Genomic DNA, 55764 nt, shown 5'->3' with positions numbered 1-55764 from the left:
CGCCCGGAAAAGAGCGAAAAACCGGCAAGAAGCAGTAAAAAACCGTCGGCGAAATCACAGAAGATTGCCGCCGCGACCAAAGCGAAACGCGGGTCGCGCAAGAAAGCGACTGACTGAGTATCTTCTCCCGGCGGCGTTCCTCAGGTGCGCCCCGGGAGTAAACCAATAACAGAGTTAATACGAGTATTTTCATGAGTGAAATGATTTACGGCATCCACGCGGTGCAGGCCCTGCTGGAACGTGCGCCGGAGCGCTTTCAGGAAGTATTTATTCTGAAAGGCCGCGAAGATAAACGTCTGCTGCCGCTTATCCACGCGCTGGAAGCCCAGGGCGTGGTAATTCAGGTCGCCAACCGTCAGTGGCTCGACGACAAGAGCGAAGGCGCGGTGCATCAGGGAATTATTGCGCGCGTGAAGCCGGGTCGTCAGTACCAGGAGAACGATCTGCCGGATCTGATCGCTGAACTCGATAACCCGTTCTTCCTGATCCTCGACGGCGTAACCGATCCGCATAACCTCGGTGCCTGCCTGCGCAGCGCCGATGCCGCCGGCGTGCACGCGGTGATCGTACCGAAAGATAAATCCGCTCAGCTCAATGCCACCGCGAAGAAAGTAGCCTGCGGCGCAGCGGAAAACGTGCCGCTGATCCGCGTCACCAACCTGGCGCGCACCATGCGTCTGCTGCAGGAAGAGAACATCTGGATCGTCGGTACCGCCGGCGAAGCCGATCACACCCTGTTCCAGAGCAAAATGACCGGCCGCATGGCGCTGGTGATGGGCGCGGAAGGGGAAGGTATGCGCCGCCTGACCCGCGAACACTGTGACGAGCTGATCAGCATTCCGATGGCGGGCAGCGTTTCCTCGCTGAACGTCTCGGTTGCCACCGGCATCTGCCTGTTCGAAGCGGTACGCCAGCGCGGTTAAGCCCGCCAGCCTGAAAACGCCATCCTGCGGGGTGGCTTTTTTATGTCTGCGCCCCCAGTGTAAAGTTTTATCAGCCCGGCGAGGATATACAGGCGGGCTGCTACTATAAGCGCCACAGGGGTTTGCCCCTGCAAACCAATAAAATTTACCGCCTCGGGAGACAGGATTGTGCAGACATTTCATGGATTAATGGCGTTCGCCGCCTACTTTTTTATCGGTCTGGCGATGATCAACTGCTTTATGTTCATCTACACCCGCATCACGCCGCACAACGAGTGGCAGCTGATTAAAGATAATAACAGCGCGGCGGCTGTTACCTTCAGCGGCGCCATTATCGGCTATGTCATTCCGCTGGCCAGTGCCGCCATCAACTCCGTCAGCATTGTCGACTATCTGATTTGGGGGGCGATCGCGCTGGTGGTTCAGCTTATAATCTACGGCGGCGTGCTGATGTATATGCCGAAGCTGAGCGAAAAAATCATCAACCGCAATCTTGCTGCCGGCATCTTTATGGGTGCGGCGTCCATCGCCGGTGGTATTCTCAATGCGGCATGTATGACATGGTAAACACAACACAGGGATAAGCATGGCGGCAGCAAGGAAGACGCGCAAAAAAAGGAATCTCCCCAGCCCGGTAATGCGGGCATCCGACCTCGAAAAGGGGTCGTGGGAGAAAAAACGCAAAGGCCCCACCATTCTCACCCTCGCGATCATGGGCGGTGCCGCCTTTTTCGTGCTGCGCGGCAACAGCGACGAGGCCAATGCCAACGACGGCGACGGCCTCTACTATGGCTCACCGGAAGCCTGTCACGCCGACGATCACCCGCTGGAGGCGTGTAACGCCGCCTGGGAAAATGCGCGTCGGGAGTTCGAGAAGGGCATCCCTTCTCCGATGAGCTGGGAGCAGTGCTTCAACAGCTATCAGAACTGCAACTACAACGCCGAGCGTAAAACCTGGGTGCCGGTGATGGCGGGATTCCTGCTGGCGCAGCGCGAGCAGGAGGAGCAGAGCAGCCAGAGCGGGTCCGGCTATACCAGCTCAACGTATTACTCCAGCGGCAGTCATTACTACTATTCTCGTCCGGCCTGGCGCGATACGCAGGGGCGCTATACCTGGCGTTCGCGATCTCCTGGCAGCGTCAACGGCTACACCAGTAAAACCGCCGATACCCTGTCCCGCGGGGGCTTTGGTCGCGCCAGCGCGCATCACAGCTTCGGAGGCTAAATGCTTCGCCATAATGTGCCGGTGCGCCCCGGCCTCGAACGCATTGCCCGGGAACACGGCTTCAACTTTCACATCATCGATAATGAAATTTACTGGGATGAGAGCCGCGCCTACCGGTTTACGCTTCAGCAGATAGAGACGCAGATAGAAACGCCCACCGAAACGCTGCATGAGATGTGCCTTGAGATCGTCGACCGCGCCGTGCGCGACGAGGCGATGATGACGCGTCTCGCCATCCCGGAGCTCTACTGGGACGCTATCGCCCGCAGCTGGCACGAACGCGATCCGTCGCTGTATGGCCGCATGGATTTTGTCTGGAGCGGCAGCGGGCCGGTGAAGCTGCTGGAGTACAACGCCGATACCCCCACCTCGCTTTATGAATCCGCGTATTTCCAGTGGCTGTGGCTGGTGGACGCCCGCCGTCACGGCCTGATCCCGCGCGATGCCGATCAGTTCAACTCCCTGCAGGAGAAGCTGATTGCCCGCTTTGCCGCCATCGCTACCGCCGAGCCGCTCTATTTCTCCTGCTGTCAGGAATCGGAAGAGGATCGCGGCACGGTGCTGTATCTGGAGGATTGCGCGCGCCAGGCCGGGCTGGAGACGCGCTTTTTGTTCATCGAGGATATCGGGCTTGGCACCGGCGGGCTGCTGACCGACGAGCAGAACCGGATCATTACCCAGGCGTTTAAGCTCTATCCGCTCGAGTGGATGATGCGCGACGACTACGGCCCGCTGCTGCGCAAGCGCGCTGAACGCTGGTACGAGCCGCTGTGGAAAAGCATTCTCAGCAATAAAGGGCTGCTGCCGCTGCTGTGGCAGCATTTCCCTGACCATCCCAACCTGCTCCCCGCCTGGTTTGCTGACGACACCCCGCCGACCTCAGCGCTGGAGGCGTATCGCGGCTACGTGCGCAAGCCGCTGTTTTCTCGCGAGGGCGGCAACGTCACGGTCTATGACCGGGGCCATCGCATTATTGAGGATGTGCAGGGCGATTACGGTCACGAGCCGATGATCTACCAGGCGTTCGCCCCGCTGCCGCGCTTTGGCGACAGCTATACGCTTATCGGTAGCTGGCTGGTGGGCGACGAGGCAGCGGGTATCTGCCTGCGCGAAGACGCCTCGCTGGTGACCAAAGACACCTCGCGTTTTGTGCCGCACTACATCGCCGGCTAGCGAATTCCCTTTTTTGTGACGTTACCCCGGCGCAGTGACGCTGGCGCTGTCCATACTTAGTGGCGTTGCCACTTCGGGGAGGGACTCACAATGCGCTGGCAAACCCATACCGTGTTTAATCAGGTTGCAGCCCTTAACAACAGTAACCTTTTTCTCTCTGATATCCCGCTGCGCGAGGCGGTCAGCCGTGAAAGCGCACAGTGGGATGCGGAACTGCTCGCCAGCATCGGCCAGCAGCTCGGCACCGCCGAGTCGCTGGAGCTGGGGCGGCTCGCCAACGCTAACCCACCAGAACTGCTGCGCTACGATGCCACCGGCGAGCGACTCGACGATGTACGTTTTCATCCCGCCTGGCATTTGCTGATGCAGGGGCTGTGCGCCAACCGGGTGCATAATCTGCCCTGGCAGGAGGAGGCCCGCATCGGCTCGTTTGTCGCCCGCTGCGCCCGCTTTATGCTCCATGCCCAGGTGGAAGCGGGAACGCTCTGTCCGGTTACCATGACCTTTGCCGCCACACCGTTGCTCATCCAGACGCTGCCAGCGCCGTTTCGTCCGTGGCTGAAACCGCTGCTTAGCGACCGCTACGATGCCCATCTTCAGCCCGGCAGCCAGAAGCGCGGCCTGCTGATCGGCATGGGCATGACCGAGAAACAGGGCGGATCGGACGTGCTGAGCAATACCACCAGGGCGGAGCCGCTGGAGCGCCGCGGCCCCGGCGAGGCGTACCGGCTGGTAGGGCACAAGTGGTTTTTCTCGGTGCCGCAGAGCGATGCGCACCTGGTGCTGGCTCAGGCAAAAGGCGGGCTGTCCTGTTTCTTTCTGCCGCGCTTTCTGCCGGACGGACAGCGCAATGCGGTACGGCTGGAGCGGCTGAAAGATAAACTCGGCAACCGCTCGAACGCCAGCAGCGAAGTGGAGTTTCACGATGCCGTCGCCTGGCTTATCGGCGAAGAGGGGGAGGGGGTACGCCAGATCCTGAAAATGGCGGGCATGACGCGGCTCGACTGCGCTCTGGCCAGCCACGGCATGATGCGGCGCGCACTGTCGGTGGCGCTGTATCACGCCCATCAGCGCCAGGCGTTCGGCAAAAACCTTATCGATCAGCCGCTGATGCGCCAGCAGACAGGCCGCATGGCATTGCAGCTGGAGGGGCAGACGGCGTTTCTGTTTCGCCTCGCCCGCGCCTGGGAGCAGCGCAGCGACGCGCGGGAAGCCGCATTCTGCCGCCTGTTTACCCCGGCGGCGAAGTTCTCCGTCTGCAAAGCGGGCATTCCTTTTGTTGCTGAGGCGATGGAGATCCTCGGTGGCAGCGGCTACTGCGAAGAGAGCGAGCTGCCGCGGCTCTACCGGGAAATGCCGGTAAACAGCATCTGGGAGGGGGCAGGGAATATTATGTCGCTGGATGTCCTGCGGGTGCTGGCGAAGCAGCCTGGAGTAATGGAGATGCTCAGTGCGGAGTTTGATGAGGTGAAGGGCCAGGACCGGCATTTCGACCGGGCCTGGCGTCAGCTACAGCAGCGGCTGCGTAAGCCCCATGAAGCGCAGGCGCGCGACATTACGCGCCAGCTTGCGCACCTTGCCTGCGGGGCGCAGCTGCTGCGGCACCTCTCTCCGCCGCTGGCGGAAGCCTGGTGCCGCATGATGCTCGATCCGCGCGGCGACACGCTGATTAACACGCAGGTGCTGGATGACCTGCTGTTACGCGCCACCGGCGGGGTGGGCTAATCCCGCTTAAAGACGGAAAATGCTCACCAGTTCGTTCAGATGGTGCCCCTTCTCGCGCAGGGTCTGGGACGTCTGCTCGCTGCGTGAGACGCGCTCGGCGTTGATGTGCGTCGCTTCACCAATCTGGCTCATGGCGATGTTCACCTGGCCGATACCCGCCGACTGCTCGTGCGAGGCATGGTTGATCTCGGTCACCAGCTGATCGATCTGATCGATGTGGGTGATGATGGTATCCATCGCGTTGCGCGTCTGCTCCGACAGGGCATGACCTTCGCCCACTTTGGTCAGGGTATCGGCGATAAGCTGCTCGATCTCTTTCACCGCGTTGGCGCTGCGAGCCGCCAGAGCGCGCACTTCCTGGGCCACGACCGCAAAGCCTTTCCCGTGTTCACCCGCGCGCGCCGCTTCGACGGCGGCGTTCAGCGCGAGGATATTGGTCTGGAAGGCAATGGACTCGATAACGTGGGTAATATCGGCGATACGCTGGGAAGCGCCGCGAATATCATTCATGGTCGCCACCGCATTACCTACGGTTTCGCCACCCTCATGCACCGCCTGCGCGGCCTGATTTACCAGCTGCTGGGTCTGCGACATGTTTGCGGCATTCTGCTGCACCGTGGCGGCAATCTGCTCCATGCTGGCGGAGGTCTCTTCGACGCTGCTGGCCTGCTTGTTGATCTGCTCGCTGATCTCCACGCTGTCGGCGGCCAGCGCATCGGTACCGCTGCTGATCTCGCCCGCGGCGTCGCGCACCTGGTGCACAATCTGCTGCAGGCCGTTGCCGATGCCGTTGATCGCCTGAATCAGCTCGCCCACTTCATCTTTACGGCTGGAGTTGATGGTGGCGCGCAGATCGCCGGCGGCATAGCTCTGTCCAAGCGTGATGACTTCGCGCAGCGGCGTGGTCAGCCAGCGGCGGATCATCACCACAAACAGCGCGGCAAACAGCAGGGAGATCACCAGGCCGGCAATCAGGAACTGGTTGCGCATGGTGTTGACGGCGGAGAGCAGAGAAGCTCTGTCTACTTCACCGATAATCGCCCAGTTCCAGCCCGGCAGATGGGTAAAGGAGAGCATGGCAGTGCGACCATCCGGCTTTTCCATCTCAAAGGTGCCGGATTCGTCGGTCATGATGCGCTGCTGAATCTCATCAGCCCACTGCGGACGTTTACCTTCCTCTTTGGCATGGAACAGGAATTTGCCATTGTTAGCACCCGGCGAGCGATCCAGCACGTAGAAGTGGCCGCTGTCGCCCAGGCGACGGCTGAGGATCTTGTCGCGCATCACCTGCCAGGAGTTACTGATATCCACGCCAACGAAGATAATGGCGATGGTCTGGCCGCTGGCGTCCTTCACCGGCTGATACTGCGTGATGTAGCGCTTGCCAAACAGCTTCGCCAGGCCGCGATAGACCTCGCCTTTATTTACCGGCGCAAACGCCGGGCTGGCGCGATCGAGCAGAGTACCAATCGCACGGCTGCCATCCTCTTTACGCAGCGAGGTCGCTACGCGCACGAAATCGTCGCCGCTGCGCACGAACAGGCTCGCAATCGCCCCGGTGCGCGCCAGGAAGTCGTCCGGAATGGTGTTGTTTTCGTGCAGCGCCACGTCGCCGCCTTTCAGCAGCGGAACGGTAAAGTTATTGATGGTGCGCGTTTCGCTGGCATCCCGGCTTAACGGCTGGGGCAGGAAACTGGTAAAGAGTCGGGTAAAGCTTTCGACCTCTTCCGTGAGGCTGCTGTCAAACATCACCGCCATATCCACCACGCCCGTGGTCTGGTTATGGAGATCTTCAAGCGCCAGCGCTTCCAGCTGCTGGCTTGCCTGATGGCTTAACGTCCATGTAAATAACAGGAACAGTACCGCGACGGTGCTGCCGGTCAGTAATGAGAGTTTTGCTCCCAGTCCAAGGTGCCGGAAAAAATTAATCATGACATAGCCCAATAAGTAAACGAACGAATGGTGGCTCGTTCAACGGCATCGGGCGGGGAACATTTACCTGTTAAATGTAAGAAATTATTTCCCAGGTAAATTAATTGATCATGATCATTGCAAGTTTAATGAATAGACAATTACGTCACACAAAGCGGTGACGTAATAATCAGAAAGCGGATTTATGCGTAAATAATGGCCTGGACCCGCCAGTTATCGGGGTTGTGGTTCTCCTGCATCTGCACGATACGATACCAGGAAGCGCCCTGTTCGTCTGCTTTCAGGGCAATGATCCGTTCCACATCCTGCGCACTGCCAAAAATATTATTTACCGAAATCAGCCCGATCTCATTCAGGCCGGTGACCCGGTCGGCGCAGGCGCGATCCGCCGACTGGGCAGAGGTGGTAATAAGTCCCACTGATAACAACAGCGTGGTTAAGGCAAGAGATCGTTTCATCGTCAGCTCCATTTACGTTACCCCGTTACGACAGGGCACTCCTTCGCAGGCCAGGCCATCCCTTTTCAGACATGAAAACCATTGTGCACAGGAAACGCTAAAACGGCGCAAAGCAGTGTAAATATCGTGCAAACCGTTACTTACGATAGAGAATGGCCTGCGCGTACCACTGACCCGTCACCACCGTTTCATCGTTAAGCACGATAACGTAGTAGTCTGCTCCGGCCGCGACGGCCTTCTGATGCAGGGCTGCTTCACTGTCGCTCGGCGCGCCCTGTACCATCACGCTGACCGTTCCCATGCGCTGTAAACCCTGGGTCTGATTACGCTGGATCTCCTGCGGCGCATCGGTGAGCGGCGGGGCAGGCTGAGGCGTACCTTCCAGCACGGAACAGGCGCTTAACAGCAGCGCCAGCACCGGTATAACCATCCGACGAATATGCATGTTTTGTTTCCTGATGAGGTTAAGTGTAGTGGCAGGCGCGCTCACGATAAGGGAATGATCCCTGTTTTGTTATCTCTGACGCGCTTTTTCACGTTTTTTATTCTGGTAACCCGCCGCCACGCGATGCGTTTGCGCTGAGTGACCGGTTGCGGTCCAGGCAGCATCATGGCATACAGAAAAAAAGTATAGCGAGGTGTGGGTATGATTGAAGTGTATACCGAGCGGTTTGCCGGCATTGAGACGCTGCATGCGGTTCCGGCGGGTATGAAAACAGCGGCGTTGCCAACGGTAGTGTTTTACCACGGCTTTAGCTCCTCAAAAACCGTCTACAGCTATTTTGCTGTTGCGCTGGCCCAGGCGGGATTTCGCGCCATTTTGCCCGATGCGCCGCAGCACGGCGCACGCTTTGACGGCGATGCGGCCGTTCGCGTGCAGCAGTTCTGGCAGATCCTTCAGCAGAATCTCAGCGAGTTCGCCCCGCTGTCAGCTGCTCTGCGTGAGGCTGGTCTGATTCAGCCCGGGCAGCTGTATGTTGCCGGCGCGTCGCTGGGTGGAATGACCGCGCTGGGCCTGATGAGTACGCATCCGGAGATTGACGCGGTGGCATCGCTGATGGGCTCCGGCTATTACACCTCGCTTGCCCGCTCGCTCTTTCCGCCAGTGGACTGGAATCGCCCCGGCGCGCGCGCGGAATTCGAGGCTATCGTCGCGCCGCTCGCGCGTTTCGAAGCTGTGCGCAATCTTGAACGTCTGGCACATCGCCCGCTGTTTCTCTGGCATGGCGAGGCGGATGACGTTGTGCCCGCCACGGAATCCTTCAGCCTGCAACTGGCGCTGCAAACCGCCGGGCTGGCCGAAAATCTGCGCTGGCAGTGGGAGGCGGGAGTGAAACACCGCATCACGCCCGCGGCGCTGGACGGCTGCGTTGCGTTCTTCTCCCGGATTGCAGGAATTAATTAATCATTCACCTTGAGTTCGCCCCGGAACGCCAGTATGATTACGCGTCAATTTTTCAGCCGCCCTTTAACAACGTTCCTTGCCTCCACGGGCCGCGGCTGACCCAGACAGGAGGCTGAATAATCCGTAAGGAGCAATTCGATGCGTCATTACGAAATCGTTTTTATGGTCCATCCTGACCAGAGCGAACAGGTTCCGGGCATGATCGAGCGTTACTCTGCTGCTATCACTGGTGCAGAAGGCAAGATCCACCGTCTGGAAGACTGGGGCCGCCGTCAGCTGGCTTACCCGATCAACAAACTGCACAAAGCACACTACGTTCTGCTGAACGTTGAAGCGCCGCAGGAAGCGATCGATGAGCTGGAAACTAACTTCCGCTTCAACGACGCCGTTATCCGTAGCATGGTAATGCGTACCAAGAACGCAGTTACCGAAGCATCTCCGATGGTTAAAGCGAAAGACGAGCGCCGTGAGCGTCGCGATGATTTCGCAAACGAAACCGCAGATGATGCAGATGCTGGGGATTCTGAAGAGTAATTCTGATGGCCAACCGTCTGGTTTTGTCCGGCACCGTGTGCAGGACACCCCTACGAAAGGTCAGTCCATCAGGAATTCCACACTGCCAGTTCGTGCTTGAGCATCGTTCAGTGCAGGAGGAAGCCGGGTTTCACCGGCAGGCGTGGTGCCAGATGCCTGTAATAATCAGCGGGCACGAGAACCAGGCCATTACTCACAGTATAACGGTCGGTACGCAACTCACCGTGCAGGGCTTCATTAGCTGCCACAAGGCGCGAAATGGTCTGAGCAAAATGGTGTTGCATGCCGAGCAGATTGAATTGATAGATTCTGGAGACTAGCCAAATGGCACGTTATTTCCGTCGTCGCAAGTTCTGCCGTTTCACCGCGGAAGGCGTTCAAGAGATCGACTATAAAGATATCGCTACGCTGAAAAACTACATCACCGAAAGCGGTAAGATTGTCCCAAGCCGTATCACCGGTACCCGTGCAAAATATCAGCGTCAGCTGGCTCGCGCTATCAAACGCGCACGCTACCTGTCCCTGCTGCCGTACACTGATCGTCATCAGTAATCGGTCACGGTCCATTAATACGACTTTGAGAGGATAAGGTAATGCAAGTTATTCTGCTTGATAAAGTAGCAAACCTGGGTAGCCTGGGTGATCAGGTTAACGTTAAAGCGGGTTACGCTCGTAACTTCCTGGTACCACAGGGTAAAGCTGTTCCTGCTACCAAGAAAAATGTTGAATTCTTCGAAGCACGTCGTGCTGAACTGGAAGCCAAACTGGCTGACGTTCTGTCTGCTGCTGAAGCGCGCGCTGCGAAGATCAACGCACTGGAAACCGTTACCATCGTGTCTAAAGCAGGCGACGAAGGTAAACTGTTCGGTTCCATCGGTACTCGCGACATCGCTGACGCTGTAACTGCAGCTGGCGTTGATGTTGCCAAGAGCGAAGTTCGTCTGCCGAACGGCGTTCTGCGTACCACTGGCGAGCACGAAGTGGACTTCCAGGTTCACAGCGAAGTATTCGCTAAACTGACTATCAACGTGGTTGCTGAGTAATTCAGCCCCTGCGCGATAATCAGGTAAAAACGCCGGCCTTGTGCCGGCGTTTTGCTTTTCTGGCGCGCTTAACCTAGCGCACCCGCAGGAAGCTGCCGTCCGGCTGACGGGTAAACAGCGCCTGCACCCCTTCACCCATCTCCACCGTTAGTCCGGTCACCACGCCGTTGGCGTTCTGCCGCACCTGCACCATCTGCCCGCTCTGTAAGTTACTCAACGGCTTGCCGTCGCCCTCTACCTTTGCCATCGCGTACACGTCTTCCGCAGGCAGGTTGTGATCGCGGAACAGCTGCGCCAGGGTTTTACCAGAATCGACCCGGTAGCTGCGCCACTGCTGCTCGATATCGTTCTCCTGGAACGGCGCTGGCGCCTGCTGTGCTGGTGGCGCGTTTGTGGTTTCCGGCGCGGCGGGCGCCACAGGCTGCGCCTGCATCACGTCCCGATCTATCGCTACCGGCACAGGCGTGCGCTCGGTCTGCGGACGCGGGGAGGGCCAGAGCACGGCGGCGATCACCACCAGCGCCGCAATGATGATCCCTTTGCGGTGCAGGGACGGGAGCGGATCCATCAGTCGGACACGATCCGGCGCGTTCCAGATCCGCATCAGGGTAGGTTTCAGATTCAATCGCCCGGGCATAACGCCTCCTGCCAGGTTAACCGTCACGGCGTCAGTCCGGCGCGCTATGCCCGGCTGACCGCTCATCCATGACGTAAAGAAAACCGCGCTTACGCTCAGGGTAATAGCCTGAATGGCGCGCTGTGATGAAGCCATTATAGATCGCTAACTGCTTGAAGACCGTAGCAATGCCCGCTTTCGTGACCGCCTGCGCGCTCAGAGGTCAATTTTTAAGACTGTTCGTCAGCGGCGGGTCCAGGCAGGCTTTTGACGCAGAGTGTTTTACCCACCGGGCAGCGGCTGTTATGCTGCCCGCTATTTTTATAAACGCGATGAAAGGATAACCCATGACAACCCCTTCTTTTGATAGTGTCGAAGCGCAAGCAAGTTACGGTATCGGTCTGCAGGTCGGTCAGCAGCTGCGTGAATCTGGCCTCGAAGGTCTGCAGCCGGAAGCGCTGGTAGCAGGCCTGCGTGATGCGCTTGAGGGGAATCAGCCCGCGGTGCCGGTTGATGTAGTACATCGCGCGCTGCGTGAAATTCACGAGCGTGCAGACGCGGTGCGTCGCGAGCGCCAGCAGGTAATGGCGGAAGAAGGCGTGAAGTATCTGGAAGAGAACCGCGAGCGCGAAGGCGTAAACAGCACCGAAACCGGTCTGCAGTTCCGCGTTCTGACCCAGGGCGAAGGCGCTATCCCGGCGCGTACCGACCGCGTGCGCGTTCACTACACCGGTAAGCTTATCGACGGCACCGTATTCGACAGCTCCGTCGCGCGCGGCGAGCCGGCTGAATTCCCGGTAAACGGCGTGATTGCCGGCTGGATTGAAGCCCTGACCCTGATGCCGGTTGGCTCCAAATGGGAACTGACTATCCCTCATAACCTCGCCTACGGCGAGCGCGGCGCGGGTGCCTCCATTCCGCCGTTCAGCACCCTGGTGTTTGAAGTCGAGCTGCTCGAGATCCTGTAATCTCCCGTTTCCCTCGCCTGTTATCGTCCCGGGCGGGGGAAAAATCCGCACCGCAGCGCCTTTAATTTGTTGTTACGCCGCAAACCGCGATTTTATCTTGCAAATAGCCGGGTTAAGGGTATTTTTGTGAGCTATTTCGCGTTGCGAGAGTGATTAGACACTCAATTTAAACATAAAATTAACATTATATTTAAAACATAGTACTCATCTCGCCCAATCTTACCTACTATCGAAATGCTTCAGACAGACACCCCAACTCCGGATACAACGACAGGCCAGCAGAGCCTGAACAACACAGACAGGTACAGGAAAAAAACATGGTAGATCAGGCTAAAGTGGCTGAGGTAGCGAAGGCTCAGGGTGAGCAATCGCTACGCCGCAATCTCTCAAACCGACACATTCAACTTATTGCCATCGGCGGTGCGATTGGTACCGGGCTGTTTATGGGCTCCGGGAAAACCATCAGTCTCGCCGGGCCGTCGATCATCTTTGTGTACATGATCATCGGCTTCATGCTGTTCTTCGTGATGCGCGCGATGGGCGAACTGCTGCTCTCGAATCTGGAATATAAGTCCTTCAGCGATTTTGCCGCCGACCTGCTCGGCCCGTGGGCAGGCTACTTTACCGGCTGGACCTACTGGTTCTGCTGGGTAGTGACCGGTATGGCCGATGTGGTTGCGATAACCGCCTACGCCCAGTTCTGGTTCCCCGGCCTGTCGGACTGGATCGCCTCGCTGGCGGTGATCGTGGTGTTGCTCTCCCTGAACCTTGCCACGGTAAAAATGTTTGGTGAGATGGAGTTCTGGTTCGCGATGATAAAAATCGTCGCCATTGTCTCGCTGATTGTGGTCGGCCTGGTAATGGTGCTGATGCACTTCCAGTCACCGGCCGGCGTAGAGGCTTCCTTTGCCCACCTGTGGAATGACGGCGGCTGGTTCCCGAAAGGCATCAGCGGCTTCTTTGCCGGTTTCCAGATTGCGGTGTTTGCGTTCGTTGGGATTGAGCTGGTGGGGACTACCGCCGCCGAGACGAAAGATCCGGAGAAATCCCTGCCGCGCGCCATCAACTCCATCCCGATCCGCATCATCATGTTCTATGTTTTCTCGCTGATCATGATTATGTCGGTGACCCCGTGGAGTTCGGTAGTACCTGACAAGAGCCCGTTCGTTGAGCTGTTTATGCTGGTGGGTCTGCCGGCAGCGGCAAGCATCATCAACTTCGTGGTGCTGACCTCCGCAGCGTCATCCGCGAACAGCGGCGTGTTTTCTACCAGTCGTATGCTCTACGGCCTGGCGCAGGACGGCGTGGCACCGAAAAGCTTCGGTAACCTGTCGAAGCGCGCGGTGCCGGCCACCGGCCTGACGTTCTCCTGCATCTGCCTGCTGGGCGGCGTGGTGCTGATTTACCTGATCCCGGATGTCATCAAGGTGTTCACGATGGTAACCACGGTGTCGGCGATCCTGTTTATGTTCGTCTGGACCATCATCATGTGCTCCTATCTGGTGTACCGTAAAAAGCGCCCTGAGCTGCACGCGAAATCCATCTACAAGATGCCGCTGGGCATTGTGATGAGCTGGGTGTGCATGGCGTTCTTTGCGTTCGTTATCGTGCTGCTGACGCTGGAAGACGATACCCGTCAGGCGCTGATGGTGACGCCGCTGTGGTTTATTGTGCTGGGTCTGTGCTGGTGGTTTATCGGCAAGAAACGTCTGGCGCGCCTCGGAAAATAAAAAAACGGCCGCCCAGGCGGCCGTAAACATGCATAAATCAGGGTGCTCTCGGGCACCTTTTTTTATTCGCCTGCGAGGGCACGCGGGAACAGAACGTTGTTTTCCAGGCTGATGTGGTTCATCAGATCGTCAATCATCTCATTGATGCCGTTATACAGCGCACGCCAGGTGGTGCAGGCATCGTCCGGCGGGGTGACGTTATTGGTGGTGTGCTTGATCACTTCCAGCAGTTCGCCCGCTTCATCGTGCTCGCTCTCCATCACGCTTACCGGCCCGCCCGCCTGGCTCCCCATCCCCTGTTTGATCATCGGGAACAGGATGCGTTCCTCTTTCATCATGTGGCTGGTCAGCTCCTCGTGCAGCATCGTCAGATATTTGGTCAGCCCGCGCGGCACCGAGGCTTTCGCGGCGTGCACGCGCTCTACTTTTGTCGCCTGCAGAATCAGCTCCGGGAGCTGCTCGCGGTGGCGGTCATGGTAGCGCACGATAATGTGGTCGATGATCTCCGGCAGCGGCGCGCTGCGCCAGTCTTTCTCCAGCGGCGTGGCGGAAAGCGCAGCCAGCTCGGCCTCAATCGCTTCCAGATCCAGATTCTGGCGCGTCGCCGCCTTTAACAGCGTCTGCCTGCCGCCGCAGCAGAAGTCGAGATCATGTTTACGAAACAGGGCGGAAGCGCGAGGGACAGACAGCGCCAGTTCCCCTAAAGAGCGGTCACGGAAGTTCATCATCGATACCCTTAGTTGAAAAATATAACATGCATATTAAATGCAACTTTAAGGCGGCGCTATTACTCTTTGGGGTCAGTACCACCATTTTTGATGAGGTTAATAAAAGGTTTTTTATTTATTACCAGCAAGTTATGGAAAGGTATTTGTAAGGCGTAATTCCAGTCAGAAATGAATAAGGGAATAGCACAACTGAATAAATAATTATTAACCCTGCAAAGGGTTATCAGCGTCATTAAAATTAGCGGCGAGATGAAATAAAAATTATCATATTAAGCTGCTGTATTTAAAGGTTTTAGTCATTCTCATAAGCGCTTTTAATTAAACATATATCATATTTTGCCGATATAACCTGTGAAGGCAATATCCTGCAAAACAATAAGGTTAAATATGTTTAAGCAAATTAAAGTTATCACCATGTTAATTTTGGTGCTGGCAGTGTTGGGCTCCCTGCAATTAATCTCCGGGGGACTTTTCCTTAGCGCGCTGACAAAAGATAAAGACAACTTCGCTTTATCACAAATTTCCAGCAATAACGTGACGGAATTTACCGACGCCTGGATCAGCCTTAACCAGACGCGTATCACCCTCAACCGCGGTATGCTGCGCCTACAAAGCAGCATGGCGGGCGCCATCAACGGTGGCGATCTCGATGCGCTGGTGAAAAATGCCGATCGTCTGCTGGCCCAGGCGCAGAAGCACTATAAAAATTACGAAGCCATTCCGGAAACCCCGGGCCTTGACCCTCAGCTGACGAAAGATCTGGAAGAGCAATACGCCATTTATCACGGTACGTTGACTGAGATGAATAAGCTGATGGCCGCCAATCAGCTGGAAGCGATGTTCAAACTCAACGCTGAGCAGAAACAGAACGCCATGCAGGCGGTCTATCTCGACTGGCGCGCAGCCCAGACCAAACTGGCTGAGAAAGGCGTGGTCGAGAACGAAGAGGGCTTCCGCAGCATGATCTGGGGGCTGAGCGCCATCATGGCGATCGTGATTGCCGTCATCGTAATGAGCTGGATCGGTCTGCAGCGCGTGCTGCTCACGCCGCTGAAGCAGATTATCGAACACATCCGCACTATCGCTGCCGGCGATCTGACCAAAGAGATCGACGCAAGTGGCCGCAACGAAATGAGCCTGCTCTCCTCTAACCTGAAAGAGATGCAGCAGTCGCTGGTGCGTACCGTCAGCGCCGTTCGCGACAGCACCGACACCATCTTCACCGGCGCGGGTGAAATCTCTGCTGGTAGCAACGACCTTTCCTCGCGTACCGAACAGCAGGCCGCCTCGCTGGAAGAGACCGCTGCCAGCATGGAGCAGCTGACCGCGACCGTGAAGCAGAACGCCGACAACGCCCGTCAGGCAACCCAGCTGGCGCTTAACGCGTCGGAAACCGCAGGCAAAGGCGGCAAAGTGGTGGATGGCGTGGTGCGTACCATGACCGAAATCGCTTCCAGCTCCAGCCAGATTGCCCAGATCACCAACGTGATTGACGGTATCGCCTTCCAGACCAACATCCTGGCGCTGAACGCCGCGGTAGAAGCTGCCCGCGCTGGCGAGCAGGGCCGTGGCTTTGCCGTGGTGGCAGGGGAAGTGCGTACGCTGGCAAGCCGCAGCGCCCAGGCCGCAAAAGAGATCAAAACCCTGATCGAAGCGTCCGGCTCCCGCGTGGATGCGGGTACCGAGCTGGTACGTGAAGCAGGTGACACCATGAAAGAGATCGTGGCGGCCGTCACCCGCGTGACCGACATCATGGGTGAAATCGCCTCGGCGTCTGATGAACAAAGCCGCGGTATCGACCAGGTGGGTCAGGCGGTCTCTGAGATGGACAAAGTTACCCAGCAGAACGCCTCGCTGGTGGAAGAGTCTGCCTCTGCAGCAGCAGCACTGGAAGATCAGGCCAGCCGTCTGAGCCAGGCCGTTGCGGTGTTCAAGGTCAGCCGTAGCCAGGCTGCCGCTGCGGTGCGCACCGAACTGGTGAAGCCAGACCTGAAGAGGCCGCTGGTTGCCGCACCGGCGGGTGCCAGCGATTCCAACTGGGAAACGTTCTGAGTCCCTTTAACGCCCCGGCATAGCCGCCGGGGCATTACGCCGTTACTTCCGGGTAGCGGCGTGCGCTTCAGACGACAGCACCTCGCTTTTTATCGGCTTCGCCCGCACCGCAATCACCACGCCCACCACCAGACAGGCAATGCCGATCGCCGCGATCAGCGGAGGCAGGCTCTGACGCAGCAGGAAGGTATAGAGCAGTCCCGCCAGGGTTTCAAAAACGATCAGCGGACCGAGGATCACCGTCGGCAGGCGCTGGCTCGCTTCATTCCAGCACATCGCACCCACCCATGAACACAGCACCGCAATCGCCAGCATCAGGCCGATAAACACCGCAGGGCGTGGCCCAAACGGCAGGCTGAAGGCGGCATCATCTGCGGCAATCCACCAGCAGGCGGCGACATAGCCCACCAGCGACACCGGCAGCGTAACCAGCGCCTGGGCGGTGGCCCACATCATCGGATGTTTATCCGGATGTTCACGCAGCCACCGGGCGTTACGCAGCGCATACCAGGCCCAGCAGGCCACAGCGATAAAGGCCAGCCCGACGCCGCTGAGATAACGCCAGGTATCTCCTCCGGCGCTACCGCTGGCGGATTCCGCATGGTTTACCAGCAAAATGCCAACGGCGATGATCGCCAGCGACGGTGCCAGCCGCCGCCACGGCAGATGCCCGTCGCGCTGGCGGTAGAGCAGGTTAGCGAACACCGGGATCACCACCGGCAGCGTGCCGATAATCATGGTAGAGACCGGTGCACCGGTACGCTGAATAGCGCTGGCCAGGCAGAGATAATAGATAAGGTTGCCCGCCAGGGTCAGCGCCAGCGCAGTCAGCCAGTCGCGTGACGTGAGCTGGCGCAAACGCGCCCGGCCCAGCCAGGCAATCGGCACCGCAATCAGCCCGAGGGCCAGATAGCGCCCGGTGGATTGCAACGCCGCCGGATAGTCAGGAACAATCAGCGGGCCGACAAAGATCAACCCCCACATCAACCCTGCGAGCAGGGCATACGCTACGCCACTTAACATTCACTTATCGCCTCTGGTCAGAAGAGACGGAGTGTAGGGCAGCAGGGAGGGCGGTTCTTGTACCAGATTGCGCACTGCCGTGCCGGCGACCTGCTTCTGGTAGCGTACCGGCGTGATGCCGTAGCGGCGCATAAAGGCGCGGGTCAGGTGTGACTGGTCGGTGAGCCCGGTGGCCGCCGCGACCGTCGCCGCCGGCATTCCCTGGGCCAGAAACAGCTTGGCGCGCCACAGGCGGATCGCCATCAGCATCTGGTGCGGCGTGACGTGAAAATGCGCCTTAAACTGGCGCAGGAAGTGATACGGGCTGAGCGACGCGACGCGGGCAATCTCGTCCAGCGTCAGGGATCGGGCATAGTTGTCGTGCAGGTAGTCACGCACCCGGTCAAAACGGGGAGCGGCAGACGACCGGGAGACCGGCGAGTGCCGGGCGTAGGGCAGAAACGCCTCGATAAGCTCCAGCAGAATGCTTTGCTGAGCGAGCGGATCGTCGTAGTACCACAGGCTGTTAATCAGCTGGCTGACGCGCAGGGCGCGCTGCGGATCGTGCCGCTCCACCCCGTCAAACCACCAGTTTTGCTTCCCGGTGACCTGCTCCAGCAGCATTGGCTCAAGATAGATCATGCGATAGCGCCAGCCGTCATCGGTGATGGCTTTTCCGGTGTGCAGCTCGTCCGGGTTCATGGTCAGCAGCGAATTGGCAGAGGCGATATGCTGCACGCCGCGATAGCGAAACCGTTCCGCACCGGTTTCCACCGCGCCGATACCGAACGCTTCATGGGTGTGCGGCTCGAAGCTGTGCTGCGCGATATGGGCGTGATACAGCTCAACGCCGGGCAGGTGCGGGAGCTGGCGAAAGCTGGCACGGTCACGTTCATCGGTAAACTGGTCAGGAACTCCTTGCACCGTCACCCCCTCAGTGGATTCACTCCATTATAGGAATTCGCCCGCCCGCTGCTAACAGATTATTAACATGAGCATGAAAAACCTCCCCCGGCGGGGAGTAATGCCAGTCAGTTAAGCATGTAGGGTGGGTAAGCGTAGCGCACCCACCGGTGGATGCGCAGCAGCGGCGGATCACCTTTACTGACAAGGATTACCCCGGCGGGGAGGCGAAAGGGTTATTCGACGCGGGAGAGTTGCGCGCTGTCGCACCCGGCGTTACGGCATTCGCGCTCAATCCGCTTCAGCAGGTCGATGCGGCTGCGCATTTTTTCATTGGCACACATCAGCAGCAGCGTGTCGCCTTCGGTGCAGTCACGGTCGCGCACCTTCAGCCAGGCGATCTGCGAGTCCTTGAGACTCTTTTTCTGCCCGGCGTTCAGCGTCGTGATGGTTTTTTTGTACTGCTGATTGAGTTCTTCATCGCTCTGTACCAGCTCCAGCGAGGCGCAGTAGGCGCGATCGTAAGGGGTGCGCGGGCTGTCGCAGCTGATGGCGAAGGCGCTGCCGGAAGCGATGAAGAGGGAACCTGCCAGAAGAAGTGCTTTCATGATTCGTCCTTGTTACCTGTAATTTTAGGCGTGGCGATGCGCCACGCCGCTATCATAGCGGGTAACGAAACGTCAGGCAGCCTGCCAGTTTTTGGCAGGCCAGCCTGTGGGTTACAGCATGGCTTTCAGGCTCGCGGCCAGTGGCGTGGTCGGGCGACCGATCAGCGTACTGAGCTGGTGGCCGTCATCAAACAGCCCGCCCTTCGCCGCGCCTGCATCCGAGTCCGCCAGCAGTTTCGCAAACCCTTCCGGTAAACCGGCCCCCATCAACGCCGCCGCGAAGTCCGCTTCGCTCAGGTTCTGATACGCCACGGTTTTGCCGCTGAGTGCGCTCAGGGATGCGCAGAGATCGCTCAGCGTCCAGGCGTCATCCCCTGCCAGTTCGTAGACGCGTCCCGCCTGGTCGTCGAGCGTCAGCACGCGTGCTGCGGCTTCGGCGTAATCTGCCCGGGTCGCCGAGGCGATTTTTCCTTCACCGGCACTGCCGATAAACAGGCCGTGCTGGAGCGCCGCCGGTACGCTTGCCAGATAGTTTTCACTGTACCAGCCGTTACGCAGCAGGGCGTAAGCGAGGCCGGAATCCGCCAGCAGCTTTTCCGTTTCAACGTGCTCAGCCGCCAGGCCGAGCGGCGAGGTATCGGCATGCAGCAGGCTGGTGTAAGCGATGAGCTGAACGCCTGCCGATTTTGCCGCCTCAATCACGTTGCGGTGCTGGCTGGTGCGCTGGCCCACTTCACTGGAAGAGATAAGCAGCAGCTTTTCCACGCCCTGCAGCGCCCGATCCAGCGCCGCCTTATCGTTGTAGTCGCCGCGACGTACCTGCACGCCTTTATCGCTCAGGGATTGCGCTTTGGCCGGGTCACGCACAAGGGCGACGATCTCACTGGCCGCCACGGTTTTCAGCAGTGCATTGATAACGAGCTGGCCCAGTTGGCCGGTTGCGCCGGTAACAGCAATCATGGTGTTGTCCTTCTTGTCTGTTGTGTGTTGTGGCACAATAGCAACCTTACTAACTTTTAGTAAGTACGTACAAAAAGGTAAGTGTCAATGACCCAGTCTCTCACCGACCAGCTGCGCACCGGCAATCTGTTTGCTGGCGAGTGCCCCTCCCGCGATGTGCTCAAACATGTCACCAGCCGCTGGGGCGTGCTGATCCTCGTTGCGCTGCGCGACGGGACGCTGCGCTTCAGCGATTTGCGTCGCCGTATCGGCGGCGTCAGTGAAAAAATGCTGGCCCAGACGCTACAGTGGCTCGAAATGGACGGGTTTGTGAACCGCGTCTCCTTCCCGGTGGTCCCGCCGCATGTCGAGTACAGCCTGACGCCATCCGGGGAGCAGGTCAGTGAAAAGGTCGCCGCGCTGGCCGACTGGATAGAGCTTAATCTGCCGGACGTCATGGCATACCGCGCCGGGCGTGAAGGGGTGGATGCGGCGTGATGAAAAAGCGCACGCTTTGCCCCGTGCGCTTTTTTAATTACTTCTGCAAATCCAGCTTATAGATGGCAAAGCCGATATCGTCGGTAGCGACCTGCTGCATCGGGTACTGCGCGTGGCTGCGAATGAACGCCGCCGCTTTGTCGCCCGGTGAGGTTTCGAAGCGGATATCCAGCGGCGTATCGCTGTGGATCGGTGCCAGTCGCCAGTTGTTATCGGCTGCCGGGTGGATCTCGCCGTTGCGTTTGGTTTCCGCGCCAATCCATGCGGCCAGCACCGCGCGGTTTTCATCCGGCGAGGCAAAGGCAATATGGCTGTCGCCGGTGCCAGCGAACTTGCCACCGTAAGCGCGATAGTTGTTCGTCGCCACGAGGAACGTAGCGTTCAGATCGACAGGTTTACCGTTAAAGGTGAGCTGCCTGATGCGCTCGGCCTGCGGGTTGATGACCTGGCATTCACCGTCGTATTTCGCTGGCTGGGTGACGTCAATCTGGTAGTTCACGCCGTCGATCACGTCGAAGTTGTAGGTACGGAAGTCATCCCAGTTGATCAGCGACTGCGGCTTGCTGCTGTGAATATCGATCTGGTTGAACTGCCCGGCAGAGCACTCCAGCCAGTCCTTCACTTCCTGGCCCGTCACTTTCATTACGACCAGGGTGTTCGGATAGAGATAGAGGTCGGCGGCATTGCGGAAGGTCAGCTGGCCTTTTTCCACTTCGACAAAGCTCGCCGGGTCGTTTTTACGCCCGCCCGCTTTGAACGGTGCGGCGGCAGTCAGCACCGGAAGATTCGCCAGATCCGGGTCGCCCTGAATGAAGTGCTCCACGTATGCGCGCTGCGCGTTGTTCACCACCTGTACGGTCGGGTCGTCCTGCACCAGCGACAGGTAGCTATACATGTTGTCCGCTGACTTGCCGATCGGCTGGCTGACGAACGCGCGGGTCGCATCGTGATCCGCTTTCAGGACTTTCACCAGGTTGGTATCTTCGGCTACCAGCGCTTTTTTCGCCGCCGCATCGTAGATGGGACGCGCTTCGGCTTTTGATTGCGCCACTTTCCAGCTGCCGCCCTCGTTGTTGAGCACCAGATCCACTACGCCAAGATGGTCGCCCCACATGCCGGGCATCACCGCCGGAATACCGTTCAGGGTGCCTTTCTCAATGTCTGCGCCTTTGATCGCAGCAAAGTCTTTGCCGGGGAAGACCGCGTGGGCGTGGCCGAACAGAATGGCATCGACGCCCGGCACTTCGCTCAGGTAGTACACCGAGTTCTCCGCCAGGGTTTTATACGGCTCGGCAGAAAGACCGGAGTGAGCAATCACTACCACAATATCAGCGCCTTTCTCGCGCATCTCTGGTACATAGCGGCGCGCGCTTTCAGTGATGTCGTTGACCGTCACCTTGCCCTCAAGGTTGGCTTTATCCCAGGTCATAATCTGCGGCGGCACGAAGCCGATGTAGCCGATTTTCAGGGTATGGGATTTCCCGTCCTGATCTTTTACCGCGGTATCCTGAATGAGCCACGGCGTGAACAGCGGCTTCTGGGTTTTCACATCAATGATGTTGGCGTTTACGTATGGAAATTTTGCCCCCGCCAGCGCCTTATGCAGGTAATCCAGTCCGTAATTGAACTCGTGGTTGCCGAGGTTACCGACAGCGTAATCCAGTGTGTTCAGTGCTTTATAAACCGGGTGGATCTCGCCCGCTTTCAGCCCCTTCGACGCCATATAGTCGCCCAGCGGACTGCCCTGAATCAGGTCGCCGTTATCCACCAGCACGCTGTTGGTCGCTTCGCCGCGCGCCGCATTGATAAGCGACGCGGTGCGCACCAGACCAAACTTTTCCGTCGGCGCGTCTTTGTAGTAGTCGAAGTCCATCATGTTGCTGTGGAGGTCAGTGGTTTCCAGAATACGCAGATCCACCGTGGCGGCGTGCACGCTCCCGGCAATCAGCGTGGCCAGGAGCGTTGCGCTAAACTTAATCATGAGAAGGGTCCTTTTTCGATCTGAGCCACAGAAAAGTATGTACTTACAGACTGTTGCTTACAAAAGTGTGAATGCTGCCAGAAAGCGCCCGGCGTTAATCTGCATTGCTTCACAGATAGCGTAATCAGACGCAATACGATATAAAAAAACTATGACGCAAAAACAATGAGTTATTCATAAGCAGCCCCTGCTGGCTGCGGCACAACATGAGGTGGACGATGTTAGAACAAATTTGCCAACTGGCGCGTGAGGCAGGAGAGGCCATCATGCAGGTTTACCAGGGTGAGCAACCGCTGGAGGCCACCAGTAAGCTGGACGACTCTCCCGTCACCGCCGCCGATATCGCCGCGCACCGTATTATTGTCGCCGGGCTACAGGCGCTGGCGGCGGACATTCCGGTGATCTCAGAAGAAGATCCGCCGGCATGGGACGTGCGTAAAAGCTGGAACCGCTACTGGCTGGTGGACCCGCTGGACGGCACCAAAGAGTTCCTGAAGCGTAACGGTGAGTTCACGGTGAACATTGCCCTGATAGAGGACGGCAAGCCGGTCATGGGCGTGGTCTATGCCCCGGTGCTGAATACGCTGTATGCCGCGGCGGACGGTAAAGCCTGGAAAGAGGAGTGCGGCGTGCGCAAAGAGATTCAGGTACGGGAGGCGCGTCCGCCGCTGGTGGTAGTCAGCCGCTCGCACGGGAATAACGCTGAGTTGCAGGAGTATCTTGAACAGCTGGGCGAGCACCAGACGACGACCGTCGGCTCCTCGCTGAAGTTCTGCCTGGTGGCAGAGGGGCAGGCCCAGCTGTATCCGCGCTTCGGGCCGACCAACATCTGGGATACCGCCGCAGGCCATGCGGTCGCTATGGCCGCCGGGGCGCAGGTTCACGACTGGCAGGGGAAAACCCTCGACTACACTCCGCGTGAATCCTTCCTTAACCCCGGCTTCCGCGTCTCTATTTACTGAGCAGCTTATGCAGCAGGCTGACGACCTGCTGCACTTCATCCTGCGTCAGGCCGCCATCTTTGGCGAACTGCACGCGCCCGTCTTTATCGAGCACCACCACCGCAGAACCTTCCTCTTCCAGCTGCCATGCCCCGCGCGCCGCGCCGTTTTCATCAACCACGATCTGCGACCACGGGAACTGTTTCTTATTGGTCTCCAGCGCGCTGCGCACAAACATGCCGGAGCCGGGAATCACATCATCAGTGTTAACGATAGTAGTGGTCTGGTAGGTGTCATGCGGCAGATTCGCGGCTTTGATGGCCTCAATTACGCCGGCGTTTTTCTCTTTGGCTGAGGTTCTTCCCGCCATGTGAAGCAGAACACGAACTTTCCCCGGCAGCTGCGCGCTATTCCAGTTTTTGTAGCTAAACTTATCGTTATCCAGCATCAGCTCTCCTCTGTCGTTGATGCCGACAGGCGAGACCCGCTGATGTTGCTGAAAGTTATGCGCCGAGGCCAGAAGCGGCATCAGCAAGAGGGTAACTACCAGGGTACCGCGCAGGATCATGGTTAACTCCATAAGGTTGTTGAATAAGTGATCGGACCACTCCGCCGACCCTGTTAAAGCATATGTGCTATCCCGCCGCTTTTCCCGCAACCTTGATGCCAGTTTGCGCGCAATCGCACAGAACAGCACAAAAATGGCGTCTTATTCTGGCGTAGGTTTGTTACTGAAAAGAATACTCTTAAAAACTGTCATCAAAAGGTAAAAAAACTTATAGAGACTGTGTCTCCTGAGTTTTGTGGTCTATAGTCATCTGGCTATAAATTTTGCGCCTGTCCCTGTCGGACCAAGAGTGGCTCCGCTGAGGCGTAATACTAAGCAGGAGTAAAAAAGTGAAAATCTTCCAACGGTACAACCCACTGCAGGTGGCGAAGTACGTGAAAATCCTGTTCCGTGGACGGTTATACATCAAGGACGTAGGCGCTTTTGAGTTCGATAAGGGCAAAATCCTTATCCCGAAAGTGAAAGACAAACAGCATCTGTCTGTGATGTCTGAAGTTAACCGTCAGGTTACGCGTCTGCATACCGAGATGGCGTAACCACAACGTGCTATGCAGTAAACAGCAGTAAATCAAAACGGCCCCGATGGGGCCGTTGATGTTTGTGCGGTCAGGCGCTGGTATTCGCGTCAGGAAGCTTCGGCGTCAGCGGCGAGGTTTTGGTATCGAGCCGCGTGACCAGCAGCTGGTCGATGCGGAAGTTGTCGATATCCACCACTTCGAATTTGTAGCCAGAGAACTTCACCGAGTCGGTGCGTTTCGGGATTTTACGCAGCATGAACATCATAAAGCCGCCGATGGTCTCGTAGTTGCCGGACTGCGGGAAGTCGTCGATATCCAGCACGCGCATCACGTCATCAATCGGCGTACCGCCTTCTACCAGCCACGAGTTCTCATCACGCGCCACGATCTGCTCTTCCATCCCCTGGCCCACCAGGTCGCCCATCAGCGTGGTCATGACGTCGTTCAGGGTGATGATGCCTACCACCAGCGCGTATTCGTTCATGATCACCGCGAAGTCTTCACCGGCGGTTTTAAAGCTTTCCAGCGCTTCAGAGAGCGTGAGGGTGTCCGGCACAATCAGGGTATTGCGGATCTGCACGCCGCTGGTGAGTTTCAGGCTCTGATTGCCCAGCACGCGGTTCAGCAGCTCTTTTGAATCAACATAGCCGACAATGTGGTCGATATCCTGATTGCACACCAGGAACTTGGAGTGCGGATGCTCGGCCACTTTGTTCTTCAGGCTTTGCTCGTCTTCATGCAGATCGAACCAGATGATGTTTTCGCGCGAGGTCATCGACGACGGCACGGTACGCGACTCCAGTTCAAACACGTTCTCAATCAGCTCGTGCTCCTGCTTGCGCAGCACCCCAGCCAGCGCGCCGGCTTCCACTACCGCATAGATATCATCGGAAGTAATGTCGTCTTTACGCACCATCGGCAGCTTGAAGATGCGGAAGATGATGTTTGCCATGCCGTTAAAGAACCAGACCAGCGGCCGGAACAGGAACAGGCAGAAGCGCATCGGGTTGATGATGCGCAAAGCCACGGCTTCTGGCGCAATCATACCGATGCGTTTCGGGGTGAGGTCGGCAAACAGAATGAACAGGCTGGTCACCAGCGTAAAGGAGAGAATAAAGCTGAACTGATCTGCCAGTTCCGGCGACATAAAGTTGTCGAGTACGCTGCGGAACACCGGGGAAAATGCCGCGTCGCCGATGATACCGCCAAGAATGGCAACGGCGTTGAGACCGATCTGCACCACGGTGAAGAAGGTACCTGGCGTTTCCTGCATTTTAAGGATGCGCATGGCATTGATGTTGCCATCGTCAGCCAGCAGCTTAAGTTTGATTTTTCGCGAAGCGGCCAGCGAGATCTCAGAGAGTGAGAAGAACGCACTGACGGCGATGAGAGCAAGTATCAGTAGAATACTGTTTAACATATCTTATCCAGCCTGCAGGCCAGATCCTCGGAAGGGAAAGTTGAAAAATCCATGTGGTAACCACGTGAAAAATGGGGTCAAAAACCACGATAGCCCATAATTTCAACGGCTAGTATAGCAGCAGGGCGGGAAGGGCTGCCAGAGGGGAGTGATGAGGGGGTGTGCGCAACCGTGTAGATAGCCTCGTGACCGGCCTGTACCGGAAAGAAGATTTCAAACCCAGCACGGTATCTGAAGGTGGACGGTAAATAACATAAAATATAAATCACTTCACGCAGAATTCTGATTTATCTTCACTCCGTAATAATAAATTTGAAGGTTCAGTCATCGACCCAGATAATTTACTCCCAACGCGTGCTGCGCTTGAGGAAAACGCATACACCCTGCATGGAGTGATTATGAATGGAATAACGGTTACGTTTGACTGTAAGAATAAATTCCGGGCGCCGACCTGGGGATTAGTGGATTTATTTAAATGGAAAGTGTTATCGAAGCAACTCGGCGGCGGCATTGATTATATTCAGGAATTCAAAAATGCCTGGGTGAGGTTTAATAAGCAAAACATCAGGGCAGCGGCGCAGAAGCAGCGTTTACCCGCTGAGTTAATTGCTGGCGTTTGTTGGATCGAGGTGGCAGGCGACCCAAATTTTATCGATCGCGTCGCTTTTATCGCCAGACTGATTGACTGGAGTGGGCCTTCCATCGTCGATAAAACGCTCACGCAAACGAGCCCACCAGAAAAAACCTCCTTCGGCTCGGTCAGTATGCAGTTGCGTACCGCTGCCCATACGCTTGGGCTTAACCCAGCTGATTTGAGTCTCCTGCAGCTAACCCAACTGGCATCATGTCTGGAGTATGACGCTTTCAACATTGATATCGTTGCCAGACACCTTCGCCAGTTAGCAAATCAAGACGGATTTACTGGTGAAATAAACAGAGACCAGGTACGCATAATTGGTGCGCGTTACAACCGCGGCAGTGCGCTGACGCTTGATGCAATCAGAAAAAACACCAGCTACGGCGATTTTATTGTCAGCAACTGGAACCATTATTCACAGCTGCTATGGTGATGTAAAAATGAATAAGTACTGGCGAACGGGTATATATCTTACCTATCTGGCAGGGATTGTGTTGCTTATGCTTTTTTCTGGCTCGAAATATGAGTGGATGTCAGAGGTTGACCCTGGCGTATCACCTTCTCTTATTGCGCAAGATAGCGATAACCGCATGTTATTTCGTATCCTGATCCTGATAGTCATTACCGGGGCACAGTTAATTATTATGCTGAAATCGCTATTGCTCCCCGAACGTACCCTGTCATTAATACTGGTTGTGTTAGCGTTAATTCTGGCTTTTTGAATTACCTCACCTCAGTCAGGCTGAAAAATCAAAAGCGCCGCAGTGCGGCGCTTTCACAGTGGAATCAGCCAGCGTTAAGCTGCGGCGGCAGGCAGACACCAATCCCGCCGATACCGCAGTAGCCATACGGGTTTTTGTGCAGATACTGCTGGTGGTCGTCTTCCGCGTAATAGAACGGCGTTGCCTCGGCGATTTCCGTGGTGATGCGGCGATCGTCACCGGCCGCGTCCATCGCCGCCTGGAAACGCGCGAGGCTGGCGCGGGCAGCGGCATCCTGTTCTGCGTTCAGCGGATAAATCGCCGAGCGGTACTGGGTACCGTGGTCGTTACCCTGACGCATGCCCTGGGCCGGATCGTGGTTTTCCCAGAACACCTGCAGCAGCTGCTCATAAGAGACTACGGACGGGTCATACACCACGCGCACCGCTTCAGCATGACCGGTCTGGCCGGAGCACACTTCACGATAGGTCGGATTCGGCGTATAGCCACCGGTGTAGCCCGCCGCGGTGCTGTAAACTCCCGGCAGCGCCCAGAACAGGCGCTCCACGCCCCAGAAGCAGCCCATCGCGAACAGCGCGACGTCCATCCCTTCCGGCACGTTAGTCATCGAGTGGCCATTAACCGCATGCAGGGTGGCAACCGGCATCGGCGTGCTGCGGCCGGGCAGCGCTTCGTCGCTGGATACGAGGTGTTTCTTATCAAATAACGTCACAATAGTGGTCTCCCGCGAATGAATGAAGTGTTAACAACCTTTACTAAGGTTGTCACAGGGTGCCTGTTTGCGGACAATACGCTTTCGCTTTAAGCGAAACGTACTGAAGGCGATTACTGCGGCAGCCAAACGGCGGCGCGGGTCATCAGGGTATGGTCTGCGCGTGTTCGCTCACGTAAAGCGAGACGCAGCGTGACTTTTGCCGCACACCGCCTAAATTAAAACATAAGAAATATTTGGGTGATCGTCTGTTTTTCAACTCCGGTTGTTGGAGTTTTGTTACGCCGCGGAGCGGTACCACGTTTCCTTCAGGGGTGGAAACAAGGATATTCAGGAGAGAACGTGCCACGATTCCGTCTTATGTGTATTGCCAGCCTGCTGCTGGCATCGGGTGCCGCGAGCGCGGCGTCGGTGCGGTTGCAGGTTGAAGGGTTATCCGGCGCGCTGGAAAAAAACGTCCGCGCTCAGCTCTCGACTATCCAGAGCGACGAGGTCACGCCAGACCGTCGTTTTCAGGCGCGCGTTGATGATGCGATAAGAGAAGGGCTGAAAGCCCTCGGCTACTACGAACCGACGATTGATTTCGAACTGCGTCCGCCGCCGGCTAACGGCGGTCGGCAGGTACTGCTGGCAAAAGTCACTGCCGGCGAGCCGGTGCGTATCGGCGGCACGGATGTGATCCTGCGCGGCGGTGCGCGTGATGATAAAGATTTTATCGGCCTGCTGAAAAAACGCCCGGCGGTGGGCACGGTACTGAATCACAACGACTACGACAGCTTCAAAAAAGGACTCACCAGCGTCGCACTGCGCAAGGGCTACTTCGACAGCGCTTATAAGAAAAGCCAGCTCGGGGTGGCGGTGGAGCGTCGTCAGGCGTTCTGGGATATCGACTACGACAGCGGCCAGCGCTACCGTTTTGGGCCGGTAACCTTCCGGAACTCGCAGATCCGCGATGAATACCTGCAAAACCTGGTGCCGTTCGATGAGGGCGACTACTACACCTCCAGCGATCTCGCCGAGCTGAACCGTCGGCTCTCCGCAACCGGCTGGTTTAATTCGGTGGTGGTAGCCCCGGAGTTCGAAAAATCCCGCAAAACCAAAATCCTGCCGCTGCAGGGCGTGGTTTCGCCACGCACCCAGAACACCATTGAAACCGGGGTGGGGTACTCCACCGATGTCGGGCCACGCCTGAAAGCGACCTGGCGCAAGCCCTGGATTAACTCATACGGCCACAGCTTCACTACCAGCGCCAGCATCTCCGCGCCGGAGCAGCAGCTTGATTTCAGCTACAAAATTCCGCTGCTGAAAAATCCGCTGGAGCAGTATTACCTGGTGCAGGGCGGCCTGAAACGCACCGATTTAAACGATACCGAAGCTGACTCCACCACCCTGGCGGTGTCGCGCTACTGGGATCTCTCCAGCGGCTGGCAGCGGGCCATCAACCTGCGCTGGAGCCTCGATCACTTTACCCAGGCCGATGTCACCCACACCACCATGCTGTTCTATCCGGGCGTGATGATAAGCCGCACCCGCTCGCGCGGCGGCCTGATGCCTACCTGGGGCGATTCACAGCGTTATTCGGTGGATTACTCCAATACCGCATGGGGATCCGATGTGGACTTCGTAGTGTGGCAGGCGCAGAACGTCTGGATCCGCACCCTGCAGGATCGCCACCGCTTCGTGGTGCGCGGCAACCTGGGCTGGATCGAAACCGGTGATTTCGACCGTGTCCCGCCCGATCTGCGCTTCTTCGCCGGGGGCGATCGCAGCATTCGCGGCTACAAATATAAATCCATCTCGCCGGAAGACAGCGAAGGTAAGCTGACCGGGGCGTCAAAGCTTGCCACCGGATCGCTGGAGTATCAGTACAACGTCACCGGCAAGTGGTGGGGCGCCGCGTTTATCGATTCGGGTGAAGCGGTGATGGACATTCGCCGTAGCAACTTCAAAACCGGGGCCGGTGTCGGCGTGCGCTGGCAGTCGCCGGTAGGCCCGATCAAGCTTGATTTCGCCGTCCCCATCGGTGATGAAGAGAAGAAAAACGATCTGCAGTTCTACATCGGTCTGGGGCCTGAATTATGAGTTTATGGAAGAAAATCAGCCTCGGCATCCTGGTGTTTATCCTGCTGCTGCTGGGCACCGTGGCCTTTCTGGTGGGCACCACCACCGGGCTTCACCTGCTGTTTAATGCCGCGAACCGCTGGGTGCCGGGGCTGGAAATCGGCTCTGTTACCGGCGGATGGCGCGACCTGACGCTGCAAAATATTCGCTATGACCAGCCGGGGGTAAGCGTCAACGCCGGGCGGATACACCTCGGCGTGAAGCTGGCCTGCCTGCGCGACAGCAGCCTGTGCGTCAACGATCTGTCGCTGAGCGACATCAACGTGGTGGTGGACACCAAAAAGATGCCGCCTGCCGCCCAGGTGGAAGAGGAGGAGAGCGGCCCGCTTGATCTCTCGACGCCGTATCCCATTACCCTGAGCCGGGTAGCACTCAACAACATCAACATCAAAATCGACGACACCCTGGTGTCGGTGATGGATTTCACCTCCGGCCTGAACTGGCAGGAGAAAAACCTGACGCTGCGCCCGACTACCCTGCAGGGCTTGCTGATCGCGCTGCCGGAAGTCGCGGAAGTGGCGCAGGAAGAGGTGGTGGATCCGAAAATCAATCAGCCGAAGCCGGACGAGAAACCGCTTGGCGAGACGCTGAAAGACCTGTTTGCAAAACCGGTGCTGCCGGAGATGACCGATGTCCATCTCCCGCTCAACCTGAATATTGAGTCGTTTCGCGGCGAGCAGCTGCGCGTCACCGGTCCGACCGAGCTGACGGTGCGCAACCTGCTGCTGAAGGTGAGCAGCATTGATGGCAAAACCTCCCTCGACACACTGGATATCGATGCCAACCAGGGCACGCTCAATGCCACCGGCACCGCCGAACTGCGTAACAGCTGGCCGGTGGATCTCACCCTCAACAGCACGTTCAACGTCGAGCCGCTGAAGGGCGAGAAGGTGAAGCTGAACATCGGCGGAGCGCTGCGCGAGCAGCTTGAGGTGGGGGTCAATCTTTCCGGCCCGGTGGATATGGTGCTGCGCGCCCAGACGCGGCTGGCGGAAGCCGGACTGCCGCTCAATCTGGATATCACCAGCGAGCAGCTCTACTGGCCGTTTAGCGGCGAACGGCAGTACCAGGCCGACGATCTGAAGCTGAAGCTCAGCGGCAAAATGACCGACTACGCGCTGTCGTTCAAAACCGCCGTGCGCGGCGCGCAGATCCCGCCGGCCACTATCACGCTCGATGCCAAAGGTAACGAGCAGCAGATTAATCTCGACAGCCTGCGCGTGGCGGCGCTGGAAGGCACCACCGAGCTGAAAGCCCTGCTCGACTGGCAGCAGGCGATCAGCTGGCGTGGCGACCTGACGCTCAAAGGCATCGACACCGCGAAGGCCTTCCCGGAGTGGCCGGCAAAACTGAACGGCCTGATGAAGATGCGCGGCAGCCTCTACGGCGGCACCTGGCAGCTTGATGTGCCGGAGCTGAAGCTGGACGGCAACGTGAAGCAGAACCGCGTGAAGGTCGCCGGTCAGCTTAAGGGCAACAGCTATTTGCAGTGGACCATTCCGGATCTGCACCTGGAGCTTGGCCCTAACAGTGCCGATGTAAAAGGCGAACTGGGAGTAAAAGAGCTGGCGCTGGACGCGAAGATTGATGCCCCCAATCTGAATAACGCGCTGCCGGGTCTGGGCGGTACGGCGAAAGGGCTTATCAACATTCGCGGCACCGTGGATGCGCCGGAGCTGCAGGCGGACGTTACCGCCCGCGGGCTGCGCTGGCAGGAGCTGAGCGTGGCTCAGGTGCAGCTGAAAGGTGACGTGAAGTCTACCGACCAGCTGGGCGGCAAGCTGAATCTGCGCGTGGAGCGCGTGGTGCAGCCGGGCGTGAATATCGGTCTGGTGACGCTGGATGCCAGCGGCAGCGAGAAGCAGCATAAGCTGGCGCTGCGCGTGCAGGGCGAGCCGGTGGCGGGCCAATTGAATCTTGAAGGCAGCTTCGATCGCGCTGAACAGCGCTGGCGCGGCAACCTGAACAATACCCGTTTCGACACGCCGGTAGGCCCGTGGTCGATCAGCCGCGCTATCGCGCTCGATTACCGCGGTAAAGAGCAGAAGGTCAGCATCGGGCCGCACTGCTGGAATAACCCGAATGCCCAGCTGTGCGTACCGCAGACCATCGACGCGGGTGCCGCGGGGCGTGCTCAGGTCAATCTTAACCGCTTCGATCTGGCGATGCTGAAACCCTTTATGCCGGAAACCACCCAGGCCAGCGGCGTCTTTACCGGTAATGCGGATGTCAGCTGGGATAACACCCAGGAAGGGCTGCCGCAGGGGCAGGTTCGCCTGGCCGGGCGCGGCGTGAAGGTGACCCAGACGGTGAACGATGCGGCGCTGCCGGTAGCCTTTGATACGCTCAACCTCAACGCCGAGCTGCGTAACAACCGCGCTCGTCTGGACTGGCTCATCCGCCTGGCGAACAACGGCCAGTTTGACGGCCAGGTCGAGGTTACCGACCCGCAGAACCGCCGCAATCTCGGGGGTAACATCAACATCCGTAACTTCTCGCTGGCGATGGTGAACCCGATCTTCTCCCGCGGCGAGAAGGTGACCGGTACCCTGGGAGCCAGCCTGCGCCTCGGCGGCAACGTTGAGCAGCCGCAGCTGTTCGGGCAGATGCAGCTCAATGGCGCAGAGGTTGACGGAAACTTTATGCCGTTCGATATGCAGCCGAGCCAGCTGGCGCTGAACTTTAACGGCATGAGTTCCACGCTGCAGGGCGTGGTGCGCACCCGCCAGGGTGAAATCGCCCTGAGCGGCGATGCCAACTGGAGCCAGATCGATAACTGGCGGGCGCGTATTGCCGCCAAAGGCAGCCGGGTACGCATTACCGTGCCGCCGATGGTACGGCTCGACGTCTCGCCGGATGTGGTGTTTGAAGCCACGCCGAACCTGTTTACACTGGATGGCCGCGTTGATGTGCCCTGGGCGCGTATCGTAGTGCATGAATTGCCTGAGAGCGCGGTCGGTGTCTCCAGCGATGAGGTGCTGCTCGATAACAACCTTAAGCCGGAAGAGACGCAGAGCGCGGGAATTCCGATTAACAGCAACCTGATCGTCCACGTCGGCAATAACGTGCGGCTCGACGCCTTCGGGCTGAAAGCGCGCCTTACCGGCGATCTGAAAGTGGCGCAGGACAGCCAGGGGCTGGGGCTTAACGGCCAGATCAACATCCCGGAAGGGCGCTTCCATGCCTACGGCCAGGATTTGATTGTGCGCAAGGGCGAGCTGCTGTTCTCCGGCCCGCCGGACCAGCCGTTGCTGAATATCGAAGCGATTCGTAACCCGGACGCCACGGAAAATGACGTTATTGCCGGCGTCAGGGTGACCGGGTCGGCGGATGAGCCGAAGGCAGAAGTGTTCTCCGATCCGGCGATGTCGCAGCAGGAAGCCTTGTCCTACCTGCTTCGCGGCCAGGGTCTGGAGAGTACGCAGAGCGACAGCGAAGCCATGACCTCCATGCTTATTGGCTTGGGGGTTGCACAAAGTGGGCAGGTTGTGGGTAAAATCGGCGAGACGTTTGGCGTAAGCAATCTGGCGCTGGACACCGAAGGGGTGGGCGATTCCTCCCAGGTGGTGGTCAGCGGCTATGTGCTGCCGGGTCTGCAGGTGAAATATGGGGTGGGCATTTTTGACTCTCTGGCGACGCTTACCCTACGCTATCGCCTGATGCCTAAGCTATATCTGGAAGCCGTGTCTGGGGTCGATCAGGCACTCGATTTGCTCTATCAGTTCGAGTTTTAGCAATGCGAATATTTGTCTACGGCAGTTTACGACGCAAACAAGGCAACAGCCACTGGATGACCAACGCCCAGTGGCTGGGGGACTTCGACGTCGATAACTATCAGCTTTTTAGCCTGGGCCACTATCCGGGCGCGGTACCTGGCGAAGGTAGCGTAAAAGGCGAAGTGTATCGAATCGATGCCAGCACCCTCGCTGAGCTTGATGCCCTGCGCACCGCACGCGGTGAATATAAGCGTCAGCTGATTCAGACGCCGTATGGAAGTGCATGGATGTACGTGTACCAACATTCGGTCGCTGGACGCACAAGAATAGAAAGCGGGAACTGGTTAGACAGAACCCCGTAATAAAACGCACAACGCCACCTTCGGGTGGCGTTGTTTTTTTGGGGCTGCTGAGCGCTGTGGTTATGCGCTTTTTAACGCGTAACGCATCAGGCGTGGTCGACCGCACCGCGCAGTTTAAACACGCTAACCGACGCCAGCAGACGCTCCGCCTGGCTGTGCATCGACTGCGCTGCGCTGGACGACTCCTGAGACAGCGTGGCGTTTTGCTGGGTAGCGGCATCCATGTGCGTCACGGCCACATTCACCTGGTCGATACCCGTGCTCTGTTCATGGCTCGCCATTGAGATGGTGTCGATAAGTTCGCTCACCTGCTTCACGCGCTGCAGGATCTCGTCCATCGCATCTCCCGCCTCTTTCACCAGCTGATTACCATCGGCGATACGTGATACCGAGCGGTCAATCAGCACGCGAATATCCTGCGCGGCCGAGGCCGAGCGCTGCGCCAGGGCACGAACTTCGGCGGCGACCACGGCGAAACCGCGCCCTTCGGTGCCAGCGCGCGCGGCTTCCACCGCAGCGTTAAGCGCCAGAATGTTGGTCTGGAAGGCGATGCTGTCGATCACGCTGATGATGCTGTTGATTTCGGTGGAGAACTGATGGATCTCGCTCATGGTGTGGACGACTTTCTCTACCGCATCGCCGCCCTGGCCCGCGACGTCGCAAGCATTGCGCGCCAGCGTGCTGGCGTGGCGCGAGTTATCAGCATTGTTCTTCACTACCGAGGTCAGCTCTTCCATCGAGGCCGCCGTCTGCTCCAGCGCGCTGGCCTGCGCCTCATTGCGTGATGACAGTTCGCGGCTGCCCTGCGCGATTTGTGCCGACGCCGTGGCGATGGTTTCGGTGCCTTCGCGCACGCCGTAGACGATGTCGGTCAGGTTATGGTTCATCTCGCGCAGCGCGCGCATCAGCTCGGCGGTTTCGTCACGCCCAACCACCGGAATATCGGCCTGCAGATCGCCGGCGGCAACGGTACGGGCGATGTTTACCGCCTGGGCCAGCGGACGGGTAATGCTGCGGATCAGCCACAGGGTGATCAGCGCCCCGACAACCAGCGTCAGCCCCATCGCGATAAGCAGCATCAGCCGCGTTTTCTCAAACTGCGCCAGGTTGCGGGCGTCAATCTGCTGGTGCAGCTGCGCGGCATGGGCGAGGGTGGCCGCTACCAGATCGTCGATCATCTTCGTCGGCTGGCGGTCGATACCGGTCACCAGTTTATCCACGTGCTGCGGGCTGTTGATATCACCTGGCACGTATTGCTTCAGCGCCGCACTGTATTCCCGCTCCAGCTGAGCATGCAGCGTGCGGGTCTGCTGCGCGGTATCGGTGTCCATACCGAGCTGCGGCAGCAGCGTGATCAGCTGCGCAAGCAGCGCCTGGGTTTTCTCGCTCTGCGCCACAAAGGCGGTGTGATACTTCGTGAACGCGTCCTCCCCCTGGGTGCCGCGCAGCAGCGTGTTCTTCCACTCCTGAACCTGGATTTTGAACTGCACCTGCGCATTTCTGGCGGTATCGATACTCTGCGCGATCAGCATCTGGGTACGCATGGTGTCATTGCTCTGCGCCAGGCTGTCGGCGTTAATGGTGATGCCGCGCAGGCCAATGAACAGCGTAGCGAGCAGCAGCAGGGTAGCCAGCAAGCCGAGGCGCTGTCCGATGGTGAGATGATTGAGTTTCATAGATGATTTCCGAGGTGAACATCAAACCCGACTTAACCGGGGCTTAAGCCGATGTTATCGGAAATTAAGTATAAGACTTTATAAAAACGGCGGGAAATTTACGTTTAAATACAGGATCTGGCGGTGATATGTCGTGATATCAGGGTTTTATTGCAGTTATATGACAATAATATGACAGCACAAACAAAAACACCGCCCGAAGGCGGTGCTTTTTGCGTTAGCGTAAGAATTACTTCTTCGCAGCACGCTCGAAGGAGGCAACGATCTCTGCTTTCGCAGCAGCGGCGTCGGCCCAGCCTTCAACTTTAACCCATTTGCCTTTTTCGAGATCTTTGTAGTGCTCGAAGAAGTGGCCGATCTGCGCTTTCAGCAGTTCCGGCAGGTCGTTCACGTCTTTGATGTGATCGTATTCTTTGCTCAGCTTGGTGTGCGGAACGGCAACCAGCTTGGCGTCTTCGCCCGCTTCGTCAGTCATTTTCAGCACGCCAACCGGACGGCAGCGGATAACAGAACCCGGCTGCAGCGGGTACGGGGTCGGGACCAGGACGTCAACCGGGTCGCCATCCAGAGACAGGGTGTTGTTGATGTAACCGTAGTTGCACGGATAGAACATCGCGGTGGACATGAAACGGTCAACAAACAGCGCACCGGTGTCTTTGTCGATTTCGTATTTGATTGGATCTGCGTTGGCAGGGATTTCGATAACAACGTAGATATCTTCTGGCAGATCTTTACCCGCCGGAACGTTGAGAAGGCTCATGTCTGTTTCCTTAAAATGTATGGCAAACAAGTGCCGGGTATTATAGCTAACTGCGGCTAATTGTCTCAGGTTGTTTTTACCCCCGTGCGGCTCGCTGCCTGTTTTTCAGAACGTTATTCGGAGTGATTTGTCCATAATCACAGCCGCATCATTTATAAATTCTTGTAACCGCTTACAAAGCGCGTTTTTTTGTGCATATCGCTATAACTTTTTCCTCATCAGTGAGATAGCGGGCCAGGCGCGCCACTGCGCTTGTTCGCCGTCATGCCGCGCTATACCTGACTTTAACATTTTCGTTACTTTTTCGATTTGTGATGTAACGCATTCAGTTACATAGCACGTTGTCTATAGTCATCCCGCAGGTGAAGTCGTCACTCACACTACCCTACGAGGATAAAAATATGTGGAAGCGCTTACTTCTTGTCACAGCAGTGTCGGCGGCGATGTCGTCTTTCGCGATGGCCGCTCCGTTAACCGTGGGATTCTCTCAGGTTGGCTCCGAATCGGGCTGGCGCGCAGCGGAAACTAACGTTGCCAAAAGCGAAGCTGAAAAGCGCGGCATCACGCTGAAAATCGCCGATGGGCAGCAGAAACAGGAAAATCAGATCAAAGCGGTGCGTTCGTTCATCGCTCAGGGCGTGGATGCCATCTTCATCGCACCGGTGGTGGCGACTGGCTGGCAACCGGTGCTTGAAGAAGCGAAAGACGCTGAAATCCCGGTTTTCCTGCTCGACCGCACCATTGATGTGAAAGATAAATCGCTCTACATGACCACCGTAACCGCAGACAACGTGCTGGAAGGGAAGCTTATCGGTGAGTGGCTGATCAAAACCGTAAACGGCAAGCCGTGTAACGTGGTGGAGCTGCAGGGTACGGTGGGTGCCAGCGTGGCCATCGACCGCAAGAAAGGCTTCGCGGAAGCCATCAGCAACGCCTCCAACATCAAAATCATCCGCTCTCAGTCCGGCGACTTTACCCGCTCTAAAGGCAAAGAGGTGATGGAAAGCTTTATCAAGGCTGAGAACAACGGCAAAAACATCTGCATGGTCTATGCCCATAACGACGACATGGCGATTGGCGCAATTCAGGCCATCAAAGAGGCCGGCCTGAAACCGGGCAAAGATATTCTCACCGGATCCATCGACGGCGTGCCGGACATCTTCAAAGCCATGATTGACGGCGAAGCCAACGCCAGCGTGGAGCTGACGCCAAACATGGCCGGGCCGGCGTTCGATGCGCTGGAAAAATTCAAAAAAGACGGCACCGAGCCTGAAAAAATGACCATGACCAAATCGACGCTCTACTTGCCGGATACGGCAAAAGAAGAGTTAGAGAAGAAGAAAAACATGGGGTACTGATCCCGCGTGGCGGCGGGTGCGCTGCGCTTATCCATCCCGACATTCAGGCTACATGGGTGGATAAGCGTTAGCGCATCCACGCTGTTGGCAGCATGCAGGCAGTGAGGAGGTGGCCATGCCCCATGACAAATATCAGGAAATTTTGCGCACCGAAGGATTAAGTAAAACCTTTCCCGGCGTGAAGGCGCTCGATCGGGTGGACTTCAGCCTGCGGCGCGGCGAAATCATGGCGCTGCTGGGGGAAAACGGTGCCGGAAAATCGACGCTGATTAAATCCCTGACCGGCGTTTATCAGCCGGATGGCGGGACCGTCTGGCTGGAAGGCCAGCCCATTGCACCTAAAAATACCGCCCATGCCCAGCAACTGGGTATCGGCACCGTCTATCAGGAAGTGAACCTGCTGCCGAATATGTCGGTGGCGGATAACCTGTTTATTGGCCGGGAGCCACGGCGCTTCGGCTTTCTGCAACGTAAAGAGATGGAAAAACGCGCCACGGCGCTGATGGCGTCCTATGGCTTTGCCCTTGATGTGCGCGAGCCGCTGAACCGTTTTTCCGTGGCGATGCAGCAGATCGTCGCCATCTGCCGCGCCATCGATCTCTCAGCGAAGGTGCTGATCCTCGACGAACCCACCGCCAGCCTCGATGCCAAAGAGGTTGAGATGCTGTTTACCCTGATGCGTCAGCTGCGGGATCAGGGCGTCAGTCTGATCTTCGTCACCCACTTCCTCGATCAGGTGTATGAGGTCACTGACCGCATTACCATCCTGCGCAACGGGCAGTTTGTCGGCACGCGCGACACCGCCGATCTGCCGCAGATCGAGCTGGTCAAAATGATGCTGGGCCGCGAGCTGGAAACCAACGCGCTGCAGCGCGCCGGGCGCACCTTGCTGAGTGAGAAACCGGTGGCGGCATTTAAGGATTTCGGCAAGAAAGGCGTGATTACCCCGTTCGATCTTGAGGTTCGCCCCGGTGAGATCGTCGGCCTCGCCGGCCTGCTGGGTTCCGGCCGCACCGAAACCGCCGAAGTGATCTTCGGTATCCGGCCTGCCGACAGCGGCAGCGCATTGATCAAGGGTAGCCCGCGCACGCTGCGATCGCCGGCCATCGCCTCCCGGGTCGGGATCGGCTTTTGTCCGGAAGATCGCAAAACCGATGGCATCATCGCTGCCGCATCGGTACGCGAGAACATCATCCTGGCGCTGCAGGCCCAGCGTGGCTGGCTGCGGCCCATCCCGCGCCGGGAGCAGAATCAGATCGCCGAGCGTTTTATCCGCCAGTTAGGCATTCGCACCCCGAGCGCCGAACAGCCGGTGGAGTTTCTCTCCGGCGGCAATCAGCAGAAGGTGCTGCTGTCGCGCTGGCTGCTGACGCGCCCGCAGTTCCTGATCCTTGATGAACCCACGCGCGGCATCGATGTGGGCGCTCACGCCGAAATTATTCGCCTGATTGAAACCCTGTGCGCTGATGGTCTGGCGCTGCTGGTCATCTCGTCTGAACTGGAGGAGCTGGTGGGTTACGCCGACCGGGTCATTATTCTGCGCGACCGCAAGCACGTGGCGGAGATCCCGCTCAGCGAGCTGTCGGTCCCGGCCATCATGAATGCCATTGCGGCGTAAGGAGAGAGACGTGATGCCCCGTTCCCTGCCTCAAACCGGGCGAGCTGAACGCCGCTTCCGCTGGCCGCCGGGTGTCCCACAGCTGGCAGCGCTGGCGCTGATCCTGCTGGTGGACAGCCTCGTCGCCCCGCATTTTTTCCAGATCCTGTTGCAGGATGGCCGCCTGTTCGGCAGCCCGATCGATATTCTTAACCGTGCCGCACCGGTCGCGCTGCTCGCCATCGGCATGACGCTGGTGATCGCCACCGGCGGCATCGATCTCTCCGTCGGGGCGATCATCGCCATTGCTGGCGCCACAGCGGCAACGCTCACTGTTGAAGGCCATAGCCTGGCGGTAGTGATCCTCGCCGCGCTTGGTGCCGGCGTGCTGTGCGGATTGTGGAACGGCGTGCTGGTCGCCATTCTCAAAATCCAGCCGTTTGTCGCCACGCTGATCCTGATGGTTGCCGGGCGTGGCGTGGCGCAGCTCATCACCTCCGGTCAGATCGTGACCTTCAACTCGCCGTCGCTCTCCTGGCTCGGCAGCGGCTCGCTGCTGCTGTTCCCGACGCCGGTCACCATCGCCCTGGTCACGCTCATCCTGTTCTGGGTGCTGACCCGCAAAACCGCGCTCGGCATGTTTATCGAAGCGGTGGGCATCAACATCCGCGCCGCGAAAAACGCCGGGGTAAACACCCGCATCGTAGTGATGCTGAGCTACGTGCTGAGCGGTCTGTGCGCCGCCATCGCCGGGATTATCGTCGCCGCCGATATTCGCGGGGCGGATGCCAACAACGCCGGGTTGTGGCTGGAGCTGGACGCCATCCTCGCGGTGGTGATTGGCGGCGCGTCGCTGATGGGTGGGCGCTTTAACCTGGCGCTGTCGGTTGTCGGGGCGCTGATTATTCAGGGCATGAATACCGGGATTCTGCTGTCCGGCTTCCCGCCGGAGCTGAACCAGGTAGTGAAAGCGGTGGTGGTGCTCTGCGTGCTGATTGTCCAGTCGCCGCGCTTTATTACGCTGATTAAGGGAGCACGACGCCATGATAAAACGTAACCTGCCGCTGATGATTACCCTCGCGGTGTTCGTGCTGGGGTATCTCTACTGCCTGACGCAGTTCCCCGGTTTCGCCTCGACGAGAGTGATCTGCAATATCCTGACTGATAACGCCTTTCTCGGCATTATTGCCGTCGGTATGACCTTTGTGATCCTCTCCGGCGGTATCGATCTCTCGGTCGGGTCGGTGATCGCCTTTACCGGGGTATTCCTTGCTAAAGCCATCGGCTACTGGGGTCTGTCGCCGCTGGTGGCGTTCCCGCTGGTGCTGGCGATGGGCTGCGCCTTCGGTGCCTTTATGGGGCTGCTGATCGATGCGCTGAAAATTCCGGCGTTTATCATCACCCTCGCCGGCATGTTCTTTCTGCGCGGCGTCAGTTATCTGGTGTCGGAGGAGTCGATCCCCATCGATCACCCCATCTACGATACTCTTTCCAGCCTGGCGTGGAAGATCCCCGGCGGCGGACGCCTGAGTGCGATGGGGCTGCTGATGCTGGGCGTGGTGGTACTCGGTATCTTCCTCGCCCATCGCACCCGCTTTGGCAATCAGGTGTACGCCATCGGTGGTAACGCCACCTCGGCGAACCTGATGGGGATTTCCACCCGCAGCACCACGATCCGCATCTATATGCTCTCCACCGGGCTGGCGACGCTGGCCGGCATTGTCTTCTCCATCTATACCCAGGCAGGTTACGCGCTGGCTGGCGTCGGGGTGGAGCTGGACGCCATCGCTTCGGTGGTCATCGGCGGTACGCTGCTTTCCGGCGGGGTGGGAACGGTACTGGGCACGCTGTTTGGCGTGGCAATTCAGGGGCTGATCCAGACCTATATCAACTTTGACGGCACGCTCAGTTCGTGGTGGACCAAAATCGCCATTGGCCTGCTGCTGTTCATTTTTATTGCGTTGCAACGGGGTCTGACAGTGCTGTGGGAAAACCGCCAGAATGCCGCCGTAACGCGGGTTAACGTCGCCCCGCGCCTTCCATAAGTTTTTGTTATGGAAAGAAATACCTAATATTTCCCCGGTTATTGCCGATAACGATTTTCTGACCATTTCACACGCTATCGCGATGACCGGGAAACGTCACATGCTGAAAAATCTGTCTGTTCGTACTGGTTTGTTGTCCCTGCTGGCAGTTATGACGCTGCTGCTGTTAGTAGTTAGTGGTATCGGTATTTACTCCCTCACACAAAGCTCCAACGCGCTGCAACGTATCAATCATCTCCAGGGTGAGCAGATGGTGCAGCTCAGCGATGGCTATACCCTGATGCTGCGCGCCCGCAACGAAGCCGGGCAGGCGGTACGCCAGATGGAAGTCGGCATGCTCGACGATGCGGCGGCCGCCACTAAAGCCATCGAAAATGAAGTGGTTAAGGCCAGGGCGCAGCTGAAAGCCGTTATCGCCACCCCGGTCGATGATGAAGAGGGGCAGCGGCTGGTCGCCAGCCTGGCGAAAGCGTTCAGCGCTTATGACAGCAACGGCATCACGCCGATGCTGGCGGCGCTGCACGCCCAGAGTCCGGATCAATATTATGACCTGCTGGAAAACGGCCTGATCCCGGTGGCCCGGGATTTCAACAACGCCATGCAGGCTTTCAAGGCCTGGGGCGACGCGCGGGGTAAAGCGGAAGTAGCTGCGGTTGCCACCCAGAAAAACGTGGTGCTGACGCTGATGATCATCGCTGCGGCGTTGACTGCGGGCATCATCGTGCTGGTGTGGCTGGCGCTGCGCCACCTGTTGTTGAAGCCGCTTGAACAGTCGATAGCGCAGCTGGAATACGTCGCGGCGGGGGATCTTAGCCGCGAGCTGCCACCCGCCAGCGATAACGAACTGGGTCGGCTGGCGCACGCCATCGAAACCATGCGCCAGGCGCTGCGCGAGTCGGTGCAGCGCGTGCGCGATGCCAGCTCACAGATTGATACCGGCAGTCGCGAGCTGACCGCCGGTAACCTGAACCTCTCTCAGCGTACCGAGTCCACCGCCACCTCGCTGGAGCAAACTGCCGCCAGCATGGAGCAGATCACCGCTACCGTGAAGCAGAACGCAGAGAACGCCGAGCAGGCGCACAAGCTGGCGCAGGCGGTCTCTGACACCGCCGATCACGGCAGCGAAATGGTGTGCTACGTCATCGAGAAAATGCGCGACATCGCCACCAGCTCCGATCGTATCGCTGACATTCTCGGCGTAATTGACGGTATCGCTTTCCAGACCAACATTCTGGCGCTCAACGCCTCGGTGGAAGCGGCGCGTGCCGGCGAGCAGGGGCGTGGTTTCGCGGTCGTGGCGACCGAAGTGCGCAACCTCGCCAGCCGCAGCGGTGAAGCCGCGAAAGAGATCCGCACGCTGATCAGCGACTCCCGGACCCACGTCGGGGAAGGGCGCGAGCTGGCGCAGCAGGCCGGAGAGACGATGGATGATATCGCCGCCGAGATAATGCGCGTGACGCGTCTGATGAAAGAGATCGCCAGCGCCTCGCACGAACAGAGTCGCGGTATTGAACAGGTAAATATCGCCGTCAGCCAGATGGATGAATCAGCCCAGCAGAATGCCGCGCTGGTGGAGGAGTCGTCCGCGGCCACGCGCTCGCTGGAGGAGCAGTCTCAGCAGCTGACCGAAGCGATGGCTTCTTTCCGGTTGCAGCCTCAGGCGTAAATGCAAAAGGGCAGCCTCGGCTGCCCTTTGTTTTTTTCCGGCGAAGCTTACGCGTCCGGGTAGTCGTGTATCAGACGCTCGACGTCATTCACCATGTGCTCGTTGCCGACAAAGAACGGACGGCGCTGGTGCAGGCTTTCCGGCTGGATATCCAGAATACGCTCTTTGCCGTCGCTCGCCTTGCCGCCGGCCTGTTCAGCCAGGAACGCCATCGGGTTGCACTCGTACAGCAGACGCAGTTTCCCTTCCGGGTGGCTGGCGGTGCTCGGGTAGAGGTAGATGCCGCCTTTCAGCAGGTTGCGGTGGAAGTCAGCCACCAGTGAGCCGATGTAGCGCGTGGTGTACGGGCGCTGCGTGGCTTTATCCTCTTCCTGGCAGTATTTCAGGTATTTTTTCACACCCAGCGGGAAACGGATGTAGTTCCCTTCGTTGATGGAGTAGGTATTACCGCGTTCCGGGAAGCGCATGCGCTCCTGGCTCAGGCAGAACACGCCCAGTGACGGGTCGTAGGTAAAGGCATGGACGCCACAGCCGGTGGTATAGACCAGCATGGTGGACGATCCGTACACCACATAACCGGCGGCAACCTGCTTGTTGCCCGGCTGGAGGAAGTCCTCCATGGTGACCGGGGTTCCGACCGGCGTGACGCGGCGGTAGATGGAGAAAATCGTGCCTACCGATACGTTAACGTCGATGTTGGACGAGCCGTCCAGCGGGTCCATCAGTACCACGTATTTCGCGTGTTCACAGCCGTCGAACACCACGATTTCATCTTCTTCTTCAGAAGCGATACCGGCGACGATATCACGGGCGCGCAGCGCCGATTTCAGCTTCTCATTAGCGAACAGATCGAGTTTCTGCTGCACTTCGCCCTGGACGTTTTCAGCGCCGCTGGCACCAAGAATATCCACCAGACCGGCTTTGTTAATGTCGCGATGGATAATTTTCGCACCGAGCTTTATTGCCGACAGCAGCGCGGTCAGTTCCCCGGTGGCGTGCGAGAACTCATGCTGCTTCTCAACAATAAATTCACCTAACGTTTTCATAACACTTTCCCTGCTCTGAGATTGAGTAAAGCGATGCCGTGATAGTAACAAACTATCGAATAGTAGCGCACAGGTGAATCGCGCCAGCAAAATGCGGATTATCCTGAAATGCATTTATCCCCTGCAAACGAGGCGTTAGAATGTGCGCCGAACTTCGCGCCTGTCCCATCAGGCCTTTTTCCTCCGCTGTATCACTGGCGGGCAGCAATAGCAGCGCCTGATGGGACAGGCACATATAAAGGATCGTGACGTATGCGCATTCACATATTGGGGATTTGTGGCACCTTCATGGGCGGCCTGGCCGTACTGGCCCGTTCGCTTGGCCACGAGGTAACGGGCTCGGATGCCAATGTTTATCCCCCGATGAGCACCCTGCTTGAAAAAGAGGGCATCGAGTTAATTCAGGGCTACGATCCGAGCCAGCTTGAGCCGCGCCCGGATCTGGTGATCATCGGCAACGCCATGACGCGTGGCAATCCGTGCGTCGAAGCGGTGCTGGAGCAGGGCATTCCGTATCTGTCCGGGCCGCAGTGGCTGCATGACTTCGTGCTGCGCGACCGCTGGGTGCTGGCCGTTGCCGGTACCCACGGCAAGACCACCACCGCCGGCATGCTCACCTGGATTCTGGAATCCTGCGGCATGGCACCGGGCTTTGTGATCGGCGGCGTACCGGGGAACTTCGACGTCTCTGCGCGTCTTGGCGACACGCCGTTCTTCGTGATTGAAGCCGACGAATACGACTGCGCCTTCTTCGACAAGCGTTCCAAGTTTGTGCACTACGCGCCGCGCACCCTGATCCTCAACAACCTTGAGTTTGACCACGCGGATATCTTTGACGATCTGAAAGCGATCCAGAAGCAGTTCCATCACCTGGTGCGTATCGTGCCGGGGCAGGGGCGTATCATCTCCCCGGAGAACGACATCAACCTGAAGCAGACGCTGGCGATGGGTTGCTGGAGTGAGCAGGAGCTGACCGGCGAGCAGGGTATGTGGCAGGCGAAAAAGCTGACCAACGACGCGGCCTCCTGGGAAGTGTGGCTGGCGGGCGAGTGCGTCGGCCAGGTCAACTGGTCGCTGGTGGGCGAGCACAACATGCAGAACGGCCTGATGGCTATCGCGGCGGCACGCCATATCGGTATCACCCCGGCGGACGCAGCGCAGGCGCTGGGCTCGTTCATCAATGCCCGTCGTCGTCTGGAGCTGCGTGGCGAAGCGGATGGCGTGTGCGTGTATGACGATTTCGCCCATCACCCGACCGCAATTCTGGCTACCCTGGCCGCGCTGCGCGGCAAAGTGGGCGGTACCGCGCGTATTCTCGCCGTGCTGGAGCCGCGCTCCAACACCATGAAGATGGGCATCAGCAAGAACGATCTCGCCCCGTCGCTGGGCCGCGCCGATGAAGTGTTCCTGCTGCAGCCGCAGCATATTCCGTGGCAGGTGGCGGAAGTGGCGGAAGCCTGCATTCAGCCGGCGCACTGGAGTGCCGACATCGACACGCTGGTGGAGATGATCACCAAAGCCGCGCAGCCGGGTGACCACATTCTGGTGATGAGCAACGGCGGATTCGGCGGCATTCATCAGAAGCTGCTCGACGCGCTGGCAAAAAAAGCCGACGCAGCTAACGACCGGTTTTAAGCCCGCCGGAAATGAAAAACGCCTCTCAATGAGAGGCGTTTTTTTTGCGTTACTGCTGACCTTCGGCCAGTTCGCGCAGGTACTGGAAGATGAGGCGCGAGGATTTGGGCGGCTTATTGCCCTCTTTCTCTTTTTTGGCGTTGCGGATAAGCGAACGCAGCTGCTGGCGATCCGCCTGCGGCCACAGGTTCAGCACTTCCGGCACCGCGTCATCGCCGTTCTCAATCAGGCGATCCCGCAGCTGCTCTAACTTATGGAACAGCGCAACCTGCTGGTTGTGGCGGTTTTTCAGTTTGTCGAGCGCCTGACGAATCGGCTCCACGTCGCGCTGGCGCAGCATTTTGCCAATCAGCTGCATCTGGCGGCGGCGGCCTTCTTTCTTGATGCGCTGCGCCAGCTCAATGGCGGCACGCAGATCGTCATCCAGCGGAATTTTATCCAGGGCGTTTTTGCCCAGCTCAACCATCTCGGCGCCGAGGCGTTTCAGCTCTTCGGCGTCGCGCTTAATTTCGCTTTTACTGACCCAGATAATTTCATCATCGTCGTCTTCGTTTTCATTATCAGGGACTTCATCGAGCCAGTCATCGGGCTGCTTAGTCATTCTCAGGCTCCTTAAAAAAGAGGCTAATACTACCAGTTAAGGCGCGCACTGCGAAATGGTTCTCTGTTAGACTCAAAAAGACGTACTAACACTCCATCCTACATTATGGCATTCGCGATGAAAGTAATCACACAAGTAGCGCAGCAGCGCAAAGCGCTGGAAGAGGCGGTATCTCAGGCACTTGAACTTGCTTCCGGTAAAGCAGACGGCGCCGAAGTGGCGGTAAGTAAAACCACCGGCATCAGCGTCAGCACCCGCTACGGAGAGGTGGAGAACGTTGAATTTAATAGCGATGGCGCACTCGGCATCACGGTGTACCACCAGAACCGCAAGGGCAGCGCCTCCTCAACCGATTTAAGCCCGCAGGCCATTGCCCGTACCGTGCAGGCGGCGCTGGACATTGCGCGCTACACCTCCCCGGACCCGTATGCTGGCGTGGCGGAGAAAGAACTGCTGGCCTTTGAAGCGCCGGATCTTGACCTGTTCCATCCGGCGGACATCGACCCGGATCGCGCCATCGAACTGGCGGCCCGCGCCGAACAGGCGTCCCTGAACGGCGATCCGCGCATCACCAACACCGAGGGCGGCAGCTTCAACAGCCACTACGGCGTGAAGGTATTCGGCAACAGCCACGGCATGTTGCAGAGCTACTGCTCGACCCGCCACTCGCTCTCCAGCTGCGTGATTGCTGAAGAGAACGGCGACATGGAGCGCGATTACGCCTATACCATTGGCCGCGCGCTGGGCGATCTGGAGTCCCCGGAGTGGGTCGGCCAGGAGTGCGCCCGTCGTACCCTGTCGCGCCTGTCGCCGCGCAAATTGCCGACCATGAAAGCCCCGGTGATCTTTGCCCGTGAAGTGGCGACCGGTCTGTTCGGACATCTGGTGGGTGCCATCAGCGGCGGCGCGGTCTACCGTAAGTCCACCTTCCTGCTGGACTCCCTCGGCAAGCAGATCCTGCCGTCGTGGCTCACCATCGAAGAGCACCCGCACCTGCTTAAAGGCCTCGCCTCGACGCCGTTCGACAGCGAAGGCGTGCGCACCGAGCGTCGCGACATCATCAAAGACGGCATTCTGACGCAGTGGCTGCTTACTAACTATTCCGCGCGCAAGCTGGGGCTGAAAAGCACCGGTCACGCGGGCGGCATCCACAACTGGCGCATCCAGGGCCAGGGCCTCGGCTTTGACGCGCTGCTAAAAGAGATGGGCACCGGGCTTATCGTCACCGAGCTGATGGGTCAGGGCGTCAGCGGTATTACCGGCGACTACTCGCGCGGCGCGGCGGGCTTCTGGGTAGAGAACGGCGAAATCCAGTATCCGGTGAGCGAAATCACCATTGCCGGCAACCTGAAGGATATGTGGAGCAATATCGTGACCATTGGCGACGATATTGAAACGCGCAGCAATATTCAGTGTGGGTCCGTACTGCTTCCGGAGATGAAGATCGCCGGCCAGTAATATCAGGGGAGCGCAACGCTCCCCTTTTTCATCACAACAATAAAAAGGTGCCGTCATGCGTAAGACACTGTTAGCAATGTTGACCGTTTCATCCCTGTTTGTTGCCTCATCGGCGGCTTTTGCTGCCGATCTGGACGAAGACATGGACATCCTGAGTGAAAACTATCAAATCGTACTCAAAACCGATGACGCCGGTGAAATGAAAACCGCGCTCGGCAAGATGCGCGCCGCCGCGCTGGATGCAAAAAAATCCGCCCCGGTGAAGCTGGAAAACAGCGCCCCGGACAGCGCAGAGATGCAAGATTACCGCCACGGGCTGGATACGCTGGTGGGGCAGATTGATGACGCGCTGGCGCTGGCAGGTGCCGGAAAAGTGAAAGAGGCGCAGACCGCTGCCGAAGCCTTCAAAACCACGCGCAATACCTACCACAAGAAGTACCGCTAATCATCAGGGCCAGCGCCACCGCGCTGGCCTGCGTCGTATCATCGCAATATGACGTTGCCCCCGCAGACGTTACCCGCCGTTCGTTCGCTTTTTACGTCGCCCGACGCTTTTCAGAAAGTGGCGTACTTTGGCGAAAAAAGGGTGCCTGAGAGCCTCTCGCCCCACAACGGTAGCGGGGGTTTCCCCCCGCCGGTTTACCTTCGCGTACTGGGTTCGTAAGCCAGTCGCACCGCGACTTCATACTCACCATAGCGGATCCTGATCTCGCACAGCGCGGGCCGTGTGAGCAGGGCAATGGTCACTGTCGTCAGACAGACGATCAGCACCGCCGCCATCGTCAATGCGTGTCGTTTCATGGTTACGCCTCCTTGCTTTGCAGCAGTGAAAAGGCTAACCTTCCGTTGTTGGTTTGGAAGGGAAAGCCTCACTTTGATGAATAATCAGGTGGGGCTTTTTACTGCCTGCCGTTCACGACAGACAAACCAGTCCTGCGCTCAAGACAGCCAGTCTCAAGCACCCACGCTCATTCTATCCAGCCGTCATAAGCCGCGCTTATTTCCTGTGTAATCCTTCGGCGCACGCCGCAAAACAGAACCCGCTTTTTTTCGCCTGTCCGCCTCCCTTTCAGGTGATATTCATCACATAAACCCAGCATAAAGTAATCATTCACGCGATTTATGTGGAACAGATCACTGCCGCCGCTCGCGCTTCCACATGGAAGTGGAAAAGAACTCGCTACAAACCCCACCAGCCCACCGTTAGTGTTACCCCATCGCAACACAGAATATATGCAGCGTTAACAACGGAGCGGTAATGAACGACGCAGTGTGTCAACAAACGGAACAGACCGCGCAACTCGGCGATCGCATGCTGGCCTGGGTATTCGCCCTGCTTAAGCGTAACCACATCACGCCAAACGCGGTGCAGGAGCAGATGCTCAGCTCGCACGTGCGGGCGATGGCGCACCGGTCAGTGAGCGGCGAGCCGCTGCCGGACGTGGAAGCAGAGCTGTTCGACGAAATCTCCGAGGAGTCGATGCAGCTGGCGCAGGCGGTGGTGGATGAATTCGGCAACCTGCCGGTGGAAGAGGCCTGGCTTTTGTCGGTGCACTTCGAAGTGGCGAAAGACAATCTCTAAGCGCAAAGGAGCGGAATATGGAACAGATTACAGTGGTGATTGGCGACCGTCTGGGCAAAGGCCAGAAAGTGGGCGCAGGGGTTGAGAAAGCCGGTGGCCGTGCGGTAGTGGTGCCGGGCGTGGCGGCGGATATGAAGCTGGGCGACGTTATGAAAGCGGAAAACGCCACCTTCGGGATCTCATTTTGCGGCAGCGGCGGGGCCGGGGCAATCACTGCCCAGACCAAACACGGCTACAAAGCAAAATACGGCATGCGCTCGGTGGAAGAGGGCGTAACGGCCATCAATGAAGGCTGCAACGTCCTGGGCTTCGGCTTTATGGATAAAGAAGAGCTGGGTGAACGCCTGGTGGAAGCCTGGAAGAAGAAGTACGGCAACTGACATGAAAGAGAAATTCACCACCACGGTGAGGGTCAGCGGTAAAGGAGAGAGTAAGGCGCGGGCCTTCTCTGACGCCCTGAGCCACGTTCAGAGGGCGATGCTGAAGTCCTCCAGCCAGGTTTTGCTGCGTATTGAGCCACAGGATGTGCAGGTTGTTCATGCGCGGGAAACGGTGCGGAAAGAGGCGTTTCTGTTTTTCTTTCTGCGCCGTGAAAGACGCATTTTCAGCGTGGAGCTGGAAGTGACTGTCAACGTGACCGCGATTAATCCCGATAAGGTCGATTTCGTCACGCAGTAATCCACTTTCCCTCCGAATATCCCGCTGGGCGTTGCCGATGCGCGACGCTCCGGGTAGTCGCTTGCGGGGACCACAACACAACAGAAGGACGGAGTAATGTTCTTAATAATATTAATAAAATCGCTCATCATCGGCGCGCTGGTTGGCGTCGGTGTGGGGGCCGGGGCTGCTCGCATGTTTCATGCTCCCACCACCCAGGGAATGGGGGCATTTCGTACGCTGGGGGAGCTTAACTCCTGCGAAGGCGATCCCGCCTCGCATTTCTCGTTTGGTCTGGGCTTCTTCTTCAACGCCTGGGCGTCGTCGGTGGCTGCCGGCTCGTTCACCCAGGACGTTGACCATCGCATCATTCCGAACTGGGGTGCGGCGGCGCTGATGATGAAAAACCGCAACGTGGCGGAAACCCTGCACGATCCGAAGAAGATGGCCATTGCTTGTGGCGTCATCGGCATGATCGTGGTTGCCTTCCTCAACACCACCGCGTCCGCGGTGCCGGCTGCGCTGCAGGTGACGGCCGTTAAGGTGCTGGTCCCTGCCGCTAACCTGCTGGTCAATACCGTGATGCCGGTGATTTTCTGGCTGGCGGCCATCGATGCCGGTAAGAAATCGGGCTTCTGGGCCACGGTATTCGGCGGCGCAGCGCAGCTGATCATGGGGAACGCCGTACCGGGTCTGGTACTGGGCATTCTGATTGGTAAGGGCGTAGAAGAGAGCGGCTGGAATCGCGTCACCAAAGTGATGATGACGGCCATCGTTGCGCTGTTCGTACTGAGCGCGTTCTTCCGCGGCTTCGACATCAAGATGATCGAGTCCTTCCACCTGGGCGTGCCGAACTGGCTCGACCTGATCCACAACGCGGTCAGCGGCAAATAAGGGGCTGATGATGGAAGAGAATAAAGGTTTCTGGTATGCCGACTGGTCGTTCCCGATCCTCGTCGGCCTGCTCTCCTCCGGCGTGTTTGCCGGGACGCACATGTACTACCTCTACGGTATCGGCGCGTTTAACGAAGTGGCATTTGTAGCAATGCTGAAAGCGGGCATGGATACCGGCGTCTACGGCGCGGTGGCGGCGTTCGGTGCCAGCTTCCTGTTTGCGCGCATTATCGAGGGATCGCTGGTGGGTATCCTCGACATCGGCGGCGCGATTCAGACTGGCGTAGGTCTTGGTGTCCCGGCGCTGCTGCTGGGCGCAGGCTTCGTATTCCCGGTGGCGAACTTCGGTGCCTCGCTGGTGACCGGGCTGGTGATTGGTCTGGCGATTGGCTACCTGATTATCCTGGCGCGTAAGTTCACCATCAATCAGAGCGACTCCACCTATGGTGCCGACGTGATGATGGGCGCGGGCAACGCTTCCGGGCGCTTCCTTGGGCCGCTGATTATCCTCAGCGCGATGGCGGCATCCATTCCCATCGGTATTGGCTCGCTGGTCGGCGCCCTGGTGTTCTACCTGTGGCAGAAGCCGATCACCGGCGGCGCTATCCTCGGTGCCATGATCCTTGGGTCGATTTTCCCGGTAGCCCTTTAAGACCGCTGTCCCACGCGCGCATCGTCCGGCGCGTGGGCAAACAGGAGCCTCCTATGTATGATTTAATCCTGCGCCGCGCCCGTCTGGTGGACGATACCGTCATCGACATTGCGATTCAGGACGGCAAAATTGCCGCGCTGGGTGACATCACCGGCTCCGCGCGCAGCGAGCGCCAGCTGTCCGGCGACTACTACCTGAGCGCCGGCTGGATTGATTCCCACGTACACTGCTACCCCAACTCACCCATTTACCACGACCAGCCCGACAGCGTCGGCATCGCCACCGGCGTGACGACCGTCGTGGACGCCGGCAGCACCGGCGCGGACGACATCGACGACTTTTATCAGCTCACCCGCCAGGTAGAAACCGAGGTCTACGCCCTGCTCAACATCTCGCGGGTTGGCCTTATCGCCCAGAACGAACTGGCGAACATGGCGAACATTGACGACGCGGCGGTACGCGAGGCGGTGACGCGTCATCCTGACTTTATCGTCGGCCTGAAAGCGCGCATGAGCAGCAGCGTCATCGGCGATAACGGCCTGAAGCCGCTGGTGCGCGCCAAAGCGATGCAGCAGGAGAACGGCGGCCTGCCGCTGATGGTGCATATTGGCAATACCCCGCCGGAGATCGATGAGATTGCCCCGCTACTGGCGAGCGGCGATATCATTACCCACTGCTATAACGGCAAGCCGAACCGCATTCTGACGCCGGAAGGCGCGCTGCGCGCCTCGATTACCGACGCCCTGAAACGCGGCGTGCGGCTGGACGTAGGGCACGGCAGCGCCAGCTTCAGCTTTGCGGTGGCGCAGCAGGCCATCGCACTGGGCATCCTGCCGCACACCATCAGCTCGGACATCTACTGTCGCAACCGCATCAATGGCCCGGTGAAAAACCTGGCGCACGTGATGTCGAAATTCCTCGCCATCGGCCTGTCGCTGCCGCAGGTGATTGAGTGCGTAACGCGCCACGCCGCCGACGGCCTGCGCCTGCGTCACAAAGGACGCCTCGAACCGGGCGCTGACGCCGACTTTACGGTGTTCGCCCTGCGTCGCCAGCCCGTCCTGTTTACCGATTCTGACCAGAACAGTCTTGCAGCCGAGCTGCAGCTGCTTCCGCTGGCCGCCGTGCGCGCCGGGAAGTGGTTCACCACCGAACAAGGGAGTGCGGAACATGCCTTCGATTTATGAGAAATATCAGTTAAAACCGGTGATTAACGCCTCGGGGCGCATGACGGCGCTGGGCGTCTCCACGCCGCGGCCTGAGGTGGTCGAGGCGGTGACCACCGGCATGAATCACTACTTCGAGATGAAAGACCTGGTGGACAAAACCGGGGCGTACATCGCGCAGCTGCTTGAGGTGGAAGCGGCGACCGTAGTCTCCTGCGCCTCGGCGGGGATCGCCCAGTCGGTGGCGGCGATGCTGGTACAGGACAGCCAGTGGCTGCTGGAAAATCTGCACACCACGCCCATTGAGAACAACGAGATCGTGCTGCCGAAAGGGCACAACGTGAACTTTGGCGCGCCGGTCGGCACTATGGTGGCGCTGGGCGGCGGACGCGTGGTCGAAGCGGGCTACGCCAACGAATGCTCTGCCGATCAGCTGGCGGCGGCCATTACCCCGCGCACCGCCGCCATTCTCTATATCAAGTCCCATCACAGCGTGCAGAAAAGCATGCTCAGCGTGGAACAGGCGGTAGTCGTCGCCCGGAAGCACAACCTGCCGCTGATTGTGGATGCCGCCGCAGAAGAGGATCTGCACGTCTACTATCGCGCCGGGGCGGATCTGGTGATTTACAGCGGTGCGAAAGCCATTGAGGGGCCGACCAGCGGGCTGGTGATCGGCAAGCAGCAGTACGTCGAGTGGGTGAAGCGCCAGTCGGGGGGAATTGGCCGCGCCATGAAGGTTGGTAAAGAGGGCATCCTCGGCCTGACCTGCGCCATTGAACACTACCTCAGCGCCAGCAAAACCACCGGTGACGAAATGGTGGCGCGTATGACCCCCTTTATTGACGAACTTAACCGCCTGAACGGCGTGACCGCGCGCGTCGTCTGGGATGCTGCCGGGCGCGACATCGCCCGCGCAGAGATCAAATTTGATGAAAGCGTAACCGGCATCGCCACCGGCGAGCTGGTCAGCGCTCTGAAGCGCGGCGAGTACGCCATCTATTTCCGCGGTTACAAAGCAAATGAAGGCATCGTCGAAGCCGATGTGCGCAGCGTTACCGAAGATCAGCTGGCAATCATCGCCCGTAGCATCGCCGTTTTACTCAAGGAGACCCAGGCATGAAACTGACCCCCAATTTTTACCGCGACCGCATCTGTCTGAACGTGCTGGCCGGCTCGAAGGATAACGCGCAGGCGATTTACGAGGCGGCGCAGGGGCATGTGCTGGTGGGCGTGCTGTCAAAAAACTATCCGGACGTGGAGAGCGCGGTGGCGGATATGCGCGAGTACGCGGCGCTGATTGATAATGCGCTCTCGGTCGGGCTGGGGGCGGGCGATCCGAACCAGTCGGCGATGGTCAGCGAGATCTCCCGCCAGGTACAGCCGCAGCACGTCAATCAGGTATTTACCGGGGTGGGCACCAGCCGGGCGCTGCTTGGCCAGCAGCAGACCGTGGTGAACGGTCTTGTCTCGCCAACCGGCACGCCGGGAATGGTGAAGATCTCCACCGGGCCGCGCAGCAGTAAAACCCCGGACGGCATTGTGCCTGTAGAAACCGCCATCGCGCTGCTGAAGGACATGGGCGGCAGCTCCATCAAATACTTCCCGATGGGCGGGCTGAAAAGTGAAGCGGAGTACCGTGCGGTGGCGCAGGCCTGCGCTGAGCACGACTTCTGGCTGGAGCCGACCGGCGGTATCGATCTGGACAACGTCGAGGCGATCCTGCGCATTGCGCTGGAGGCTGGGGTGAGCCGAATCATTCCGCATATCTATAGCTCAATCATCGACAGCGCCACGGGCGATACCCGTCCGGATGATGTACGTCAGCTGCTGGAGATAACCAGAAGGCTGCTGGGCTAACGCCGCTTTGCATCGCGGCACGTAATCCGTAACTATGGCTGTGACTACTGGCGGTACACCGGGTGCGATGGCGCGCCCGGGCAACGAGAGGAAACTGCAGTGCGATTCCCGAATCAACGTCTGGCTCAACTGTTTTCCCTGTTACAGAACGAGCCGCTGCCGCAGGATGAGCTGGCGCGCCGGCTCACCGTTTCCACGCGTACCGTGCGTGCCGACATCACTGCCCTGAATGAATTGCTGTTACACCACGGGGCGCAGTTTGTTCTCAGCCGCGGCACCGGTTACCAGCTAAGCATCACCGACGCCGGGCGCTATGCGGCGTTGCAGACCGCTCACCCGCGCCAGCTGCGCATCCCCCGCACCGGGCCGGAGCGCATCCACTATCTGCTGGTGCGCTTTCTCACCGCCGCCTACTCGCTGAAACTGGAAGACCTGGCCGAGGAGTGGTTTGTCAGCCGCGCCACGCTGCAGGGCGACATGGCCGAAGTGCGCGAGTGGTTCAACCGTTACAACCTTTCTATCGAGACGCGTCCGCGCCACGGCATGAAGCTGTTCGGTAGCGAGATGTCGATCCGTGCCTGCCTGACGGACCTGCTCTCCCGGCTCATTCAGGAGGACAGCGAGCATCCGCTGGTGAACAAGGAAGCGCTGAACGCCGGGGTGCCACAGCAGCTGGAGCAGGGGTTACAGGCCTGTTTTAACCACTACCGCATCCGGCTGACGGACGAGGGGGAGCAGTTTATCCGCCTCTACTGCGCCGTGGCGGTGCGGCGCATCAGCGAAGGTTTCCCGCTCTCGGATTTCACTGCGGATGACGTCGGGGATAACGTGCGCGAGGCTGCGCGCGATATCGCCGGGCTGCTCCAGACCCTGACCAGCAAAACGCTGTCGGAGTCGGAAGAGCACTGGCTGCGCGTGCATATCGCGGCACGCCAGGTGCAGGATCTGGCCCCC

At 58.5% G+C, this 55764-nt stretch carries 56 protein-coding genes and 1 pseudogene (2 of these 57 only partly in view); 39 read left to right on the top strand and 18 right to left on the bottom strand.

Features of this window, described 5'->3' with window-relative positions; genetic code table 11:
• The 6 genes from rnr to KFZ77_RS17245 form a co-directional block, all read left to right on the top strand.
• Positions 1 to 117, top strand: the 3' portion of a protein-coding gene (gene rnr / locus KFZ77_RS17270) for a ribonuclease R (RefSeq protein WP_264384897.1). Its footprint begins 2349 nt before the window's first position; only the last 117 of its 2466 coding nucleotides appear in the window; its start codon lies beyond the left edge, outside the window; the stop codon is at positions 115 to 117.
• Between the two features lie 74 nt (positions 118 to 191).
• Positions 192 to 923, top strand: coding sequence for a 23S rRNA (guanosine(2251)-2'-O)-methyltransferase RlmB (gene rlmB, locus KFZ77_RS17265; protein WP_031521578.1), 732 nt, complete (start codon positions 192 to 194; stop codon positions 921 to 923).
• 168 nt (positions 924 to 1091) lie between these two features.
• Entirely contained in the window at positions 1092 to 1490 is a 399-nt protein-coding gene (locus KFZ77_RS17260; protein WP_081826921.1) for a DUF350 domain-containing protein, read from the top strand.
• A 19-nt stretch (positions 1491 to 1509) separates the two neighbouring features.
• Positions 1510 to 2148, top strand: a complete 639-nt coding sequence (locus tag KFZ77_RS17255) for a DUF1190 domain-containing protein (protein ID WP_264384896.1) — start codon at positions 1510 to 1512, stop codon at positions 2146 to 2148.
• Positions 2149 to 3321 (top strand): glutathionylspermidine synthase family protein, encoded by a 1173-nt coding sequence (locus KFZ77_RS17250; protein ID WP_264384895.1) that lies wholly within the window; start codon positions 2149 to 2151, stop codon positions 3319 to 3321. It abuts the gene before it with no gap.
• 90 nt (positions 3322 to 3411) lie between these two features.
• Entirely contained in the window at positions 3412 to 5046 is a 1635-nt protein-coding gene (locus KFZ77_RS17245) for an isovaleryl-CoA dehydrogenase (RefSeq protein ID WP_264384894.1), read from the top strand.
• Positions 5047 to 5052: 6 nt separating this feature from the next.
• Here the strand turns inward: KFZ77_RS17245 and KFZ77_RS17240 are convergent, their stop codons facing one another.
• The 3 genes from KFZ77_RS17240 to bsmA form a co-directional block, all read right to left on the bottom strand.
• Positions 5053 to 6978 (bottom strand): methyl-accepting chemotaxis protein, encoded by a 1926-nt coding sequence (locus KFZ77_RS17240; protein ID WP_264384893.1) that lies wholly within the window; start codon positions 6976 to 6978, stop codon positions 5053 to 5055.
• Between the two features lie 182 nt (positions 6979 to 7160).
• Complete coding sequence (gene yjfN, locus KFZ77_RS17235) at positions 7161 to 7448, bottom strand: DUF1471 family protease activator YjfN (protein ID WP_031521589.1); 288 nt, start codon at positions 7446 to 7448, stop codon at positions 7161 to 7163.
• A 124-nt stretch (positions 7449 to 7572) separates the two neighbouring features.
• Positions 7573 to 7881, bottom strand: a complete 309-nt coding sequence (bsmA, locus tag KFZ77_RS17230; protein WP_264384892.1) for a biofilm peroxide resistance protein BsmA — start codon at positions 7879 to 7881, stop codon at positions 7573 to 7575.
• 201 nt (positions 7882 to 8082) lie between these two features.
• On the opposite strand from bsmA, the gene yjfP reads away from it, so the two are divergent.
• The 5 genes from yjfP to rplI all read left to right on the top strand — a co-directional run bounded on the left by yjfP (position 8083) and on the right by rplI (position 10418).
• Positions 8083 to 8841 carry an esterase gene (gene yjfP, locus KFZ77_RS17225; RefSeq protein ID WP_264384891.1) on the top strand — a complete coding sequence of 253 codons (759 nt, stop codon included), beginning with the start codon at positions 8083 to 8085 and terminating at the stop codon, positions 8839 to 8841.
• Positions 8842 to 8979: 138 nt separating this feature from the next.
• Complete coding sequence (gene rpsF / locus KFZ77_RS17220; protein ID WP_031521594.1) at positions 8980 to 9375, top strand: 30S ribosomal protein S6; 396 nt, start codon at positions 8980 to 8982, stop codon at positions 9373 to 9375.
• 5 nt (positions 9376 to 9380) lie between these two features.
• The gene (gene priB / locus KFZ77_RS17215; RefSeq protein WP_024548317.1) at positions 9381 to 9695 is read left to right on the top strand and encodes a primosomal replication protein N; all 315 of its coding nucleotides are present in this window, start codon (positions 9381 to 9383) and stop codon (positions 9693 to 9695) included.
• A gap of 4 nt (positions 9696 to 9699) precedes the next feature.
• Positions 9700 to 9927 carry a 30S ribosomal protein S18 gene (gene rpsR, locus KFZ77_RS17210; RefSeq protein WP_000135199.1) on the top strand — a complete coding sequence of 76 codons (228 nt, stop codon included), beginning with the start codon at positions 9700 to 9702 and terminating at the stop codon, positions 9925 to 9927.
• A gap of 41 nt (positions 9928 to 9968) precedes the next feature.
• Positions 9969 to 10418: a 50S ribosomal protein L9 gene (rplI, locus tag KFZ77_RS17205; RefSeq protein ID WP_031521596.1), complete on the top strand. Its 450-nt coding sequence runs from the start codon at positions 9969 to 9971 to the stop codon at positions 10416 to 10418.
• Between the two features lie 73 nt (positions 10419 to 10491).
• Here the strand turns inward: rplI and KFZ77_RS17200 are convergent, their stop codons facing one another.
• Positions 10492 to 11055, bottom strand: a complete 564-nt coding sequence (locus KFZ77_RS17200; protein WP_264386213.1) for an OapA family protein — start codon at positions 11053 to 11055, stop codon at positions 10492 to 10494.
• A gap of 326 nt (positions 11056 to 11381) precedes the next feature.
• Between KFZ77_RS17200 and fklB the strand changes: the two genes are divergently transcribed.
• Both fklB and cycA read left to right on the top strand, forming a co-directional pair.
• Complete coding sequence (gene fklB, locus KFZ77_RS17195; RefSeq protein ID WP_031521599.1) at positions 11382 to 12002, top strand: FKBP-type peptidyl-prolyl cis-trans isomerase; 621 nt, start codon at positions 11382 to 11384, stop codon at positions 12000 to 12002.
• Between the two features lie 317 nt (positions 12003 to 12319).
• Positions 12320 to 13732 (top strand): D-serine/D-alanine/glycine transporter, encoded by a 1413-nt coding sequence (gene cycA / locus KFZ77_RS17190; RefSeq protein WP_031521601.1) that lies wholly within the window; start codon positions 12320 to 12322, stop codon positions 13730 to 13732.
• Between the two features lie 62 nt (positions 13733 to 13794).
• Here the strand turns inward: cycA and ytfE are convergent, their stop codons facing one another.
• Entirely contained in the window at positions 13795 to 14457 is a 663-nt protein-coding gene (gene ytfE / locus KFZ77_RS17185; RefSeq protein ID WP_031521602.1) for an iron-sulfur cluster repair protein YtfE, read from the bottom strand.
• 390 nt (positions 14458 to 14847) lie between these two features.
• Between ytfE and KFZ77_RS17180 the strand changes: the two genes are divergently transcribed.
• Entirely contained in the window at positions 14848 to 16512 is a 1665-nt protein-coding gene (locus KFZ77_RS17180; protein ID WP_264384890.1) for a methyl-accepting chemotaxis protein, read from the top strand.
• Between the two features lie 42 nt (positions 16513 to 16554).
• Here the strand turns inward: KFZ77_RS17180 and KFZ77_RS17175 are convergent, their stop codons facing one another.
• The 4 genes and pseudogenes from KFZ77_RS17175 to KFZ77_RS17160 all read right to left on the bottom strand — a co-directional run bounded on the left by KFZ77_RS17175 (position 16555) and on the right by KFZ77_RS17160 (position 19985).
• Positions 16555 to 17535 carry a DMT family transporter gene (locus tag KFZ77_RS17175; RefSeq protein ID WP_031521604.1) on the bottom strand — a complete coding sequence of 327 codons (981 nt, stop codon included), beginning with the start codon at positions 17533 to 17535 and terminating at the stop codon, positions 16555 to 16557.
• Between the two features lie 84 nt (positions 17536 to 17619).
• Positions 17620 to 18438, bottom strand: a pseudogene (locus tag KFZ77_RS17170) (AraC family ligand binding domain-containing protein); the annotation flags it as partial.
• Positions 18439 to 18653: 215 nt separating this feature from the next.
• On the bottom strand, positions 18654 to 19025 hold the full coding sequence (locus KFZ77_RS17165; protein ID WP_031521608.1) for a lysozyme inhibitor LprI family protein: 372 nt from the start codon (positions 19023 to 19025) through the stop codon (positions 18654 to 18656).
• Positions 19026 to 19136: 111 nt separating this feature from the next.
• A complete protein-coding gene (locus tag KFZ77_RS17160; RefSeq protein ID WP_264384888.1) occupies positions 19137 to 19985 on the bottom strand; it encodes an SDR family oxidoreductase in 849 nt (282 codons plus the stop codon).
• Between the two features lie 87 nt (positions 19986 to 20072).
• Between KFZ77_RS17160 and KFZ77_RS17155 the strand changes: the two genes are divergently transcribed.
• On the top strand, positions 20073 to 20462 hold the full coding sequence (locus KFZ77_RS17155) for a winged helix-turn-helix transcriptional regulator (protein ID WP_031521612.1): 390 nt from the start codon (positions 20073 to 20075) through the stop codon (positions 20460 to 20462).
• Between the two features lie 37 nt (positions 20463 to 20499).
• On the opposite strand, the gene KFZ77_RS17150 is transcribed toward KFZ77_RS17155, so the two are convergent.
• The gene (locus tag KFZ77_RS17150; RefSeq protein ID WP_264384887.1) at positions 20500 to 22443 is read right to left on the bottom strand and encodes a bifunctional 2',3'-cyclic-nucleotide 2'-phosphodiesterase/3'-nucleotidase; all 1944 of its coding nucleotides are present in this window, start codon (positions 22441 to 22443) and stop codon (positions 20500 to 20502) included.
• 218 nt (positions 22444 to 22661) lie between these two features.
• Here KFZ77_RS17150 and cysQ point away from each other — a divergent pair, with 218 nt between their 5' ends.
• Positions 22662 to 23405: a 3'(2'),5'-bisphosphate nucleotidase CysQ gene (cysQ, locus tag KFZ77_RS17145; protein ID WP_264384886.1), complete on the top strand. Its 744-nt coding sequence runs from the start codon at positions 22662 to 22664 to the stop codon at positions 23403 to 23405.
• On the opposite strand, the gene KFZ77_RS17140 is transcribed toward cysQ, so the two are convergent.
• Positions 23395 to 23952, bottom strand: a complete 558-nt coding sequence (locus KFZ77_RS17140; RefSeq protein ID WP_031521618.1) for a YtfJ family protein — start codon at positions 23950 to 23952, stop codon at positions 23395 to 23397. The genes cysQ and KFZ77_RS17140 overlap by 11 nt on opposite strands.
• A 329-nt stretch (positions 23953 to 24281) precedes the next feature.
• Between KFZ77_RS17140 and KFZ77_RS17135 the strand changes: the two genes are divergently transcribed.
• The gene (locus tag KFZ77_RS17135; protein WP_024548455.1) at positions 24282 to 24488 is read left to right on the top strand and encodes a DUF1107 domain-containing protein; all 207 of its coding nucleotides are present in this window, start codon (positions 24282 to 24284) and stop codon (positions 24486 to 24488) included.
• 70 nt (positions 24489 to 24558) lie between these two features.
• On the opposite strand, the gene KFZ77_RS17130 is transcribed toward KFZ77_RS17135, so the two are convergent.
• The gene (locus tag KFZ77_RS17130) at positions 24559 to 25890 is read right to left on the bottom strand and encodes a hemolysin family protein (protein ID WP_031521620.1); all 1332 of its coding nucleotides are present in this window, start codon (positions 25888 to 25890) and stop codon (positions 24559 to 24561) included.
• A gap of 398 nt (positions 25891 to 26288) precedes the next feature.
• Between KFZ77_RS17130 and KFZ77_RS17125 the strand changes: the two genes are divergently transcribed.
• Both KFZ77_RS17125 and KFZ77_RS17120 read left to right on the top strand, forming a co-directional pair.
• The gene (locus tag KFZ77_RS17125) at positions 26289 to 26960 is read left to right on the top strand and encodes a hypothetical protein (RefSeq protein ID WP_264384885.1); all 672 of its coding nucleotides are present in this window, start codon (positions 26289 to 26291) and stop codon (positions 26958 to 26960) included.
• Positions 26961 to 26967: 7 nt separating this feature from the next.
• Positions 26968 to 27249 (top strand): hypothetical protein, encoded by a 282-nt coding sequence (locus KFZ77_RS17120; RefSeq protein ID WP_264384884.1) that lies wholly within the window; start codon positions 26968 to 26970, stop codon positions 27247 to 27249.
• A 64-nt stretch (positions 27250 to 27313) separates the two neighbouring features.
• Here the strand turns inward: KFZ77_RS17120 and msrA are convergent, their stop codons facing one another.
• A complete protein-coding gene (msrA, locus tag KFZ77_RS17115) occupies positions 27314 to 27961 on the bottom strand; it encodes a peptide-methionine (S)-S-oxide reductase MsrA (protein ID WP_264384883.1) in 648 nt (215 codons plus the stop codon).
• Positions 27962 to 28321: 360 nt separating this feature from the next.
• Between msrA and tamA the strand changes: the two genes are divergently transcribed.
• From tamA to KFZ77_RS17100, 3 genes are read left to right on the top strand one after another with little or no spacing between them, the layout of a single operon-like run.
• Positions 28322 to 30043, top strand: coding sequence for an autotransporter assembly complex protein TamA (gene tamA, locus KFZ77_RS17110; protein ID WP_201770430.1), 1722 nt, complete (start codon positions 28322 to 28324; stop codon positions 30041 to 30043).
• Entirely contained in the window at positions 30040 to 33816 is a 3777-nt protein-coding gene (gene tamB, locus KFZ77_RS17105; RefSeq protein ID WP_264384882.1) for an autotransporter assembly complex protein TamB, read from the top strand. Before tamA ends, tamB begins: the two co-directional genes overlap by 4 nt.
• A 2-nt stretch (positions 33817 to 33818) precedes the next feature.
• Complete coding sequence (locus tag KFZ77_RS17100; RefSeq protein ID WP_035891124.1) at positions 33819 to 34160, top strand: gamma-glutamylcyclotransferase family protein; 342 nt, start codon at positions 33819 to 33821, stop codon at positions 34158 to 34160.
• Positions 34161 to 34246: 86 nt separating this feature from the next.
• Here KFZ77_RS17100 and KFZ77_RS17095 read toward each other — a convergent pair whose 3' ends face one another.
• Together KFZ77_RS17095 and ppa are read right to left on the bottom strand one after the other, a co-directional pair.
• Complete coding sequence (locus KFZ77_RS17095; RefSeq protein WP_264384881.1) at positions 34247 to 35836, bottom strand: methyl-accepting chemotaxis protein; 1590 nt, start codon at positions 35834 to 35836, stop codon at positions 34247 to 34249.
• A 229-nt stretch (positions 35837 to 36065) separates the two neighbouring features.
• The gene (gene ppa, locus KFZ77_RS17090) at positions 36066 to 36596 is read right to left on the bottom strand and encodes an inorganic diphosphatase (protein WP_024550899.1); all 531 of its coding nucleotides are present in this window, start codon (positions 36594 to 36596) and stop codon (positions 36066 to 36068) included.
• A 401-nt stretch (positions 36597 to 36997) separates the two neighbouring features.
• On the opposite strand from ppa, the gene ytfQ reads away from it, so the two are divergent.
• The 5 genes from ytfQ to KFZ77_RS17065 all read left to right on the top strand — a co-directional run bounded on the left by ytfQ (position 36998) and on the right by KFZ77_RS17065 (position 43262).
• Positions 36998 to 37954, top strand: a complete 957-nt coding sequence (ytfQ, locus tag KFZ77_RS17085; RefSeq protein WP_031521634.1) for a galactofuranose ABC transporter, galactofuranose-binding protein YtfQ — start codon at positions 36998 to 37000, stop codon at positions 37952 to 37954.
• Positions 37955 to 38069: 115 nt separating this feature from the next.
• The gene (ytfR, locus tag KFZ77_RS17080; RefSeq protein WP_264384880.1) at positions 38070 to 39572 is read left to right on the top strand and encodes a galactofuranose ABC transporter, ATP-binding protein YtfR; all 1503 of its coding nucleotides are present in this window, start codon (positions 38070 to 38072) and stop codon (positions 39570 to 39572) included.
• Positions 39573 to 39582: 10 nt separating this feature from the next.
• Positions 39583 to 40608, top strand: a complete 1026-nt coding sequence (gene ytfT / locus KFZ77_RS17075) for a galactofuranose ABC transporter, ATP-binding protein YtfT (protein WP_152548378.1) — start codon at positions 39583 to 39585, stop codon at positions 40606 to 40608.
• A complete protein-coding gene (gene yjfF / locus KFZ77_RS17070) occupies positions 40595 to 41596 on the top strand; it encodes a galactofuranose ABC transporter, permease protein YjfF (RefSeq protein ID WP_031521639.1) in 1002 nt (333 codons plus the stop codon). Before ytfT ends, yjfF begins: the two co-directional genes overlap by 14 nt.
• A 100-nt stretch (positions 41597 to 41696) precedes the next feature.
• Positions 41697 to 43262 (top strand): methyl-accepting chemotaxis protein, encoded by a 1566-nt coding sequence (locus KFZ77_RS17065; protein ID WP_031521641.1) that lies wholly within the window; start codon positions 41697 to 41699, stop codon positions 43260 to 43262.
• A gap of 47 nt (positions 43263 to 43309) precedes the next feature.
• Here KFZ77_RS17065 and fbp read toward each other — a convergent pair whose 3' ends face one another.
• The gene (gene fbp / locus KFZ77_RS17060; protein ID WP_031521642.1) at positions 43310 to 44308 is read right to left on the bottom strand and encodes a class 1 fructose-bisphosphatase; all 999 of its coding nucleotides are present in this window, start codon (positions 44306 to 44308) and stop codon (positions 43310 to 43312) included.
• Between the two features lie 252 nt (positions 44309 to 44560).
• Here fbp and mpl point away from each other — a divergent pair, with 252 nt between their 5' ends.
• Positions 44561 to 45943 (top strand): UDP-N-acetylmuramate:L-alanyl-gamma-D-glutamyl-meso-diaminopimelate ligase, encoded by a 1383-nt coding sequence (mpl, locus tag KFZ77_RS17055; RefSeq protein WP_031521645.1) that lies wholly within the window; start codon positions 44561 to 44563, stop codon positions 45941 to 45943.
• Positions 45944 to 45992: 49 nt separating this feature from the next.
• Here mpl and yjgA read toward each other — a convergent pair whose 3' ends face one another.
• Positions 45993 to 46544, bottom strand: coding sequence for a ribosome biogenesis factor YjgA (gene yjgA, locus KFZ77_RS17050; RefSeq protein ID WP_031521646.1), 552 nt, complete (start codon positions 46542 to 46544; stop codon positions 45993 to 45995).
• 105 nt (positions 46545 to 46649) lie between these two features.
• Between yjgA and pmbA the strand changes: the two genes are divergently transcribed.
• Positions 46650 to 48002, top strand: a complete 1353-nt coding sequence (gene pmbA / locus KFZ77_RS17045) for a metalloprotease PmbA (RefSeq protein WP_035891129.1) — start codon at positions 46650 to 46652, stop codon at positions 48000 to 48002.
• A gap of 55 nt (positions 48003 to 48057) precedes the next feature.
• Positions 48058 to 48447, top strand: coding sequence for a cytochrome b562 (cybC, locus tag KFZ77_RS17040; RefSeq protein ID WP_264384879.1), 390 nt, complete (start codon positions 48058 to 48060; stop codon positions 48445 to 48447).
• Positions 48448 to 48641: 194 nt separating this feature from the next.
• On the opposite strand, the gene KFZ77_RS17035 is transcribed toward cybC, so the two are convergent.
• Positions 48642 to 48803 (bottom strand): Hok/Gef family protein, encoded by a 162-nt coding sequence (locus KFZ77_RS17035; RefSeq protein WP_051640512.1) that lies wholly within the window; start codon positions 48801 to 48803, stop codon positions 48642 to 48644.
• 457 nt (positions 48804 to 49260) lie between these two features.
• Between KFZ77_RS17035 and KFZ77_RS17030 the strand changes: the two genes are divergently transcribed.
• The 9 genes from KFZ77_RS17030 to KFZ77_RS16990 form a co-directional block, all read left to right on the top strand.
• Positions 49261 to 49584 carry a glycine dehydrogenase gene (locus KFZ77_RS17030; protein WP_264384878.1) on the top strand — a complete coding sequence of 108 codons (324 nt, stop codon included), beginning with the start codon at positions 49261 to 49263 and terminating at the stop codon, positions 49582 to 49584.
• 17 nt (positions 49585 to 49601) lie between these two features.
• Positions 49602 to 49964 carry an SFCGS family glycine-rich protein gene (locus KFZ77_RS17025; RefSeq protein ID WP_024547654.1) on the top strand — a complete coding sequence of 121 codons (363 nt, stop codon included), beginning with the start codon at positions 49602 to 49604 and terminating at the stop codon, positions 49962 to 49964.
• 1 nt (position 49965) lies between these two features.
• Positions 49966 to 50262, top strand: a complete 297-nt coding sequence (locus tag KFZ77_RS17020) for a DUF4312 family protein (protein ID WP_264384877.1) — start codon at positions 49966 to 49968, stop codon at positions 50260 to 50262.
• A 96-nt stretch (positions 50263 to 50358) separates the two neighbouring features.
• On the top strand, positions 50359 to 51135 hold the full coding sequence (locus tag KFZ77_RS17015) for a DUF4311 domain-containing protein (protein WP_031521656.1): 777 nt from the start codon (positions 50359 to 50361) through the stop codon (positions 51133 to 51135).
• Between the two features lie 10 nt (positions 51136 to 51145).
• Complete coding sequence (locus KFZ77_RS17010) at positions 51146 to 51787, top strand: DUF4310 family protein (protein ID WP_031521658.1); 642 nt, start codon at positions 51146 to 51148, stop codon at positions 51785 to 51787.
• A gap of 53 nt (positions 51788 to 51840) precedes the next feature.
• On the top strand, positions 51841 to 52974 hold the full coding sequence (locus KFZ77_RS17005; protein ID WP_264384876.1) for an amidohydrolase/deacetylase family metallohydrolase: 1134 nt from the start codon (positions 51841 to 51843) through the stop codon (positions 52972 to 52974).
• Positions 52958 to 54073 (top strand): DgaE family pyridoxal phosphate-dependent ammonia lyase, encoded by a 1116-nt coding sequence (locus KFZ77_RS17000; RefSeq protein WP_264384875.1) that lies wholly within the window; start codon positions 52958 to 52960, stop codon positions 54071 to 54073. The genes KFZ77_RS17005 and KFZ77_RS17000 overlap by 17 nt, the downstream gene beginning before the upstream one ends.
• On the top strand, positions 54070 to 54810 hold the full coding sequence (dagF, locus tag KFZ77_RS16995) for a 2-dehydro-3-deoxy-phosphogluconate aldolase (protein ID WP_264384874.1): 741 nt from the start codon (positions 54070 to 54072) through the stop codon (positions 54808 to 54810). The genes KFZ77_RS17000 and dagF overlap by 4 nt, the downstream gene beginning before the upstream one ends.
• 99 nt (positions 54811 to 54909) lie before the next feature.
• Positions 54910 to 55764: the start of a BglG family transcription antiterminator gene (locus tag KFZ77_RS16990; RefSeq protein ID WP_264384873.1), read on the top strand. It continues 1056 nt past the right edge of the window; 855 of the gene's 1911 nt are visible here — the first part of the coding sequence; the start codon lies at positions 54910 to 54912; its stop codon lies off the right edge, out of view.

This window comes from Siccibacter colletis (assembly GCF_025914095.1).
GTDB lineage: Bacteria > Pseudomonadota > Gammaproteobacteria > Enterobacterales > Enterobacteriaceae > Siccibacter > Siccibacter colletis.
Note: the sequence above shows the minus strand (reverse complement) of the source record. Positions and strands in the feature narration are given on the sequence as shown.

Bases quoted from the DNA above. Each gene is read 5' to 3' on its own strand.
- rlmB (WP_031521578.1), top strand. From the start codon at position 192: ATGAGTGAAATGATTTACGGCATCCACGCGGTGCAGGCCCTGCTGGAA.
- KFZ77_RS17255 (WP_264384896.1), top strand. From the start codon at position 1,510: ATGGCGGCAGCAAGGAAGACGCGCAAAAAAAGGAATCTCCCCAGCCCG.
- KFZ77_RS17250 (WP_264384895.1), top strand. From the start codon at position 2,149: ATGCTTCGCCATAATGTGCCGGTGCGCCCCGGCCTCGAACGCATTGCC.
- KFZ77_RS17245 (WP_264384894.1), top strand. From the start codon at position 3,412: ATGCGCTGGCAAACCCATACCGTGTTTAATCAGGTTGCAGCCCTTAAC.
- KFZ77_RS17240 (WP_264384893.1), bottom strand. From the start codon at position 6,978: ATGATTAATTTTTTCCGGCACCTTGGACTGGGAGCAAAACTCTCATTA.
- yjfN (WP_031521589.1), bottom strand. From the start codon at position 7,448: ATGGAGCTGACGATGAAACGATCTCTTGCCTTAACCACGCTGTTGTTA.
- bsmA (WP_264384892.1), bottom strand. From the start codon at position 7,881: ATGCATATTCGTCGGATGGTTATACCGGTGCTGGCGCTGCTGTTAAGC.
- yjfP (WP_264384891.1), top strand. From the start codon at position 8,083: ATGATTGAAGTGTATACCGAGCGGTTTGCCGGCATTGAGACGCTGCAT.
- rpsF (WP_031521594.1), top strand. From the start codon at position 8,980: ATGCGTCATTACGAAATCGTTTTTATGGTCCATCCTGACCAGAGCGAA.
- priB (WP_024548317.1), top strand. From the start codon at position 9,381: ATGGCCAACCGTCTGGTTTTGTCCGGCACCGTGTGCAGGACACCCCTA.
- rpsR (WP_000135199.1), top strand. From the start codon at position 9,700: ATGGCACGTTATTTCCGTCGTCGCAAGTTCTGCCGTTTCACCGCGGAA.
- rplI (WP_031521596.1), top strand. From the start codon at position 9,969: ATGCAAGTTATTCTGCTTGATAAAGTAGCAAACCTGGGTAGCCTGGGT.
- KFZ77_RS17200 (WP_264386213.1), bottom strand. From the start codon at position 11,055: ATGCCCGGGCGATTGAATCTGAAACCTACCCTGATGCGGATCTGGAAC.
- fklB (WP_031521599.1), top strand. From the start codon at position 11,382: ATGACAACCCCTTCTTTTGATAGTGTCGAAGCGCAAGCAAGTTACGGT.
- cycA (WP_031521601.1), top strand. From the start codon at position 12,320: ATGGTAGATCAGGCTAAAGTGGCTGAGGTAGCGAAGGCTCAGGGTGAG.
- ytfE (WP_031521602.1), bottom strand. From the start codon at position 14,457: ATGAACTTCCGTGACCGCTCTTTAGGGGAACTGGCGCTGTCTGTCCCT.
- KFZ77_RS17180 (WP_264384890.1), top strand. From the start codon at position 14,848: ATGTTTAAGCAAATTAAAGTTATCACCATGTTAATTTTGGTGCTGGCA.
- KFZ77_RS17175 (WP_031521604.1), bottom strand. From the start codon at position 17,535: ATGTTAAGTGGCGTAGCGTATGCCCTGCTCGCAGGGTTGATGTGGGGG.
- KFZ77_RS17165 (WP_031521608.1), bottom strand. From the start codon at position 19,025: ATGAAAGCACTTCTTCTGGCAGGTTCCCTCTTCATCGCTTCCGGCAGC.
- KFZ77_RS17160 (WP_264384888.1), bottom strand. From the start codon at position 19,985: ATGATTGCTGTTACCGGCGCAACCGGCCAACTGGGCCAGCTCGTTATC.
- KFZ77_RS17155 (WP_031521612.1), top strand. From the start codon at position 20,073: ATGACCCAGTCTCTCACCGACCAGCTGCGCACCGGCAATCTGTTTGCT.
- KFZ77_RS17150 (WP_264384887.1), bottom strand. From the start codon at position 22,443: ATGATTAAGTTTAGCGCAACGCTCCTGGCCACGCTGATTGCCGGGAGC.
- cysQ (WP_264384886.1), top strand. From the start codon at position 22,662: ATGTTAGAACAAATTTGCCAACTGGCGCGTGAGGCAGGAGAGGCCATC.
- KFZ77_RS17140 (WP_031521618.1), bottom strand. From the start codon at position 23,952: ATGATCCTGCGCGGTACCCTGGTAGTTACCCTCTTGCTGATGCCGCTT.
- KFZ77_RS17130 (WP_031521620.1), bottom strand. From the start codon at position 25,890: ATGTTAAACAGTATTCTACTGATACTTGCTCTCATCGCCGTCAGTGCG.
- KFZ77_RS17125 (WP_264384885.1), top strand. From the start codon at position 26,289: ATGAATGGAATAACGGTTACGTTTGACTGTAAGAATAAATTCCGGGCG.
- KFZ77_RS17120 (WP_264384884.1), top strand. From the start codon at position 26,968: ATGAATAAGTACTGGCGAACGGGTATATATCTTACCTATCTGGCAGGG.
- tamA (WP_201770430.1), top strand. From the start codon at position 28,322: ATGTGTATTGCCAGCCTGCTGCTGGCATCGGGTGCCGCGAGCGCGGCG.
- tamB (WP_264384882.1), top strand. From the start codon at position 30,040: ATGAGTTTATGGAAGAAAATCAGCCTCGGCATCCTGGTGTTTATCCTG.
- KFZ77_RS17100 (WP_035891124.1), top strand. From the start codon at position 33,819: ATGCGAATATTTGTCTACGGCAGTTTACGACGCAAACAAGGCAACAGC.
- KFZ77_RS17095 (WP_264384881.1), bottom strand. From the start codon at position 35,836: ATGAAACTCAATCATCTCACCATCGGACAGCGCCTCGGCTTGCTGGCT.
- ppa (WP_024550899.1), bottom strand. From the start codon at position 36,596: ATGAGCCTTCTCAACGTTCCGGCGGGTAAAGATCTGCCAGAAGATATC.
- ytfQ (WP_031521634.1), top strand. From the start codon at position 36,998: ATGTGGAAGCGCTTACTTCTTGTCACAGCAGTGTCGGCGGCGATGTCG.
- ytfR (WP_264384880.1), top strand. From the start codon at position 38,070: ATGCCCCATGACAAATATCAGGAAATTTTGCGCACCGAAGGATTAAGT.
- yjfF (WP_031521639.1), top strand. From the start codon at position 40,595: ATGATAAAACGTAACCTGCCGCTGATGATTACCCTCGCGGTGTTCGTG.
- KFZ77_RS17065 (WP_031521641.1), top strand. From the start codon at position 41,697: ATGCTGAAAAATCTGTCTGTTCGTACTGGTTTGTTGTCCCTGCTGGCA.
- fbp (WP_031521642.1), bottom strand. From the start codon at position 44,308: ATGAAAACGTTAGGTGAATTTATTGTTGAGAAGCAGCATGAGTTCTCG.
- mpl (WP_031521645.1), top strand. From the start codon at position 44,561: ATGCGCATTCACATATTGGGGATTTGTGGCACCTTCATGGGCGGCCTG.
- yjgA (WP_031521646.1), bottom strand. From the start codon at position 46,544: ATGACTAAGCAGCCCGATGACTGGCTCGATGAAGTCCCTGATAATGAA.
- pmbA (WP_035891129.1), top strand. From the start codon at position 46,650: ATGGCATTCGCGATGAAAGTAATCACACAAGTAGCGCAGCAGCGCAAA.
- cybC (WP_264384879.1), top strand. From the start codon at position 48,058: ATGCGTAAGACACTGTTAGCAATGTTGACCGTTTCATCCCTGTTTGTT.
- KFZ77_RS17035 (WP_051640512.1), bottom strand. From the start codon at position 48,803: ATGAAACGACACGCATTGACGATGGCGGCGGTGCTGATCGTCTGTCTG.
- KFZ77_RS17030 (WP_264384878.1), top strand. From the start codon at position 49,261: ATGAACGACGCAGTGTGTCAACAAACGGAACAGACCGCGCAACTCGGC.
- KFZ77_RS17025 (WP_024547654.1), top strand. From the start codon at position 49,602: ATGGAACAGATTACAGTGGTGATTGGCGACCGTCTGGGCAAAGGCCAG.
- KFZ77_RS17020 (WP_264384877.1), top strand. From the start codon at position 49,966: ATGAAAGAGAAATTCACCACCACGGTGAGGGTCAGCGGTAAAGGAGAG.
- KFZ77_RS17015 (WP_031521656.1), top strand. From the start codon at position 50,359: ATGTTCTTAATAATATTAATAAAATCGCTCATCATCGGCGCGCTGGTT.
- KFZ77_RS17010 (WP_031521658.1), top strand. From the start codon at position 51,146: ATGGAAGAGAATAAAGGTTTCTGGTATGCCGACTGGTCGTTCCCGATC.
- KFZ77_RS17005 (WP_264384876.1), top strand. From the start codon at position 51,841: ATGTATGATTTAATCCTGCGCCGCGCCCGTCTGGTGGACGATACCGTC.
- KFZ77_RS17000 (WP_264384875.1), top strand. From the start codon at position 52,958: ATGCCTTCGATTTATGAGAAATATCAGTTAAAACCGGTGATTAACGCC.
- dagF (WP_264384874.1), top strand. From the start codon at position 54,070: ATGAAACTGACCCCCAATTTTTACCGCGACCGCATCTGTCTGAACGTG.